The sequence below is a fragment of the Plantibacter sp. CFBP 8804 genome, from assembly GCF_014841225.1.
GTDB lineage: Bacteria > Actinomycetota > Actinomycetes > Actinomycetales > Microbacteriaceae > Plantibacter > Plantibacter auratus.
This window is the reverse complement of the sequence record NZ_JACYTU010000001.1, coordinates 1,113,182-1,156,200: the sequence shown is the minus strand read 5'-3', so window position 1 is coordinate 1,156,200 and position 43,019 is coordinate 1,113,182. Positions and strand designations below refer to the sequence as shown.

37 protein-coding genes and 1 pseudogene are annotated in these 43,019 nt (G+C 68.8%); 27 read left to right on the top strand and 11 right to left on the bottom strand.

Going from position 1 to position 43,019, the window contains the following annotated elements; translation table 11 throughout:
* Positions 1-239 precede the first annotated feature (239 nt).
* Genes IFU11_RS05420 through IFU11_RS05405 form a run of 4 tightly spaced genes read right to left on the bottom strand, consistent with a single transcriptional unit; the run spans position 240 to position 4,182 of the window.
* The gene (locus IFU11_RS05420; protein WP_064296669.1) at positions 240-1,016 is read right to left on the bottom strand and encodes an ABC transporter ATP-binding protein; all 777 of its coding nucleotides are present in this window, start codon (positions 1,014-1,016) and stop codon (positions 240-242) included.
* Positions 1,013-1,984, bottom strand: a complete 972-nt coding sequence (locus IFU11_RS05415) for an ABC transporter ATP-binding protein (RefSeq protein ID WP_064296668.1) — start codon at positions 1,982-1,984, stop codon at positions 1,013-1,015. The genes IFU11_RS05420 and IFU11_RS05415 overlap by 4 nt, the downstream gene beginning before the upstream one ends.
* Entirely contained in the window at positions 1,974-2,954 is a 981-nt protein-coding gene (locus tag IFU11_RS05410) for a branched-chain amino acid ABC transporter permease (RefSeq protein ID WP_086474449.1), read from the bottom strand. The genes IFU11_RS05415 and IFU11_RS05410 overlap by 11 nt, the downstream gene beginning before the upstream one ends.
* 10 nt (positions 2,955-2,964) lie before the next feature.
* Positions 2,965-4,182 (bottom strand): branched-chain amino acid ABC transporter permease, encoded by a 1,218-nt coding sequence (locus tag IFU11_RS05405; protein WP_192018385.1) that lies wholly within the window; start codon positions 4,180-4,182, stop codon positions 2,965-2,967.
* A gap of 315 nt (positions 4,183-4,497) precedes the next feature.
* On the opposite strand from IFU11_RS05405, the pseudogene guaB reads away from it, so the two are divergent.
* Positions 4,498-5,972: pseudogene (guaB, locus tag IFU11_RS05400) on the top strand (IMP dehydrogenase); the annotation flags it as partial.
* 28 nt (positions 5,973-6,000) lie between these two features.
* On the opposite strand, the gene IFU11_RS20070 reads toward guaB, so the two are convergent.
* Positions 6,001-6,162: a hypothetical protein gene (locus IFU11_RS20070; protein WP_207185350.1), complete on the bottom strand. Its 162-nt coding sequence runs from the start codon at positions 6,160-6,162 to the stop codon at positions 6,001-6,003.
* Positions 6,163-6,377: 215 nt separating this feature from the next.
* Here IFU11_RS20070 and IFU11_RS05395 point away from each other — a divergent pair, with 215 nt between their 5' ends.
* From IFU11_RS05395 to guaA, 7 genes are all read left to right on the top strand, one after another.
* Positions 6,378-7,496 carry a GuaB3 family IMP dehydrogenase-related protein gene (locus tag IFU11_RS05395; protein WP_064296664.1) on the top strand — a complete coding sequence of 373 codons (1,119 nt, stop codon included), beginning with the start codon at positions 6,378-6,380 and terminating at the stop codon, positions 7,494-7,496.
* A 140-nt stretch (positions 7,497-7,636) separates the two neighbouring features.
* On the top strand, positions 7,637-9,370 hold the full coding sequence (locus tag IFU11_RS05390; RefSeq protein WP_191940639.1) for a glycerol-3-phosphate dehydrogenase/oxidase: 1,734 nt from the start codon (positions 7,637-7,639) through the stop codon (positions 9,368-9,370).
* A gap of 109 nt (positions 9,371-9,479) precedes the next feature.
* Positions 9,480-10,007, top strand: coding sequence for a cation:proton antiporter regulatory subunit (locus tag IFU11_RS05385; protein ID WP_056008027.1), 528 nt, complete (start codon positions 9,480-9,482; stop codon positions 10,005-10,007).
* 2 nt (positions 10,008-10,009) lie between these two features.
* Entirely contained in the window at positions 10,010-11,386 is a 1,377-nt protein-coding gene (locus IFU11_RS05380; RefSeq protein ID WP_192018329.1) for a cation:proton antiporter, read from the top strand.
* Between the two features lie 64 nt (positions 11,387-11,450).
* Positions 11,451-12,227 carry an SURF1 family protein gene (locus tag IFU11_RS05375; protein WP_192018328.1) on the top strand — a complete coding sequence of 259 codons (777 nt, stop codon included), beginning with the start codon at positions 11,451-11,453 and terminating at the stop codon, positions 12,225-12,227.
* A 37-nt stretch (positions 12,228-12,264) separates the two neighbouring features.
* Positions 12,265-12,708, top strand: coding sequence for a DUF3817 domain-containing protein (locus tag IFU11_RS05370; RefSeq protein WP_056778703.1), 444 nt, complete (start codon positions 12,265-12,267; stop codon positions 12,706-12,708).
* Entirely contained in the window at positions 12,705-14,309 is a 1,605-nt protein-coding gene (gene guaA, locus IFU11_RS05365; RefSeq protein WP_192018327.1) for a glutamine-hydrolyzing GMP synthase, read from the top strand. The genes IFU11_RS05370 and guaA overlap by 4 nt, the downstream gene beginning before the upstream one ends.
* A 181-nt stretch (positions 14,310-14,490) precedes the next feature.
* On the opposite strand, the gene IFU11_RS05360 is transcribed toward guaA, so the two are convergent.
* Positions 14,491-15,348, bottom strand: coding sequence for a Bax inhibitor-1/YccA family protein (locus IFU11_RS05360; protein ID WP_064296659.1), 858 nt, complete (start codon positions 15,346-15,348; stop codon positions 14,491-14,493).
* A gap of 193 nt (positions 15,349-15,541) precedes the next feature.
* Between IFU11_RS05360 and IFU11_RS05355 the strand changes: the two genes are divergently transcribed.
* The 3 genes from IFU11_RS05355 to IFU11_RS05345 all read left to right on the top strand — a co-directional run bounded on the left by IFU11_RS05355 (position 15,542) and on the right by IFU11_RS05345 (position 20,166).
* Positions 15,542-16,621, top strand: coding sequence for a glycerophosphodiester phosphodiesterase family protein (locus IFU11_RS05355; protein ID WP_191941268.1), 1,080 nt, complete (start codon positions 15,542-15,544; stop codon positions 16,619-16,621).
* A gap of 13 nt (positions 16,622-16,634) precedes the next feature.
* Positions 16,635-19,103, top strand: coding sequence for an ATP-dependent helicase (locus IFU11_RS05350; protein WP_191940641.1), 2,469 nt, complete (start codon positions 16,635-16,637; stop codon positions 19,101-19,103).
* 73 nt (positions 19,104-19,176) lie between these two features.
* The gene (locus tag IFU11_RS05345) at positions 19,177-20,166 is read left to right on the top strand and encodes an SseB family protein (protein WP_191940642.1); all 990 of its coding nucleotides are present in this window, start codon (positions 19,177-19,179) and stop codon (positions 20,164-20,166) included.
* On the opposite strand, the gene IFU11_RS05340 is transcribed toward IFU11_RS05345, so the two are convergent.
* Together IFU11_RS05340 and IFU11_RS05335 are read right to left on the bottom strand one after the other, a co-directional pair.
* Positions 20,093-21,667 carry a hypothetical protein gene (locus IFU11_RS05340; protein ID WP_191940643.1) on the bottom strand — a complete coding sequence of 525 codons (1,575 nt, stop codon included), beginning with the start codon at positions 21,665-21,667 and terminating at the stop codon, positions 20,093-20,095. The genes IFU11_RS05345 and IFU11_RS05340 overlap by 74 nt on opposite strands.
* Before the next feature lie 104 nt (positions 21,668-21,771).
* Positions 21,772-22,572 (bottom strand): oxygenase MpaB family protein, encoded by an 801-nt coding sequence (locus IFU11_RS05335; protein WP_137242139.1) that lies wholly within the window; start codon positions 22,570-22,572, stop codon positions 21,772-21,774.
* A gap of 160 nt (positions 22,573-22,732) precedes the next feature.
* Here IFU11_RS05335 and sucC point away from each other — a divergent pair, with 160 nt between their 5' ends.
* From sucC to IFU11_RS05280, 12 genes are all read left to right on the top strand, one after another.
* A complete protein-coding gene (gene sucC, locus IFU11_RS05330; RefSeq protein ID WP_124768842.1) occupies positions 22,733-23,896 on the top strand; it encodes an ADP-forming succinate--CoA ligase subunit beta in 1,164 nt (387 codons plus the stop codon).
* Between the two features lie 14 nt (positions 23,897-23,910).
* On the top strand, positions 23,911-24,801 hold the full coding sequence (gene sucD, locus IFU11_RS05325) for a succinate--CoA ligase subunit alpha (protein ID WP_064296653.1): 891 nt from the start codon (positions 23,911-23,913) through the stop codon (positions 24,799-24,801).
* 125 nt (positions 24,802-24,926) lie between these two features.
* A complete protein-coding gene (locus IFU11_RS05320) occupies positions 24,927-26,204 on the top strand; it encodes a cell division protein PerM (RefSeq protein WP_192018326.1) in 1,278 nt (425 codons plus the stop codon).
* A gap of 9 nt (positions 26,205-26,213) precedes the next feature.
* Entirely contained in the window at positions 26,214-26,840 is a 627-nt protein-coding gene (purN, locus tag IFU11_RS05315; RefSeq protein WP_191940644.1) for a phosphoribosylglycinamide formyltransferase, read from the top strand.
* Positions 26,837-28,444: a bifunctional phosphoribosylaminoimidazolecarboxamide formyltransferase/IMP cyclohydrolase gene (gene purH, locus IFU11_RS05310; RefSeq protein ID WP_192018325.1), complete on the top strand. Its 1,608-nt coding sequence runs from the start codon at positions 26,837-26,839 to the stop codon at positions 28,442-28,444. The genes purN and purH overlap by 4 nt, the downstream gene beginning before the upstream one ends.
* 47 nt (positions 28,445-28,491) lie before the next feature.
* Positions 28,492-29,703, top strand: coding sequence for a dimethylargininase (gene ddaH, locus IFU11_RS05305; protein ID WP_192018324.1), 1,212 nt, complete (start codon positions 28,492-28,494; stop codon positions 29,701-29,703).
* A 7-nt stretch (positions 29,704-29,710) separates the two neighbouring features.
* Positions 29,711-30,106: a hypothetical protein gene (locus tag IFU11_RS05300; protein WP_192018323.1), complete on the top strand. Its 396-nt coding sequence runs from the start codon at positions 29,711-29,713 to the stop codon at positions 30,104-30,106.
* 180 nt (positions 30,107-30,286) lie between these two features.
* On the top strand, positions 30,287-30,412 hold the full coding sequence (locus tag IFU11_RS20525) for a hypothetical protein (RefSeq protein ID WP_256430731.1): 126 nt from the start codon (positions 30,287-30,289) through the stop codon (positions 30,410-30,412).
* A gap of 159 nt (positions 30,413-30,571) precedes the next feature.
* A complete protein-coding gene (locus IFU11_RS05295) occupies positions 30,572-32,404 on the top strand; it encodes an ABC transporter ATP-binding protein (protein ID WP_137242134.1) in 1,833 nt (610 codons plus the stop codon).
* The gene (locus IFU11_RS05290; protein WP_192018322.1) at positions 32,401-34,221 is read left to right on the top strand and encodes an ABC transporter ATP-binding protein; all 1,821 of its coding nucleotides are present in this window, start codon (positions 32,401-32,403) and stop codon (positions 34,219-34,221) included. Before IFU11_RS05295 ends, IFU11_RS05290 begins: the two co-directional genes overlap by 4 nt.
* A 94-nt stretch (positions 34,222-34,315) precedes the next feature.
* Positions 34,316-34,993 carry a LuxR C-terminal-related transcriptional regulator gene (locus IFU11_RS05285; protein WP_123539688.1) on the top strand — a complete coding sequence of 226 codons (678 nt, stop codon included), beginning with the start codon at positions 34,316-34,318 and terminating at the stop codon, positions 34,991-34,993.
* A complete protein-coding gene (locus IFU11_RS05280) occupies positions 34,986-36,764 on the top strand; it encodes a sensor histidine kinase (RefSeq protein ID WP_191940648.1) in 1,779 nt (592 codons plus the stop codon). Before IFU11_RS05285 ends, IFU11_RS05280 begins: the two co-directional genes overlap by 8 nt.
* A gap of 16 nt (positions 36,765-36,780) precedes the next feature.
* Here the strand turns inward: IFU11_RS05280 and IFU11_RS05275 are convergent, their stop codons facing one another.
* Both IFU11_RS05275 and IFU11_RS05270 read right to left on the bottom strand, forming a co-directional pair.
* Positions 36,781-37,101 (bottom strand): MGMT family protein, encoded by a 321-nt coding sequence (locus IFU11_RS05275; RefSeq protein ID WP_194644151.1) that lies wholly within the window; start codon positions 37,099-37,101, stop codon positions 36,781-36,783.
* 4 nt (positions 37,102-37,105) lie between these two features.
* A complete protein-coding gene (locus IFU11_RS05270) occupies positions 37,106-37,558 on the bottom strand; it encodes a GNAT family N-acetyltransferase (RefSeq protein WP_191940650.1) in 453 nt (150 codons plus the stop codon).
* A gap of 281 nt (positions 37,559-37,839) precedes the next feature.
* Between IFU11_RS05270 and IFU11_RS05265 the strand changes: the two genes are divergently transcribed.
* From IFU11_RS05265 to IFU11_RS05250, 4 genes are all read left to right on the top strand, one after another.
* Positions 37,840-39,054 (top strand): NADP-dependent isocitrate dehydrogenase, encoded by a 1,215-nt coding sequence (locus IFU11_RS05265; RefSeq protein WP_064296642.1) that lies wholly within the window; start codon positions 37,840-37,842, stop codon positions 39,052-39,054.
* A gap of 149 nt (positions 39,055-39,203) precedes the next feature.
* On the top strand, positions 39,204-40,541 hold the full coding sequence (locus IFU11_RS05260; RefSeq protein WP_192004695.1) for an ABC transporter substrate-binding protein: 1,338 nt from the start codon (positions 39,204-39,206) through the stop codon (positions 40,539-40,541).
* Positions 40,538-41,491, top strand: coding sequence for a carbohydrate ABC transporter permease (locus IFU11_RS05255; RefSeq protein ID WP_371742722.1), 954 nt, complete (start codon positions 40,538-40,540; stop codon positions 41,489-41,491). The genes IFU11_RS05260 and IFU11_RS05255 overlap by 4 nt, the downstream gene beginning before the upstream one ends.
* 89 nt (positions 41,492-41,580) lie before the next feature.
* Positions 41,581-42,405: a carbohydrate ABC transporter permease gene (locus tag IFU11_RS05250; RefSeq protein ID WP_244631678.1), complete on the top strand. Its 825-nt coding sequence runs from the start codon at positions 41,581-41,583 to the stop codon at positions 42,403-42,405.
* A 68-nt stretch (positions 42,406-42,473) separates the two neighbouring features.
* Here the strand turns inward: IFU11_RS05250 and IFU11_RS05245 are convergent, their stop codons facing one another.
* Positions 42,474-42,887, bottom strand: a complete 414-nt coding sequence (locus IFU11_RS05245; protein WP_191940654.1) for a hypothetical protein — start codon at positions 42,885-42,887, stop codon at positions 42,474-42,476.
* Between the last annotated feature and the right edge of the window lie 132 nt (positions 42,888-43,019).

Here is a 43,019-nt window from a genome sequence, read left to right as displayed (position 1 = left end):
GCTCGCGTCAGCGCACCGCGCTGGCGAAAGGGGGGGGGGGGGGGGGAATGCACAACTCCTCCGTCCCCGTCTCAGGAGGCCGTCTTGGTACGACGGTGCCCCTCGGGGGAGGGAGGAGTTGTGGTTCGTTCACCGGTCGGGATCCGGTGGCTTCTGGCTCGTCGCTCGGCACGCGGCCGGGACGAGCATGTTCGAGGGTACCGAAGTACCCGCCGACCCGCGAGTGGGGATCGCCCTGATCAGTCCTCGTCCTGGCCGAGCGTGCCCAGGTAGAGGCCGATCACCTTGTCATCCGAGAGGAGCTCGCGGCCCGTCCCGGTGTAGGCGTCACGACCCTGGTCGAGCACGTAGCCGCGGTCGCAGATCTGCAGACAGCGACGTGCGTTCTGCTCCACCATGATCGTGGTGACGCCGGCCTTGTTGATGTCCGAGACCCGGATGAACGCGTCGTCCTGGCGCACCGGCGACAATCCCGCGGACGGCTCGTCGAGGAGCAGCACGTGCGGATCCATCATGAGGGCCCGCGACATCGCGACCATCTGGCGCTCACCACCCGACAGCGAACCGGCGCGCTGCTTGAGCCGCTTGCCGAGTTCGCTGAAGATCCCGGTGACGAACTCGAGGCGCTCGTTGTACTGCTTCGGCTTCTGGAACAGCCCCATCTTGAGGTTGTCCTCGATGGTGAGGCTCGGGAACACGTTGTTCGTCTGCGGGACGAACCCGACGCCGCGGGCCACGAGCTTGTTCGCCCGGAGCCCCGTGATGTCCTCGCCGTTCAGCAGCACCTGTCCGCTGCGCACCTTGACCTGTCCGAAGATCGCCTTCAACAGCGTCGACTTGCCCGCACCGTTCGGTCCGATGATGCCGATGAGCTCGCCCTTCCGGGCGGTCAGGTTGGCACTGTTCAGGATGTTCACGCCGGGGAGGTACCCGGCGGTCAGATCGGTGACCTCCACGACCATCTCGGCGGTCTTGACCGCGGTGCCGCCGACCGGCGCACCCTTCACGTCGCTCATTTCCGCTCCTCCTCGGGCTCGGCACCAGCCGCGAGCCGTTCGTCCTCGATCTCGGCGAGCAGCTCCTCGGCCGCAGCGCTGTCCTCTCCGGCGATCCTGCCGGTCACGACCCCGAGGTCGACGTCCTGATGGCTCCCGAGGTAGGCGTCGATGACGGCGGGATCCTCCATGACGGTGTCGGGCGGGCCCTCGGCGACGACGCGACCCTCGGCCATGACGACCACCCAGTCGGCGATGTGCCGGACCATCTGCATGTCGTGCTCGACGAACAGCACGGTCATGCCCTCGTCCTTCAACGCCAGGATGTGGTCGAGTAGTGACTGCGTGAGCGCCGGGTTGACGCCGGCCATCGGCTCGTCGAGCATGACGAGCTTCGGATCGCTCATGAGCGCCCGCGCCATCTCGAGGAGCTTCCGCTGCCCACCGGACAGGCTGGCGGCGTAGTCGTCACGCTTCGTGTCGAGCTTGAAGCGACGCAGGAGGTCCATCGCCTTGACCTCGAGGTCCTCCTCCTGCTTCCGCCAGAGCGGCTTCACCAGGCTGGAGAAGATGCCCTCCCCGGTTTGGCCGGTCGCGCCGAGCTTCATGTTCTCGAGCACCGTGAGCAAGCCGAGCGCCTTCGTCAGCTGGAAGGTCCGGACCTGACCCATGCGGGCGACCTTGAACGCCGGGACGCCTCCGAGGCTCTTGCCGTCGAAGTTCCACGTCCCGGTGTTCGGCTTGTCGAAGCCGGTCAGCAGGTTGAACAGCGTGGTCTTACCCGCACCGTTCGGGCCGATGAGGGCGGTGATCGCGTTGCGGGGCACCTCCAGGTGCTCCACGTTCACCGCCTGCAGGCCGCCGAAGGTCCGGGTGACCTGGTCCGCGATGAGGATCGGGTCGACCTTCTTGACGCCCGGGACGATCTCGCCGACGTGGAGGCCGGTGGTCTTGACCGGTCGCGAGGTGGGTGAGCTGTTACTTGACAAAGGTCAGCTCCTTCTTGTTTCCGAGGATGCCTTGCGGCCTGAAGATGACGATCAGCATGAGCGCGACACCGACCAGCACGTAGCGGAGCGTCGAGGCCTGCGTCGAGCTCATGAACGGCAGGACGTCCGCCTTCACGAGCGCCGGGAGGACGTTCGAGAGGAACGCCATGATCACCCAGAAGATCACCGAGCCGAGCAGTGGCCCGAAGACCGTGGCGGCTCCTCCGAGGAGGAGGATCGTCCAGATGAAGAAGGTGAGACTCGTGACGTACACGCTCGGCACGACCGCGGAGGGGAGTGCCAGCACCACCCCGCCGAGTGCGCCGAAGACACCACCGACGACGAGCGCCTGCATCTTGTAGGCGAACACGTTCTTGCCGAGGGCGCGCACGGCGTCCTCATCTTCACGGATGCCCTTCAGCACACGACCCCACGGGCTGCGCATGAGGAGGAACACGAGGAGTGCGGCGACGGCGAGTAGCAGGATGCCGAAGATGCGGACCCACCACTGGTTCGCGTTGAGCTCCCACGGGCCGAAGCCGTAGATGCCCTCCGGGATCGGGTTCGCCGCACGGAAGCCCTCGTGGTAGTTGCCGAGTCCGTCGGCCGAGTTGGTGAACTCGTCGAAGACCTGCGTCGTGAAGAGGAGTCGGACGATCTCGGCCGCCGCGATGGTGACGATGGCCAGATAGTCCGCCCGCAGTCGCAGGGTCGGGATGCCGAGGATGAAGGCGAAGACCACCGAGGCCAGGCAGCCGACGATGATGCCCGCCCACCACGGGAGGTTGAAGCTCAGGATCGAGATGGCGTAGCCGTAGGCGCCGAGCGCCATGAACCCAGCCATACCGAAGTTCAACAGACCGCCGTAGCCGAAGTGCACGGCCAAGCCGAGTGCTGCGAGCGCGTACGCGATCGTCTCCGGGCTGATGACCCAAGCGAGCGTGTTCGAGAGAATGCTTCCCCAGTCCATGCGCGTGCCCCTAACCGATTCTCTCGCGACGTCCGAGGATGCCCTGCGGTCTCACGAGGAGCACCGCGATGAGCACCACGAGGGCGCCGACGTACTTGATGTCAGACGGGATCCAGAGCGTCGAGACCTCGACGAGGATGCCGATGATGAGGGCGCCGACCATGGCGCCGAAGGCGGTTCCGAGCCCGCCGAGGGTGATGGCCGCGAAGATGAGGAGGAGCAGCTGCGCTCCCATGTCCCACTTGATGCCCGGTCGGAAGTACGCCCACAGGATGCCGGAGAGGCCGGCGAGCGTCGCTGCGAGGATCCAGACGATGCGGACCACGCGGTCGACGTCGATACCGCTGGCCGCTGCCAGGCTCGGGTTGTCCGAGATGGCTCGCGTCGCCTTGCCGGTCTTCGTCTTAATGAGCCACCAGGCCACGCCGAGGAGCACCACGACGCTGACCGCCATGCTGATCATGTCGGTGACGCTGAGCGAGACCGTACCGAACAGCTTGATGTTCTCCTCTCCCGAACCGGGCAGCTGGAACGTCCCGCCGCCGATGAAGTAGAGGAAGACGTAGCGGAGCGCCAGCGACAGGCCGATCGAGACGATCATCACCTGCACGATGCCGACGCCCTTGCGTCTCAAGGGTCTCCAGATGCCGGCGTCGAGCGCGAAGCCGAACGCGGCACTCAGAGCGAGGGCGATGATGATGGCCAACCAGATCGGCCATTGCAGGAACACCCCGAACACGAGCGCCATGATCGCGCCGAAGGTCACCATCTCCGCGTGGGCGAAGTTGCTGAGTCCGGTGGTGCCGAACACCAGGGAGGCTCCGATGGCCGCCAGGGCCAGCATGAGCCCGAAGTTCAAGCCGTTGACGAGTCGTTCTGCGAGTTGATCCCAGAAGCTGACGGTGACGCGGACGCCCTCGCCGAGGAAGAAGTTCACGGACTTCGATTGGGTGAGGCCGAACTTCGCCTCGATGGTCGAGCCGCCCTCGGCGACGATGACGCCCTTCGGGAGGGTCTCCTCGTCGAGCGTTACCTTGTACGTACCTTTCTCGGGGACGCCGATCTTCCACTTGCCGTCGGCGTCGGTGTCGACATCGGCCTTGTAGCCGTTGCCGTCGACCGTGATGTTCACGCCTTCGAGTGGTTTGTCGTCGTACTTGACGTTCCCAGCGAAGTAGAAGTCGTACTCCTCGCCCACCTCGTCAGCATGAGCCGGGACGGCGCTCATGACGGACGTGAGGGTGATGGCCCCGAACAACAGGGCGATGAGGAGCACGAATCTCCGTGCCAGTCTCGGGTTTCGGGTCGTTCCAGCGAACTTCACTGCACCTCCAGTGCCGGGCCACTTCCGTGAACCGTTCTCCTGCGTCGGACAACGCTGTTCGACGATAGAACCTGATTATTGCCTACATGTTTCGCCCGTGCGTATTTCTCCGCATCGATTTGTCGGGATCGTGGAATAGGGGTAGGCCCTGCTCGGTTACGATGGTGATACCGGCAGGTCTGCGTTTCTCCGGTGTGTTCGTGGCTATGAGAGGGATAAATGGACCAGCCTGATCCGTTCGGATTCGTAGGACTCACGTATGACGATGTGCTGCTGCTGCCCGGGCACACCGACGTCATCCCGAGCGAGGCGGAGACCTCGTCCCGCCTGACGAAGCGGATCACCGTGAACACGCCGCTGCTGTCGAGCGCGATGGACACCGTGACCGAGGCCCGCATGGCGATCGCGATGGCTCGCGAGGGCGGCATCGGCATCCTGCACCGCAACCTGTCGATCTCCGACCAGGCCGAACAGGTCGACCGCGTGAAGCGGAGCGAGTCGGGCATGATCACGAACCCGATCACCACCACGGCCGACGCCACCGTCGCCGAGGTCGACGAGCTGTGCGGCCAGTTCCGCATCTCGGGCCTCCCGGTCGTCGACGACAAGGGTGTGCTCGTCGGCATCATCACGAACCGCGACATGCGCTTCGTGTCGCCGTTCGAGAAGGCCACGACCCGCGTCAGCGAGGTCATGACGAGCACCGGTCTCGTGACCGCTCCCGTCGGCACCGACCGCAACGCGGTGATGGCGCTCCTCGCACAGCACCGCATCGAAAAGCTGCCCCTCGTCGACGAGGCGGGCAAGCTCAAGGGCCTCATCACCGTCAAGGACTTCGACAAGAGCGAGAAGTACCCGCTGGCCACGAAGGACGACACCGGTCGTCTGCGGGTCGGTGCGGCCATCGGCTTCTTCGGCGACGCCTGGTCCCGTGCGGGCCAGCTGCTCGACGCCGGCGTCGACGTCATCGTGGTCGACACGGCCAACGGTGAGAGCGCCGGTGTGCTCGACATCATCCGCAAGCTCAAGGCCGACCCGGCGTTCGCCGGTGTCGACGTCATCGGCGGCAACGTCGCGACCCGCTCCGGCGCGCAGGCCCTCATCGAGGCCGGCGCGGACGCGATCAAGGTCGGCGTCGGTCCGGGTTCCATCTGCACCACGCGCGTCGTCGCCGGTGTCGGTGTCCCGCAGGTCACCGCCGTCTACGAGGCGTCGCTCGCGGCCCGCGAGGCGAACGTCCCGGTCATCGCCGACGGCGGTCTGCAGTACTCGGGCGACATCGCCAAGGCTCTCGTCGCGGGTGCCGACACCGTCATGCTCGGCTCGCTCCTGGCCGGCACCGACGAGAGCCCCGGCGACCTCGTGTTCGTGGGTGGCAAGCAGTTCAAGAACTACCGCGGCATGGGATCGCTCGGAGCCATGCAGACGCGTGGCGAGAAGACCTCGTACTCGAAGGACCGCTACTTCCAGGCCGACGTGCCGAGCGACGACAAGCTGATCCCCGAGGGCATCGAGGGCCAGGTGCCCTACCGCGGCCCGGTGTCGGCCGTCGCGTACCAGCTCATCGGCGGGCTGCGTCAGTCCATGTTCTACGTCGGCGCGCGCAACATCGGCGAGCTGAGGGCCAAGGGCAAGTTCGTCCGCATCACCTCCGCGGGCCTCAAGGAGTCGCACCCGCACGACGTGCAGATCGTNCGCCTGCCGGGCCGTCGGCGTATCGGGTCAGCGCCCCAGTCGGTGATCGATACGTCTCAGCACGCCCCACGCCGCGATGGCGACCAACGCCAAGACGATCGCGCCCAGGACAGAGGCCGCGACATCGAAACGGTTGATCACGGCGATGATCGCGAACGTCGCAGCGCCGAAGAAGATGCTCGTCCGCATGATTCGAGGAATGCGAGAGCGTCTCTTCCGACGTCCCTCCCGCCGAGGAAGGGGCCGCCGAACGCTTCCAGACCGACCATCCATGTGATCCTCACTTCACCGTTCCCATCCGCCCCAGACAGCGGAGTAATCCTCATATATATCACTCGGGCCACTGGGTGTGAGCCCTGGACACGGTCCACGTGCGACCTGACCGGTAGGCTGGTGCGGTGAGCATGGATATTGAGATCGGCCGGTCAAAGCGCGCACGGCGCGCCTACGCGTTCGACGACATCGCCGTCGTCCCGTCGCGGCGGACCCGCGACCCACAGGACGTCTCGGTGTCCTGGTCGATCGACGCCTACCAGTTCGAGATCCCGGTGCTCGCAGCACCGATGGACTCCGTCGTCTCGCCGACGACCGCGATCATGATGGGCCAGCTCGGCGGCGTCGGTGTCCTCGACCTCGAGGGCCTCTGGACGCGGTACGAAGACCCCGAGCCGCTGCTCGCCGAGATCCGGTCGTTGCCGGTCGGCCGAGCGACCGCGCGCATGCAGGAGATCTACTCGGAGCCCATCAAGCCCGAACTCGTCACCGCCCGGCTCGCCGAGATCCGCGCGGCCGGAGTCACCGTCGCCGCAGCCCTCTCGCCGCAGCGCACGCAGGAGCTCTACGAGACCGTCGTCGCCGCAGGGGTCGACCTCTTCGTCATCCGCGGCACGACCGTGTCCGCCGAGCACGTCTCCAAGAACCAGGAGCCGCTCAACCTCAAGAAGTTCATCTACGAGCTCGACGTCCCCGTGATCGTCGGCGGCGCGGCCACCTACACCGCGGCCCTGCACCTCATGCGGACCGGGGCGGCCGGTGTGCTCGTCGGCTTCGGCGGCGGTGCCGCCTCCACCACGCGGGCCTCGCTCGGCATCCACGCCCCGATGGCGACCGCCGTGGCCGACGTCGCCGGTGCGCGTCGCGACTACCTCGACGAGTCCGGCGGCCGCTACGTGCACGTCATCGCCGACGGCGGTCTCGGAACCTCGGGCGACATCGTCAAGGCCGTCGCGATGGGTGCCGACGCCGTCATGCTCGGGACCGCATTGGCCCGCGCCACCGACGCACCCGGTGGTGGCTGGCACTGGGGTGCCGAGGCGCACCACCTGCACCTGCCGCGCGGACGCCGCGTCGAGGTCGGCACCGTCGCCACTCTCGAGGAGATCCTCTACGGCCCGTCGCCGAAGTCGGACGGCACGGCCAACCTCATCGGCGCGCTCCGTCGCTCGATGGCCACCACCGGTTACTCCGACCTCAAGGAGTTCCAGCGGGTCGAGGTCGTCGTCGCGCCGTACCAGGGCGCTTAGCGCTGCCGGAAGCGAGTCGCTTCCGCAAGCGGTTGTCGGGTCGCATCGCGCCGACTAGCCTCTGAGACAGAGCCTCGTGGACGAGCACCTGCCTCCGGCAGGATCATCGCGAGGGCGGTTCCAGCGAGCGGAGTTCGACGATGGCCACCACCCACAACAACGTGTCACGTTCCACCAAGCTGGGGATGGAGGAGCGCGACGCCGCGATCGAAGCGTTGAAGTCGAAAGAGCTCGACATCCTCGTCGTCGGTGGTGGCATCGTGGGCACCGGTGCTGCGCTCGACGCCGTCACGCGCGGTCTGAGCACCGGTCTGCTCGAGGCGCGTGACTGGGCGAGCGGCACCTCGAGCCGGTCCTCGAAGCTCGTGCACGGCGGTATCCGCTACCTCGAACAACTCGACTTCCGACTCGTCCGGGAAGCGCTCATCGAGCGCGGGTTGCTGCTGCAGCGCATCGCGCCGCACCTCGTGAAGCCGGTCCGGTTCCTGTACCCGCTCAACAAGCCGGTCTTCGAGCGCCTCTACATCGGCGCCGGCATGCTGCTCTACGACCTCTTCAGCTGGAGCGGTGGCCGTCCGCCCGGCGTCCCGCACCACCGGCACCTGTCCAAGCGCCAGGTCCTGACCTCGATTCCGAGCCTCAAGTCCGACGCGTTCGTGGGCGGACTCACCTACTACGACGCCCAGGTCGACGACGCCCGCTACGTCTCGTCCCTCGCGCGGACAGCGTCGGCCTATGGCGCGCACGTCGCGAGCCGCGTGCGGGTCGAGGGGTTCGTCAAGGTCGGACAGCGCGTCGTGGGCGTCAAGGCGCACGACCTGCAGACCGACGAGCGCTTCGAGATCCGTGCCAAGCAGGTCGTCAACGCGACCGGGGTGTGGACCGACGACACGCAGTCGATGGTGGGGGAGCGGGGCCAGTTCAAGGTCCGCGCGTCGAAGGGCATCCACCTCGTCGTCCCGCGCGACCGCTTCCAGTCGAACATGGGTCTCCTGCTGCGCACGGAGAAGAGCGTCCTCTTCGTCATCCCGTGGGGCCGGCACTGGCTCATCGGCACGACCGACACGGACTGGCACCTCGACAAGGCGCACCCGGCGGCGACCGCGGCCGACATCGACTACCTGCTCGACCACGTCAACACGATCCTCGCCGTGCCGCTGACCCGAGAGGACGTCGAGGGCGTCTACGCCGGCCTCCGTCCGCTGCTGGCCGGCGAATCGGAGCAGACGTCGAAGCTCTCTCGCGAGCACCTCGTCGCGCACTCCGTGCCCGGTCTCGTGGTCATCGCCGGCGGCAAGTGGACCACCTACCGGGTCATGGCGAAGGACGCGATCGACGCCGCGGTGGATGCACTCGACGGCAAGATCCCGGCCAGCGCGACGGAGAACATCGCCCTCCTCGGAGCCGAGGGGTACCAGGCGGCCTGGAACAAGCGTGGCAAGATCGCGCGGGCCTTCGGGGTACACACGGCTCGCATCGAGCACCTGCTGAACCGCTACGGCGTGCTGACGGACGAACTGCTCGACCTCATCAAGGAGGACCCGACGCTCGCCGAAGCGCTGCCGGGGGCGGACGACTACATCGGGGCGGAGGTCGTCTACGCGGCCTCCCACGAGGGTGCCCTCCATCTCGACGACGTCCTCGCCCGTCGGACGCGCATCTCCATCGAGGCCTGGGACCGCGGCGTCTCGGCGGCCCCGGTCGCGGCGAAGCTCATGGGTGGGGTCCTGGGGTGGGACGAGGAGCGCATCGAGAAGGAGGTCTCCTACTACCTCACGCGCGTCGCGGCGGAGCGGGCCTCGCAGGAACAGCCGAACGACGAGGCCGCCGACCGCGTGCGCCTGGAGGCACCGGACATCGTCCCCGGGGCCTGAACCGGCGGTGATCGCCCGCAGCGCAACGGCTGCGGGCGCCTCGGGCGAGCGGGCCAGGTGTGGCGGATAGACTAGGAGGACTGCCACAACAAGCCTGAGGAGTACAGCCATGGTGGATGTTCGGCGGGTCAAACTTCCCGGGGTCGGTGTGCTCCACACCTTCGTCACGGACGACGGCGGCAAGGTCGGCGTCATCGCCCACCGGTCCGGCCACAGCGACCTCATCACCTTCGCCGACCACGAGGACGGCGCCGATGCCGGCAAGGTGTCGCTCCGGCTCAACGAGGACGAGGCGCACACGCTGGCCGAACTCCTCGGTGGCACGCAGATCACCGAGTCGCTCAGCGCGCTCGACCAGATCCCCGGGCTCAGCATCGACTGGTTCACCGTCGACTACGAAGACCACATCGCCGGGCAGCCGCTCGGCAACCCCGCCGAGAAGGGCATGGTCGGGCTGACCGTCGTCGCCGTCGTGCGCGGCGACTCCGCCAACCCGGCCCCTGCTGCGGACTTCCGGGTCTTCCCGGGAGACACCCTCGTCGTCGCGGGCAGTCCCGAGAAGGTCGCCAAGGCCTTCGCCTACTTCCGTTCGGGCGCCGTCAAGAAGGTCGCCGTCGACGCTCCGCCCGGAGGGTAGGCATGCTGCACGCCGCGACCGACAACCCCCACCTCGGCCAGGATCTGCTCATCCTCGGCGTCCTGTTCGTCATCGCCTACATCCTCGGCCGCCTCGGCAAGCTGATCGGCCTCCCGTCGATCCCCGTCTACATGCTCGTCGGCCTGCTCGCGAGTCCGTACACGGGCTGGTTCCCGCTCGACTTCGCCAGCGCGCAGATCGAACTCATCGCCGTCTTCGGCCTCGTGCTCCTGCTGTTCAACCTCGGCCTGGAGTTCGATCAAGACGAGTTCTTCGGCAACGCCGGAAAGCTCATCGTCTCCGGCGGCTCCTACATCCTCGTCAACATGGCCGCCGGGCTGGTGTTCGGGTTCCTGGTCGGGTGGGGCACGCGGGAGGCGCTCATCATCGCCGGCATCACGGCGACGAGCTCGAGCGCGATCGTCACGAAGCTCCTCATCGAGCTCAAACGGCTGACGAACGACGAGACGCCCATGATCCTGGGCGTCACCGTGGTGGAGGACATCTTCATCGCGATCTACCTCGCCATCGTCGGTGTCGTCCTGAGCGGTGAGACCGAGGTGTGGCCGGTCATCGGCAAGCTCGCGATCGCCTTCACGTTCATCCTCGTGATGTTCGCGATCGCGCGGTTCGGCGGTCGGTTCGTGTCGCGGCTGTTCCGCACCAAGGACGACGAGCTCTTCACGATCCTGTTCTTCGGCCTCGCGGTCGCGTTCGGCGGTATCGGCGAGCTCCTGGGAGTCACCGACGCGATCGGCGCCTTCCTCATCGGCCTGGTCCTCGGTGCCACCCGGTTCCGCAACAAGATCGAGCAGATCGCGATCCCGCTCCGCGACGTGTTCGGTGCGTTCTTCTTCCTGAACTTCGGGCTCGCGCTCGACGCGACGAAGTTCGGCAGCGTCCTCGTCCCGGTGCTCCTCGCCGTCCTCATGACGGTGGTCCTCAACGTCCTGGCCGGTCAGTTCGTCGCCTGGCTCAACGGACTCGGGCCGCAAGCGGGGATCAACGCCGCGGTCATCCTGCAGAATCGCGGCGAGTTCGCCCTCATCCTCGCGACGCTCTCGCTGAGCGCGGGGCTCAATCCGCTCATCCAGCCGTTCGCCGGGCTCTACGTGCTCATCATGGCCGTGATGGGCCCGATCGTCGCCGGTCGCTCCGAGCAGATCGGCGCCGTCATCCTGCGTCCGCGCCGCCGGAAGGCGCGCCGAGTGGAGCAGGTCGACACGACGGCGGAGGAGGCCATCGCGCTCGTCGAGGGTGCGGGCGGCGACCAGGAAACGACGTCCGTCGACACCGATCAGGCGGCCATCGACCGACTCGTCGAACAGGCGATGAACGACCAGGAACCACCAGCCCGAAAGCGAGAGCCCGATTACTAGCACCGCCCCGTCGGCACCAGGCCCCGACAACCACGGACAGGTCCGTCCGACGCTCCGCTCCGTCATGCTGCGTCCCCGGTGGATCGGCGTCCTCGTCCTCTGTCTCGCCGTCGCGGGCGCGTTCGCCGCGCTCGGGCAGTGGCAGCTCGCACGCGCCATTGAATCCGGGCAGGTGGTGCCGACCGAGACCGAGTCGGTCAGGCCGCTCGCGGACGTCCTCGAACCGGGTGTCGGGATCCGAGAGGCCGACGCCGGTCAGCGGGTGAGCGTGTCGGGAACCTGGGTGCCGGAGGACTACCTCGTGGTGGGCAACCGGGTGAACGACGGCACGCTCGGGTACTGGGTGACGGGCCACCTCGCGACGGACCGCCCTGACCAGGCCGGTCTCGCGGTCGCGCTCGGCTGGACGAAGGACCGCGAGACCGCCGACCGCGTCGCAGAGGCGTTGAACGCGGACGCCCCCACCGCCGCCGTCGAGCTCGAAGGGCGACTGAACCCGCCGGAGGGCCCGGAGGAACCGGCAGCGGACGCCGCACCGACCGACCTCGACAACATGTCGGTCGCCGCACTGCTGAACCGCTGGAACGACGCCGACGGTCTGCGGGTGTTCAGCGCGTTCGTCGTGGACGACGTCGCCGTCGACGGACTCGAGCCCATCTCGTCGCCCGCGCCCAGCCAGGAGATCCAGCTCAACTGGTTGAACATCTTCTACGCGGCCGAGTGGGTCGTCTTCGCGTGCTTCGCCGTGTTCCTCTGGTTCCGGCTCGCCAAGGACGCCTGGGAGCGCGAGATCGAGGAGCTCGAGGACGCCGAGGAGGAGGCCGCAGCGCTCCGTCAGTGATGTCCGGTCGCCTGGCGGCCGCGGGTAAGATGGGCACATGCCCCTCCAGCCGAAACCGTCGACGTTTCCCGCGATCCGAGGCGCGCTGAAGTTCTACCAGGTGGCCGCCCCCATCACCGGTGTGCTGCTCCTGTCGCTCTGCGCCGAGATGCTCATGAAGTACGCGTTCGGCCTCGAGCTCGAGCTCGGCGGCGCCTACGGCTTCCTCGCCTTCGTGCCCTCCGGCACCGCCACCGCGGTCAACCTCAGCACGGGCATCCTCATCATCCACGGCTGGTTCTACGTCGTGTACCTGTTCGCCGCGTTCCGGCTCTGGAGCCTCATGCGGTGGAACGTCCTGCGTCTGCTCTGGCTCGCGCTCGGCGGCATCATCCCGTTCCTGTCCTTCTTCTTCGAGAGCCGCATCCCGCGGGAAGTGAAGGGCTACCTCTCCGGCCGCGAAGCAGCAGCGGCCGCCGAACCCGTGGAGTCCATGCAGTGAGTGAAACCACCCCCGCCGCCGCAGCGGAGCAGACCGCCGCCCGACCGGTCCTCGTCGTCGACTTCGGTGCGCAGTACGCGCAGCTGATCGCGCGTCGCGTTCGCGAAGCCGGCGTGTACTCCGAGATCGTGCCGCACACCGTGTCCGCCGCCGAGGTCGCCGCCAAGAACCCCGTCGGGATCGTCTTGTCCGGTGGCCCGTCCAGCGTGTACGAGCCGGGCGCTCCGTCGCTCGACGAGGGCATCCTCGAGCTCGGCGTCCCGACCTTCGGCATCTGCTACGGCTTCCAGGTCATGGCCAAGCAGCTCGGTGGCGAGGTCGCGCACACCGGTCTCCGGGAGTACGGCTCGACCGACGCGACCAGCGTCGTCGACGTCCCGGGAACCCTCCTGCACGGCGTCCCGACCGAGCAGAACGTCTGGATGAGCCACGGCGACTCCGTCTCCAAGGCCCCCGAGGGCTTCGATGTCCTCGCCTCGACCGCCTCGACCCCGGTCGCCGCCTTCGCGAACGCGGAACGCGGCCTCTACGGCGTCCAGTGGCACCCCGAGGTCAAGCACACCGCCTACGGCCAGCAGGTGCTCGAGAACTTCCTCCACCGGGCGGCCGGCATCCCGGCCGACTGGAACAGCGGCAACGTCATCGCCGAACAGGTCGACCGCATCCGCGCCCAGGTGGGCGACGCGAAGGTCATCTGCGGACTCTCCGGCGGTGTCGACTCGGCCGTCGCCGCGGCGCTCGTGCACAAGGCCGTCGGCGACCAGCTCGTCTGCATCTTCGTCGACCACGGCCTGCTCCGGAAGGACGAGCGACGCCAGGTCGAGGAGGACTTCGTCGCCTCGACCGGTGTCCGGCTGGTCACGGTCGACGCCCGCGAGCAGTTCCTGTCGGCGCTCGCCGGCGTCAGCGACCCGGAGCAGAAGCGCAAGATCATCGGCCGCGAGTTCATCCGGTCCTTCGAACAGGCCGAGATCGACCTCGTGAAGGAGGCCCAGAGCGAGGGGGAGCCCATCCGCTTCCTCGTCCAGGGCACGCTGTACCCGGACGTCGTCGAGTCCGGCGGCGGATCCGGTACGGCCAACATCAAGAGCCACCACAACGTCGGCGGCCTGCCGGAAGACCTCCAGTTCGAACTCGTCGAGCCCCTGCGCACCCTGTTCAAGGACGAGGTCCGGGCGATCGGTCGCGAGCTGGGCCTCCCGGAGGAGATCGTCGGCCGTCAGCCGTTCCCCGGTCCCGGACTCGGTATCCGCATCGTCGGTGAGGTCACGGCCGAGCGTCTCGACCTCCTCCGCGACGCCGACGCGATCGTCCGCGAGGAACTGACCGCGGCCGGGCTCGACCAGGAGATCTGGCAGTGCCCCGTGGTCCTGCTGGCGGACGTCCGTTCCGTGGGCGTGCAGGGCGACGGCCGCACCTACGGCCACCCGATCGTGCTGCGACCGGTCTCGTCTGAAGACGCCATGACCGCCGACTGGACCCGCCTGCCGTACGACGTCCTCGCGCGCATCAGCAACCGCATCACCAATGAGGTGAAGGACGTCAACCGCGTCGTGCTCGACGTCACGTCGAAGCCACCGGGGACCATCGAGTGGGAGTGATCGCTCCCTGAGTCATCGGAAGGCCGTCCCGTTCGCGGGGCGGCCTTCCGTCGTCCGCGCCCTTCGACAGGCTCAGGGACCGCGGTGGGTGGCTCAGGGACCGGGGAAAGCTCGGCGACCGGCCCGGGGAACGACGAAGGCCCGCCCCGCGAACGGGACGGGCCTCGCAATGCGTGCGCTCCTAGTTGCGGGAGATGGCCAGCAGACGCAGGATCTCGACGTAGATCCAGATGACCGTGACCATGATGCCGAAGGCGCCGGTCCAGCCGTACTTGGCGGGTGCGCGGTTCTGCACGCCGCGCTGGATGAAGTCGAAGTCGAGCACCAGCGAGTACGCGCCCATCAGCACCGCGAAGATGCCGATGACGATCCCGAGCGGGATGCCGAAGATCGTCGCGCCGTAGAGGCCGAACGGGTTGTTCAGCACGCCCGTGAACATGAGCACGAGGTTGAGGAGCTGGAAGACGCCGTAGCCGATGATGGCGACGAGGAAGACCTTCGTCAGCTTCTTCGAGGCGCGGACCTTACCGCTCGCGAAGAGGGCGAGGGTCACGCCGACGACGGCGAGGGTCGCGAGGACCGCCTGGACGACGACGCCGGACCAGGCCGGGTTCGCCTCGAAGACGCGCGAGATGCCGCCGACGAAGAGTCCCTGGAAGACGGCGTACCCGAGGATGAGCGCCGGGACCGGCTCCTTCTTGAAGGAGTTGACGAGACCGAGGCCGAGGCCGCCGATCATGCCGATGATCATGGGGAGGGCGTAGCCGCTACCTGCCTGCAGGAGGGAGGTCGTCCACATCCAGGAGATGACGGCGAACACGACGAGGACGGCGAACGAGCCGAGCGTCTTGACGAGCGTGTTCTCGATCGTCATGCGGTCGGCGGTGCCGACGCCCGCCGGTGCGGTGGGCTGCTCGTACATCTTGCGGAGCTGTTCGGCGGTCAGCGAGGGGTTCGCTGCTTGAGCTGCCTGCAGCGTCCCGCCTCCCTGCTTCGCGAATGCCGGGTTCTTCGAGAACGCGGGATTGTCGAGGGCCATGGCTGATTCCTACTCTCAGTCGTGGAGGCTGTGTCGCGCCAAGCGGCGCTGCTGACACCCAGAGTATCCGAGTTCCCTTTGAATCAGCCGGTCGCGCGTGGAAAAGCCGGAACGGACGCCGATGTTCGCGGCGGGCTGACAGCCGGCACCCTGCGCGCACGCCGGAGCGTCGTCCTAGGCTGATGGCGTGCGCATCGACTCCCTGCCCAACCCGCTCGTCATCGGACACCGCGGGGCTCCCGGTTACCGCCCGGAGCACACCGAGTCCTCCTACCGCTTGGCCGTGGCGCTCGGCGCGGACGCCGTCGAGCCCGATCTCGTCGCGTCGAAGGACGGCGTCCTCGTGGTCCGACACGAGAACGAGATCTCCGGGACGACCGACGTCGCCGCCCGAGCGGAGTTCGCCGACCGGCGGACGACGAAGCGCGTCGACGGCCACGAGCTGACCGGGTGGTTCACCGAGGACTTCACCTGGGCCGAGCTGTCGACCCTGACCGCGCGTGAGCGGATCCCCGAGGTGCGGACGGTGAGCGCGGGATTCGACGGCACCGAGGGCATCCTGCGGTTCGCCGACCTCGTCGCGGTCGTGCGCAGTGCCGCCGGATCGCACCGACGACCCGTCGGCATCGTGGCCGAGGTGAAGCACGCCGACTATTTCGCGTCCATCGGCCTCCCGCTCGATCGACTCCTGGCCGAAGAGCTCGCCGCCCTGGGCTTCGGCGCCGATCCCGGTGCCGAGCCGCTCATCATCGAGTCGTTCGAGCAGTCGGTCCTCATGGCGTTGCAGGCCCGTCGGGTGCAGGCGGAGTTCGTGTACCTCATCGAGCGGTCCGGCAGGCCGACCGACCTCGTCGCCCGGCTGGGTGATGCGGCCCCGACCTACGCCGACGCGATGACCGACGCCGGACTCGCGGCGCTCGCCCTCGAGGTCGACGCCATCAGCGTGGACAAGGCGATGCTCATCGACCTGGGCGACGACGACGGCGCCCGCCCGACGGACCTCGTGGAGCGCGCCCACGCGGCTGGCCTGCGCGTCTACACCTGGACCCTCCGCCCCGAGAACCGGTTCCTCGCGCCGCCCTTCCGGGACGGGGTCGATCCGGCGGCGGTCGGCCGCTGGCTCGAGGAGTTCGTCCTGGTGCTCTCCACGGGGGTCGACGGCTGCTTCGTCGACCAGGCCGACCTCGGCGTCGCCGCGCGGTCGGCGGCCGGCGACCGTGCGGATCACCGCGACGGCGGTGCTCGGCCGAGCGATGTCGGGGGCAGCGCCTAGACTTGCAGGCGATATGGCGAGCTCTCCTTCTTCGAACGCCGACGCCGTGCAACCGGTGATCGTCGGCTGGCCCACGGCAACCGTCTCCGAGTCGTCCTCCGACGAGCGTGCCGGCGGGAGTCGGCTGCTGGAGGGGCTCAACCCGCAGCAACGGATCGCGGTGGAGTACCGGGGCCAGGCCCTGCTCATCGTCGCCGGTGCCGGGTCCGGCAAGACGAGTGTGCTCACCCGCCGCGTTGCGCTGCTGCTCGAGCAGCGGGAGGCCTGGCCGAGCCAGATCCTGGCGATCACGTTCACCAACAAGGCCGCCGCCGAGATGCGCGAGCGGGTGCAGGCGCTCGTCGGCCAGGCCGCTCAGGGCATGTGGATCTCCACCTTCCACTCCGCCTGCGTCCGCATCCTCCGCCGCGAGGCCGAGCACTTCGGCTTCACCAAGAACTTCACGATCTACGACAGCGGCGACCAACGTGCCCTGTTGAAGCGCATCATCAAGGAGCTCGAGGCCGACGCATACGGCTTCACGCCGTCGAACACCTCGGCGAAGATCTCGAAGCTCAAGAACGAGCTGTCGGACGTCGAGTCGTACTCCCGCACGATCAACACGAACGACCCGCAGGAACTCGTGTTCCTGCAGGTCTTCCGGAAGTACACGCGTGCGCTGGCCGACGCGAACGCCTTCGACTTCGACGACCTCATCAGCCAGACGGTGTTCCTCTTCCGGGCGTTCCCGCACGTCGCCGCGCAGTACCAGCAGCGGTTCCGCCACATCCTCGTCGACGAGTACCAGGACACCAATCACGCCCAGTACTCGCTCATCCGGGAGCTCACCCGCGCGCCCGAGGCCGGCACGGATCAGCTCGCCACCACACGCACCGAGGGTGCCTCGCTCACCGTCGTCGGCGACTCGGACCAGTCGATCTACGCGTTCCGCGGGGCCGACATCCGGAACATCACCGAGTTCGAGCGCGACTTCCCGGGCGCCAAGGTGGTGCTGCTCGAGCAGAACTACCGCTCCACGCAGAACATCCTCTCGGCGGCGAACGCGGTCATCTCCAACAACTTCGACCGCAAGGACAAGAAGCTCTGGACGGCCGTCGGCGACGGGGAGAAGATCGTCGGCTTCACGGGGTACTCCGGCCACGACGAGGCGCAGTTCATCGCCGACGAGATCGAGAAGCTCCGGAACGCCGGTACGGCCTACAGCGACATCGCGGTGTTCTACCGCACGAACGCCCAGACCCGTGCGCTCGAGGAGATCTTCATCCGTGCGGCCCTCCCGTACCGGATCATGGGCGGCACCAAGTTCTACGAACGCGCCGAGATCAAGGACGCCCTCGCCTACCTCGTGTCGGTCGCGAACCCGGCCGACATCATGGCGCTGCGGCGCATCCTGAACACGCCCAAGCGTGGCATCGGGCCGGCGACGGAGACGGCACTCGCGAGCTTCGCCGAGAACAACGGCGTCACTTTCCGCGAGGCCATGCGGCGCGCCGACGCGCTCGGGCTCGGGCCGAAGGTCACGAGCGCGATCCTGCAGCTGTCGGCGCTCCTCGACGAAGCGCAGGCCGCGCTCGACGACGCCGCTGCGGCCGACCGCCCGACGGCGTCCGCGACCGCGGTCGGCGACGTCCTGTCGCTCCTCATGACGAAGAGCGGATACCTCGACTCGCTGCGCAACAGTCGCGACCCGCAGGATGAGGCGCGAGCCGAGAACGTCGACGAGCTCATCGCCGTCACCAAGGAGTTCGCCAAGAACAACCCCGACGGCGGCATCGTCGACTTCCTGACCGAGGTCTCGCTCGTCGCCGCGGCCGACGACCTCGACGACGCGACGGGCAGCGTGTCGCTCATGACCCTGCACACGGCGAAGGGCCTCGAGTACGACGCGGTCTTCCTGACGGGCATCGAGGAGGACCTCCTCCCGCATCGTATGTCGGCGAACGAGCCTGGCGGCCCAGCTGAGGAGCGACGCCTGTTCTACGTCGGCATCACCCGCGCCCGCAAGCGCCTGTACCTCTCGTTGGCGATGACGCGTGCCCAGTACGGCGAGACGGCCGTCGCCATGCCCAGCCGCTACCTGCAGGAGATCCCGGCCGAACTGATCGAGTGGCGTCAGTCGCCCGGCAACGTCAACGGTCGTGGTGGCACGCAGTCGCGTGCCCTGAACGCCCGCCGTGCCCCCTCGAGCGACCGCTGGTCGGTCCGCTCGCTCCCCGAGGGCGCCTCCGCGGGCGACACCCGGTTCTCCGGCGGTTCGACCAAGCCGGAGACGGCCTGGGCCAACCGCATCACGGCGAAGGTCCGCGACAACGGCGATCTCGAGCTCGCACCCGGCGACCGCATCTCCCACGCGGACTTCGGTGTGGGGCGGGTGAACGCCGTCACCGGCGAGGGCGCGAAACGCATCGCCCACGTGCAGTTCGAGTCGGCGGGAGCCAAGAAGCTGCTGATCAAGATCGCCCCGATCGAGAAGGTGGAGTGAACCCCGGTCCCGTCGGCCGTCCCCGGCGGGATCAGGTTCCCCAGTCCGGGCGAAGCCTCTAGGCTGAGGCATCATGGCTCTGTTCTCCAAGCGCAACGCGTCCGATGCCCGATCCGCAGCGGCGGAGGCAGCGACCTCCGCCCGGGAAACCGAGGAGGACACGACCCCCGCGGTCGCCGAATCGGTTCCGCACGTGCCCATCTCGGTCACGACGGTCAGTTCCGCGGCACGGACACCTGAGGCCCCCGTGTCGGTGCCGGCGGCCGCTCCGGCGCCCGCGGCCGGGGAGCCCGACACCAACGTCGACCTCGCCCAGGCGCTCACCGCCCTGGCTGAAGGAGGCGACGAGCGCGCGATGATGCACGTCCTGCGCCAGAGCATCCAGGGCAAGCTCCTGCTGTCCACGAGCCTCGACGGCGTCTCGGAGGAGGACAAAGCCGCGGGACGCGTCCCGCTCGGTGTCCACCGCGACCCGGAGGGCGCCGTCTACCTCCTCGCCTTCACCTCGCCGCGAGAGCTCGAGAAGACGCGGACTGCCGAGGGGCCCGTCTCCGGGGTCGCGGTGGACGCGGTGTGGGCACTGCGTCAGGCGGCCGGTGAAGGATACGCCGGTATCGTGCTGAACCCCGCCGACGGGAAGGCGAGTGCCGTCGTCCCGAAGACGCTCATCGCCCGGCTCTTCGGCGACGGCCGGAACAACGATCTCGCCAAGCAGGCGCTCGCCCAGCCACGCGACGCCGACGCCCTCCAGCAGCTGGTGGCGGCACTCGCCGCACACGGTGGGTTCGTAGCCGGTCGCGCCGAGGTCGACGAGGACGGCAACCGCAAGACCGTCGGCATCGCGGAGACCCGACTCGGCGACCGCCGCCTACTCGAGGTCTTCACCTCGCCCATCGAGATCGCGGCGCTCGGCCGCGGCGACGACGCATATCCCGTGACCGCCGCGGAACTCGCGGCCGCGCTCCGCAGCGACGAAGGCATCACCGGGATCATCGTGAACCCTGCGGCGCCGTGGCTGGACGTCGACCGCGCCCAGCTCGCACCCCTCCTCGACGTGCGCTGAGCGCCGCTCCCGCTCCACTCGGCGTGATCCGCCGACGGAGAGCGAGCAGGATGCCGCCGAGCGCGAGCGCTCCGATCGCCGCAGAGCCGGCCAGGAGCAGGGAGCGGTCGTCGGCGCCGGTCTCGGCGAGGCGCGCTTCGGGCACGGTCGGCGTGGAGGCGAGCGTGATCTCCGAGGCGACCCCGAAGGCGGATCGCCAGGGTCGGATCATCGTGCCGCCGTTCTCCGGCAGGGTGTCGCTCGGCTCGATGCGCTCGACCCAGACGTAGTAGCCGTCCTCGGGGAGGACGCAGGACGGCGTCGTGTACTCGCCGGGGCCCGCATCCACGAGCGTCTCGACCTCGCAGACCACCGGAGCTCCGAGCGGGACGTCCGGCGATTCGACCGGGCGCTCCGCGAAGGGACCGAGCAGCTGGCTTCGGACGGTCACCGGGATCGGCGTGTACGGTCCGCCCTCCGGGCCGAAGAGGCCCCACTCCGAGGCCAGGCCGGCGCCGGTCGCGATCCCGACCGACAGCCGGTCGGTGATCTCCGCTCCCGGAGTCGACGTCGCGTGCGAGGTCGTGGTGGCGACGATCGGCTGGAACGGGAGTGGCGTCGGCCGTTCCCGGTCGGCACTCGCCCCGGCCGAGACCGTGATGGGGCGCGCGATGAGGACACTCTGCACGTTGGCGGCGCTTCGAGCGATCGTGAGGCCGGCCCCGTAGGGCAGCTCACCGAAGGTGGCGTTCGCTGAGAACGCCACGACGGCGGCATCGGTGCTCGGCAGGATCCGCAGGCTCTCACCGTTCCCGACGGCTCGTTCGGACGTGCCGTCCTCGAAGGTCGCGCCGTCGAGGGTGACCGTGCCGGTGTGGGTGCCCGGTGGCAGGGTGGTGACGCCGGATGAGATGAAGTCGACGGCGAGTTCCGTTCGGACGAGGTCGAATCCGTCCTCGCCGCGTTCGATGGACATGGTGGCGCTCGCTCCCCGACTCGCGCCGCCGGGCCCGTCGGCCTCGGCGAGCATCTGATGGGCCAGGGAGAGCACGCGGTCGGCACTCGCTCCTGCCCGAGCGGCGATCTGCGCCGGCGTCCACCCGTTCAGGCCGGTGATCATCCAAGTGGCGAGCTGACCGGCGGCCGCTTCGTCGGCGTCCTGGCTGGCACCCCAATGACGCGAGAGGTAGGCCAGGCGTGCGGCATCCTCCGGGGTGAACCACCCGAGCGAGTCTCCGTCGACGTGTTCGTAGGCGTGACCCGGCGGGATCGGGAGGTCGAGGTTGATGCAGAACCCGACCGTCCCGTCGTCGAATGCCCAGGAGCCGAGCCAGCGGCCGTTCGAGGCGTCGCGGTGGCCGTAGGCCGCACCGGTGGCGGTCAGTGCGGAGGACGCGGTGGCGCCGCCGAGGACGATGCCGAGGATGAGCGTCAGCAGGATCGGGACGGCGGCGAGGAGACGGAGGACCCGTGGTCTGCCGCCGAGGAGGCGGCCGGTCTGGGGGAGGTGGTGTGTTGTCATGCCCCCATCGTGCGAACCGCGGTGCCTCGGTCAGCGGGGCGAGGATCCGAATGTGGACGGGACGGCTCCGTCAGTGGGCTGTGGAGGGCGGTGCTGGAACGTCGTCAGCCGAGGTGGCGGGCCGCCTCCGTGCGATCCCGCTCTCGCATCGCCCGGAGGTACCAGGCGGAGGGTGCCGCACGGAGTCGCTGCGGAAGACGCGGCCAGACGGCCCGCGCGACGGCGACCCGCCGCGCGAAGCGACGCTGCTGCCGCGGCGTCCAACGGAACCCGTAGGCGCTCCGTAGGTCGTCGGGCAGCAGTCCCGCCGTCACGAGCCGGACGAGCGGGAGCAGGCACCGGACGGGGAGCGGCGCCGCGCGAGCGGTCAGGAGCTCGATCGAGACGGCACGCGCCTCCTCGGTGACGTGGAGTCCCGCGACCCGGCCTGCGAAGTACTCGTCGAACGCGGCCCGGGTCGGAGGCCAACGATCGGGCGGGAGCTGCAGGCTCGTCCCCACGATCGCGTACTCACGGTGCAAGCGCTCCCGGGACTCCTCGTCGAGCGCGCCGAACACGAGCTCGTAGACCTGGACGGCGGTGTCGTACAGTGTGGCCGCGACCCAGAGCTGCGCGTCGTGGTCGAAGGCCGAGTACCCCGGAGCGGCTTCGCCCGGCCGGGCACGGACCGGCGCGTGGGCGTGGTTCACCCGTCGGGCCGCACTGCGTTGCTCGTCCGGCGCGCCGAGGGCGAGCGCGTAGACGAAGGTGAGGGTGGCGTGCAGCCGGTCGAGCGGACGGGATCCGAAGTCGCTGTGCCGCGCCACGCCGGCGGCGACCGAAGGGTCCGCGATCTGCAGCAGGATGGCCCGTCCGGCGCCGGCGACGAGGATGCCCTCGCGAGCGAGGTCCGCCATGCCGGTCATGGACCCGACCTTAGTCGTTCACTGTGAACGTCCGGTTGCGGCGCAGCGCTGGGGGTAGAGTCGTCACTGGCCCTTTTTCTCTCGCCGCCGAGATAACGCGCGGCCGAAAATCGCCACGACAATCACAGCAGAACGCGCGAAGCGCGGATGGGAATGACACGTGGATCTTTACGAGTATCAGGCACGAGACCTGTTCGAGCAGTACGAGGTGCCGGTCCTCGCCGGCATCATCGCCGACACCCCGGACGAGGTGCGTGCCGCGGCCGAGCGTCTCGGCGGCGTGGTCGTCGTCAAGGCCCAGGTGAAGGTCGGAGGCCGCGGCAAGGCCGGCGGCGTCAAGGTCGCCAAGACCCCCGACGAGGCCTACGAGGCGGCGAAGGCCATCCTCGGACTCGACATCAAGGGTCACGTCGTCAAGCGCGTGATGGTCGCGGCCGGCGCACGCATCGCCCAGGAGTTCTACTTCTCGGTGCTGCTCGACCGCGCCAACCGGTCCTACCTGTCGCTCACGAGCGTCGAGGGCGGCATGGAGATCGAGCAGCTCGCGGTCGAGAAGCCCGAGGCGCTCGCGCGCATCGAGGTGAACCCGCTCACCGGTGTCGACAAGGCGGCCGCGGTCGAGATCGCGAAGGCTGCGAACTTCCCCGAGGAGCTCGTCGACCAGGTCTCCGACGTCTTCGTGAAGCTCTACGACGTCTACAAGGGCGAGGACGCGACGCTCGTCGAGGTCAACCCGCTCGTCCTCACGGAGGAAGGGCGCATCGTCGCCCTCGACGGCAAGGTCTCGCTCGACGAGAACGCCGCCTTCCGTCACCCGAACCACGCCGAACTCGAAGACACCGCAGCCGAGGACCCCCTGGAGCTCAAGGCCAAGGAGAACGACCTCAACTACGTCAAGCTCGACGGCGAGGTCGGGATCATCGGCAACGGCGCTGGGCTCGTCATGTCCACGCTCGACGTCGTCGCCTACGCGGGCGAGCAGCACGGCGGCGTGAAGCCGGCCAACTTCCTCGACATCGGCGGCGGCGCCTCGGCCGAGGTCATGGCCGCAGGCCTCGACGTCATCCTCGGCGACGCCCAGGTGAAGAGCGTGTTCGTCAACGTCTTCGGTGGCATCACTGCCTGCGACGCCGTCGCGAACGGCATCGTGAAGGCGCTCGAGATCCTCGGTGACGCAGCGACGAAGCCGCTCGTGGTCCGCCTCGACGGCAACAAGGTCGCGGAGGGCCGCGAGATCCTCGCCGCCGCCGCGCACCCGCTCATCACGCTCGCCGCAACCATGGACGAAGGCGCCGACAAGGCCGCCGAGCTGGCTTCGAAATAAGGGATCGCACAAGCATGTCAATCTTCCTCAACAAGGACTCCAAGGTCATCGTCCAGGGCATCACCGGCGGCGAGGGCACCAAGCACACGGCGCTCATGCTGAAGGCCGGCACCCAGGTCGTCGGTGGCGTCAACGCCCGCAAGGCCGGCACGACCGTGACCCACGACGGCGGCGTCGAGCTGCCCGTGTTCGGCACGGTCGCCGAGGCCATCAAGGAGACCGGCGCAGACGTGTCGATCGCCTTCGTGCCCCCGGCGTTCACCAAGGACGCGGTCATCGAGGCCATCGACGCCGAGATCCCGCTGCTCGTCATCATCACCGAGGGTGTGCCGGTCGGCGACTCCGCCGAGTTCTGGGCCTACGCCCAGTCGAAGGGCTCGAAGACCCGCATCATCGGCCCGAACTGCCCCGGCATCATCACGCCTGGCGAGTCCCTCGTCGGCATCACGCCGGCGAACATCGCCGGCAAGGGCCCCATCGGCCTCGTGTCGAAGTCGGGCACCCTCACGTACCAGATGATGTACGAGCTGCGCGAGATCGGTTTCTCGACGGCGATCGGCATCGGCGGCGACCCGATCATCGGCACGACGCACATCGACGCGCTCGCCGCGTTCGAGGCCGACCCCGAGACCAAGGCCATCGTCATGATCGGTGAGATCGGTGGCGACGCCGAGGAGCGCGCGGCCGACTTCATCAAGGCGAACGTCACGAAGCCGGTCGTCGGCTACGTCGCGGGCTTCACCGCGCCCGAGGGCAAGACGATGGGCCACGCCGGCGCGATCGTCTCGGGCTCCGCAGGCACCGCGCAGGCCAAGAAGGAGGCCCTCGAGGCCGCCGGCGTCAAGGTCGGCAAGACGCCGAGCGAGACCGCCGACCTCATGCGCGAGATCATCGCCTCGCTGTAACACCCGCAGCTCGACTGCGACCACGACGCGGCGCCCGGTTCGGGCGTCGCGTCGTCGCGTTTCGGCCCACGCACGCCGTGCGCCTGACCGTCCGCACGCGCGGCTCCAGGTAGGGTCGAAGACGCATGAACCGTCTGACCGTCGCCCTCCTCGCCGCCCTCGATGCCACCCTCGCCGTGGCCATCGGCATCGGTGTCGCACTCGTCCCACTCCTCGCCCTGTGGGCTCTGCACTTCCAGTTGGACGTCGACCCGGCCGCGCTCTGGAGGGGGGCCGTCGACATCTGGGCGCTCGGTAACGGCTCGAGCATGCGCATCACCCTCGACACGGCCCTCGTCACCCAGCTCGGACTGCCGGCCGGGATGGAGCCGTTCCTCGTCTCCCTGGCGCCCCTCGCCTTCACGATCGGCACGGTCCTGTTCGGCCTGCGTACCGGAGCCCGCGCGGCGCGCAGCCCCTGGTGGCAGGGTGCCGTCGTGCTGTCGGTACTCGTGTTCGCCCTGCTGTCGTTCCTCGTGACCCTCACCGCCCTCCACCCGGCGGTGCGTCCCTCGATCGTCCAGGGGACCCTCGCGCCGACCGTGCGCTTCGCAGGCGGGGTCGTGGTCGCCGCGCTGTGGGTCCGGTTCCGTGAGCAGGACGCGGCCGATCCGATCCTCGACGGACTCCGCGCGATGCGAGACCGGATGCCGGACGGGACCTGGTCGATGGTCGTCGCGGCGCTGCGCGGTGGAGCACTCGCCGCCACCGGACTCGTGGCGGTCTCCGCGGTCCTGACCGCCATCCTCATCGCCGTCGGCTACGGTGCCATCATCTCCCTGCACGAGAGCGCGCAGTTCGGCGTCCTGGGCGGTGCCATCGTCACCGGCGCCGAACTCCTGTACCTCCCGAACCTCGTGATCTGGGCCATGAGCTGGATCACCGGCGCGGGCTTCGCCATCGGGAGTGGCACGGCGATCTCGCCGATCGGCACGCTCGTCGGGCCGATGCCGGCCGTGCCGGTCCTCGGCGCCATCCCGACGGGGGAGAGCCCGCTCGGGTTCGCGGTCCTCGTGGTTCCGGTCGTCATCGGATTCGCCGCTGCCGTGGTGCTGCGCCGCCGTCTGCTCGTCGACCTCGACGGGCGTGGCGGGCTCGGACGACTGGCAGTCGTCGGTCTCGGCGTCGGGGTCACCGCGGGCATCATCGTCGGTGTCCTCGCCGCCCTCTCGGCGGGCGCGGCAGGCCCAGGTCGCCTCATCGAGGTCGGCCCGAACGGTTGGGCGACGGGCCTGTGGACCACCCTGACGGTCGGGATCGCAGCCGTGGTCGGCATGGCGGCCGGTCCGACGCATCTCGCCGAGGAGGACCGCCTCCCGGAGCTGCACGCCCAGCCGAGCGGCCGGGGTGCCCGCGACCGATAGGATGCTCTGGTGCTGTCACTCGTCGTGCTGATCTCCGGTGGCGGATCCAATCTCCGCGCCCTCCTCGAAGCCTCACGCGACGCGGATTTCCCCGCTCGCGTCATCGCCGTCGGTGCCGATCGGGAGGCTGACGGTCTCGCTCACGCCGAGGAGTTCGGCATCCCGTCGTTCACCGTCCCCTACTCGTCCTTCGACTCACGGGCGGAGTGGGGCGCAGCCCTCCTCGAGCAGATCCGGGTCTGGAGCCCGGACGTCCTCGTCCTCAGCGGCCTCATGCGCCTCCTGCCACCCGTGGTCGTCGACGCCCTCTCGCCGCGCATCATCAACACGCACCCCGCGTACCTCCCCGAGTTCCCGGGTGCGCACGGCGTCCGGGACGCCCTGGCGGCAGGAGCCTCGCAGACCGGGGCATCGATCATCGTCGTCGACAACGGCGTCGACGCGGGCCCGATCATCTCGCAGGAGCGCGTCCCCGTGCTGCCCGACGACACGGAGCACAGCCTCCATGAGCGGATCAAGCCCGTGGAGCGTCGGCTCCTCGTCCAGGCCGTCCGCGACCTCGCCACCGGAACCATCGACCTCGAGGCGCTCTCCACGGCGTCCCGCCCGCCAGCAGAAGGAGCACCCCAGTCATGAGCGGTCCCAGCCACGACCACAGCCTCTACCGCGAACGCGACCTCGTCCCCGTCCGCCGCGCGCTGATCTCGGTCAGCGACAAGACCGGGCTGCTCGAGCTCGCGGGTTCGCTCGCCGCAGCGGGCGTCGAGATCGTCTCCACCGGGTCCACCGCCGCGACCATCCGCGGTGCGGGCCACACGGTGACCGACGTGTCCGAGGTCACCGGATTCCCCGAGTCGCTCGACGGTCGGGTCAAGACCCTGCACCCCTCGGTGCACGCGGGGCTCCTCGCCGACCTGCGGCTCGAGTCCCACGAAGCCCAGCTCGCCGAGCTCGGTATCGAGCCGTTCCAGCTCGTCGTCGTGAACCTGTACCCCTTCGTCGAGACGGTCGCGAGCGGCGCCGCCGGTGACGACGTCGTCGAGCAGATCGACATCGGTGGACCGGCGATGGTGCGCGCCTCGGCGAAGAACCACGCCAACGTCGCGATCGTCGTCTCTCCGGAACGCTACGGGCTGATCACCGAGGCCGTCGCCGCCGGCGGCACCACGCTCGCTCAGCGCCGCTCGCTCGCCGCGCAGGCCTTCGACCACACCGCTTCGTACGACGCCGCGGTGTCCGCGTGGTTCGCGAGCACGGAGGCGACCGAGGCGGAGGCCTTCCCCAGCACGCTGACCGTCACCGGTCGTCGCGAGGCGGTGCTGCGCTACGGCGAGAACTCGCACCAGGCCGCGGCGCTGTACGTCCGTCCCGGCGGTACCGGGATCGCCCAGGCGACGCAGTTGCACGGCAAGGAGATGTCGTACAACAACTACGTCGACGCCGACGCGGCAGTCCGCGCGGCCTACGACTTCGCCAACCCCGCCGTCGCGATCATCAAGCACGCGAACCCGTGCGGCATCGCCTTCGCGAACCCGAAGGCACCCGACCCGATCGCCTCGGCCCACCGTCGCGCGCACGAGTGCGACCCGGTCTCCGCCTTCGGCGGGGTGATCGCCGCCAACCGCGTCGTGACCCTCGGCATGGCCGAGACGGTCAAGGAGATCTTCACCGAGGTGCTCGTCGCCCCGGGCTTCGAGGACGCCGCGCTCGAGGTGCTCAAGACGAAGAAGAACCTGCGGCTCCTGCAGCTGCCGGAGGACTTCGTGCGCGAGGACCGCGAGGTCCGGCAGATCTCCGGCGGCCTGCTCTACCAGGACGCGGACCGCTTCGCCGACGACCCGCAGGACACCGCCAAGGGCTGGACGCTCGTCACGGGCGAACCGGCCGACGACGACACCCTGCTCGACCTCATCTTCGCGTGGAAGGCGTGCCGCTCGGTGAAGTCCAACGGCATCCTGCTCGCCAAGGGCAGCGCGAGCGTGGGCGTCGGCATGGGCCAGGTCAACCGCGTCGACTCCTGCCACCTCGCCGTGAGCCGAGCCGGTGACCGCGCCGCAGGTTCCGTGGCGGCCTCGGACGCCTTCTTCCCGTTCGCCGACGGCCTGCAGGTCCTGCTCGACGCCGGTGTGCGCGCGGTCGTGCAGCCCGGTGGTTCCGTCCGCGACGAAGAGGTCATCGCTGCGGCTGAAGCCGCCGGCGTGACCATGTACTTCACGGGGGAGCGTCACTTCTTCCACTAGGCCGCGTCGCCCGCCCTGCGGGGGTTCTGGNGGGCTACGGTTGTCGGATGACTGCCACCTGGAGCCGCAAGCTCATCGCATCCGCCGCCGCCGCCGTCGCGACCATCGTCGTGGGCTTCCTGGGGGTCATGTTCGTCACGTTCGTCGGCTACCAGTTCGCCGGGACGATCTTCGCCCAGGCGAGCCCGTACTTCTTCGAGAGCACGATCATCACCTTCGTGCTGCTGCTGATCGTGGGCGTCGTCGGCCTCTACCGGTACCGACTCCTCGCCCTGCTGGGCGGCGCCGCCCTCGCCGTCATCGGAGCGCTCCTCGGACTCATCGTCCAGGTGGCGACGACGGGGCAGCCCATCGACAGCACCGTGCTCGGCAGCATCGTCGCGACGCTCATCAGCCTCAACCTCGTCTTCGTGGTCGTCGTCGCGCTCTCCGCGGCCTTCATCGGATACCCCGTGTACTGGATGGTCGTCCGCACGCAGGACGCCGTGCTCGACGCCGGACGCCGCATCGCACTCGTGCGGATGCCCGCCTCCAACCTCGCTGAAGGCCTCGTGACGCACCTGGAGCGTACGCCGATCGACACCGAGCTCGCCGACAAGCAGTGGGACGCGTACGTCGCAGCGTTCGACGCCGCCGGCTGGGACACCACCGAGGTCTCCTGGGCCGACCAGCTCGCCGACTCCGTCTTCATCGAGGACGCCGTCGTCGTGATCGGCGACGTCGCCGTGGTGACCCGACCGGGCGCCGAGAGCCGTCGTCCAGAGGTCGTCGCAGCCGAGACCACCGCCCGTGAGCTCGGTCTCCGGATCCACCGGATCGAGGGTGACGGCACCCTCGAGGGCGGCGACGTCCTCCGGGTCGGCTCGACCGTCTACGTCGGTCGCAGCGGCCGCACCAACGCCGAAGGCGTCCGGCAGCTCCGAGCCATCCTCGCACCGCTCGGGTTCGACGTCGTCGCGGTCCCCGTCACGACCGCCCTCCACCTGAAGTCGACGGTCACCGCGCTCCCCGACGGGACCGTACTCGTCCACCCCGACCTCGTCGAGGACCCGTCCTTCTTCGGTCGCCACCTCGTCGTGCCCGAGCGCGAGGGCGTCGCTGTGGTCGAACTCGCGGAGGACACCGTGCTCATCTCCGCAGCCGCTCCCAAGACGGCTGCGCTGCTCGAGGACCGCGGCTACACCGTGGTCCAGGTGGACATCAGCGAGTTCGAGAAGCTCGAGGGCTGCGTGACCTGCCTGTCCGTGCGGGTCAGCTGAGTCGATCATGGAGCAGCAGGCTGGAGCGCGCGGCGGTCGGGATCTGAGCCGGAGGACCGTCGCGCAGCGACTGGACATCCCGCTCGAGATGGCCAGACACCACGGGATCCCGCCGTTCTGGTCGGCGGACCAGTTGGCGGCGTTCCTGGCCGAGCCGCCCGCCTGGTACGTGCAGTCCCGCGCGAACCGGACCGGGAAGCGGCCGGTCTGGGTCGAGCTGCGCTGCACCATCTGTGGCACGAGCGAGACGCTCCGCCCGAAGAAGTGGTGGCCGGAATTCTCGATGGTGAGCTGCTCCTGGCACGGCGCCGACGAGCTGCCTCCAGTGCCCGAGGGAGCGCGTCGGCGCGAGGTCGACGGCATCGGAGCCTTCGTCGGCATCGTCGACGAACCGACCTCCTGAGGACGAGCCCACCCGGTGCGGTGCGTGCAACCGCATGGATCCCTTGCAGCTTGACGGCCGACTCCCATAGTCTGGTCTGCTGCGCCGAACCTCGTTCACCGTGATCGGTCGCCGTCCGCGTTCGAGTGCGACCTGTGCACCCGGCCCGCGGCTCTCGCCCCACAGGATGAGGAGGATGCCATGACGCTCTCGAACCACACCGCGCTCGCGCCGACGGTCGATCGTGCCCGCTCCGCCTCGAGCCGCCGCACTGCGGCCGTCCCGGCGCCGGCCGGACGCGCCGCCGCAGCGGACGCCGACGCTTAGCACGAGCGCCAGGCAGTCCACCTCACCATCCGTCCGGCCTCGTCCGGGCCCGTCACCGGATGCTGCGACCTCGCACAGCGACCTCGCCGTCCGGCCGTTCCACGACCATCATCCCGTCGGTGATCGACGTCACCGACGCTCTCGCAAGGAATCCCCGCAATGACTCCGCTCGGCGATGAACGCCGTCCTGTCCAACCGCGTCAGAGCACCTTCCGTGCCCTGATGCGGATCTACCCGTTCGCGAAGACGGCCATGCCGCGCATCGTGCTCGGCATGGTCGCCGCGCTCGTCGCCGGCCTCGTGGCCCTCGCGATCCCGCTCGTGCTGCAAGCCCTCGTCGACGGTCCGCTCTCGACCGGCGACTCCTCGCAGATCTGGCCGGCGGTGCTCGTGGTCCTCGCCCTCGGTGTCCTCGAGGCGGTCATGATCGCGCTGCGCCGCTGGTTCGTCCTGACCCCCGGGACGCACGTCGAGGCGCGGATGCGCAATGCGCTGTTCGCCAAGCTGCAGGACCTGCCCGTGACCTTCCACGACCGCTGGCAGAGCGGGCAGCTGCTCTCCCGCGCCGTCAGCGACCTCGGACTCATCCGCCGGTGGATCTCGTTCGGCTTCGTGCTCCTGATCGTCAACGGCGTCACGATCGTCATCGGTGCGGTCATCCTGTTCACCTGGAACTGGCTGCTCGGACTCATCTTCATCGCGCTCGCCATCCCCGTGTGGGTGTTCGGGTTCACCTTCGAGGGGCGGTATTCGGTGATCGCCCGGCGCAGCCAGGACCAGGCCGGTGACCTGGCGACGGCCGTCGAGGAGTCCGTCCACGGCATCCGGGTGCTCAAGGCGTTCGGTCGAGGCAAGCACGCCCTGCGGAGCTTCGCGTCCCGCGCCGAGGACCTGCGGGGCACCGAGATCGAGAAGGCGAAGGCCATCGCGGGGATCTGGTTCTGGCTGGTCCTGTTGCCCGACGTCGCCTTCGCGCTCTGCCTGTTGGCGGGGGTCTGGCTCGCGTCGATCGGCGAACTCACCGTCGGTCAGCTGTTCGCCTTCTTCGCGACGGCCACGATCCTGCGGTTCCCGATCGAGTCGATCGGCTTCCTGCTCGCGATGACCTTCGACACCCGTACGGCGACCGACCGGTATTTCGAGGTCATCGACTCGGTGAACACGATCACCGACCCCGAGCACCCTGAGCGCATCCGCGAGCCGCGCGGGGAGCTCGTGTTCGAGGACGTGCACTTCCGCTACCAGGACGCACCCGACCGCTACGCGGACGTGGTGAACGGCGTCGACCTCCGGCTCGAGCCGGGGGAGACCATGGCACTCGTCGGTCTGACGGGCTCCGGGAAGTCGACTATCACGGCACTGACCACCCGCCTGTACGACGTCACGGGCGGGCGGATCCTGCTCGACGGGGTCGACATCCGCGCGCTCACCCGGGAGGACCTGCGCCGCCACATCGCGATGGCGTTCGAGGATGCGACCCTCTTCTCGGCGAGCGTCAAGGAGAACGTCCTCCTCGGGCGGGACGACATCGACCTCGACTCCGCGGAGGCCGATCGGATCCTGCGCGAGGCGCTCGACATCGCCCAGGCCGGGTTCGTCGACGAACTGCCGAACGGCGTGGAGACGATGGTCGGTGAAGAGGGGCTCAGCCTGTCCGGCGGGCAGCGTCAGCGGCTCGCACTCGCGCGCGCGGTGGCCGCGCGGCCGGAGGTGCTGGTACTGGACGACCCGTTGTCGGCGCTCGACGTCGACACCGAGGCGCTCGTCGAGGCTGCGCTCCGCAGAGTGCTCGCCTCGACCACGGCCCTGATCGTCGCGCACCGACCGAGCACCGTCACCCTCGCCGACCGCGTCGCCCTCCTCGAGGACGGTCGCATCACCGCAGTGGGACGCCATACCGAGCTGCTGCAGCACAACGCCCATTACCGCTACGTGATCTCGAGTCTGGAAGACGACGAACGAGAGTCCAACCGCCAGGAGGTGAACCTGTGACCCCGCCGACGATCGTCCACGGAGTGGAGGGTGAGGAGCGCGACGACCTCACCCGTGACGAGTCCGCGCACATCCGGCGCCGTTCGCTGCGACTGCTCGGATCGCTGCTCGCGCCCCTGCGGCTGCGCGTCATCGCCGCCATGACCATCGTCGTGGTGTCGACCGCCGCCCAGGTCGCCGGGCCCGCGCTGATCGCCCTCGGCATCGACCGCGCCCTCCCGGCCGTCCTGGAACGCGCCGACTGGATGCCGGCCTTCCTCGTGGTCGGCGCGTACCTGCTGACCGGCGCCGCCGGAGCGACGCTCATCTCCTGGTACACCGTGCTCGCCGCACGGATCAGCCAGGCGATCCTGATCGACCTCCGGAAGCGCGTGTTCCTGCAGACGCAGCGGCTCAGCCTCGACTTCCACGAGAGCTACACCTCGGGTCGCATCATCTCCCGGCAGACGAGCGACCTCGACTCCATCCGCGAGCTGCTCGACTCCGGCATCAACCAGCTCGTGTCCGGCGTGCTGTACATGGGGTTCACCGCGGCGGCCCTCGTCCTCGTCGACTGGGTCAGCGGTCTGGTGCTCCTCGGATCACTCATCCCGCTGTTCGTGCTCACCCGCTGGTTCCAGCTCCGCTCGCAGCGGATGTTCCGCGAGTCGCGGGTCCGGTCGGCGAAGCTCATCGTGTTCTTCGTGGAGGCGATGACCGGCATCCGTGCCGTGAAGGCGTTCCGGAAGGAGCGGCGGAACGAGCGCGCGTTCGGCGAGCTCGTGGAGCAGTACCGCGACACCAACGCCCGGGTCATCCAGCTGTTCGGGGTGTTCGATCCCGGACTGGTGTTCATCGGCAACGTCTCCGTCGCCGTGGTGCTGCTCGTCGGCGGGTTCCGGGTCGCGGACGGACAGCTCGCGATCGGAGCGCTGCTCGCGGCGCTCCTCTACACGCGTCGGTTCTTCGACCCGATGGAGGAGATGGCGATGTTCTACAACTCCTACCAGTCGGCCGCTGCGGCGCTCGAGAAGATCTCCGGCGTGCTCGAGGAGCGTCCCGGCGTGCCCGACCCGGTCGCGCCGGTCGACCTGTGGACGTCGCAGGGACGGATCACCTTCGACGACGTGACGTTCGCGTACGCCGCCGACCGTGTGGTGCTCCCGAAGTTCGACCTCGAGATCCCGGCAGGGCAGACCATCGCACTCGTCGGCACGACCGGTGCGGGCAAGTCGACGCTCGCGAAGCTCATCAGTCGGTTCTACGACCCGACCGACGGTGCGGTGCGCCTCGACGGCATCGACCTGCGCGACCTGCACCCGAAGGACCTCCGTCGGGCGATCGTCATGGTGACGCAGGAGGCCTACCTGTTCTCCGGCTCGGTCGCCGAGAACATCGCGTTGGGCAAGCCCGACGCGACGATCGAGGAGATCACCGCCGCCGCGAAGGCCGTCGGCGCACACGCCTTCATCGAGGCGTTGCCGAACGGCTACGACACCGACGTGAACAAGCGCGGTGGTCGGGTCTCGGCCGGCCAGCGGCAACTCCTGTCGTTCGCGCGGGCGTTCCTCGCGGATCCGGCCGTGCTGATCCTCGACGAGGCGACCGCCTCGCTCGACATCCCGAGCGAGCGACTCGTCCAGGAGGCGTTGCAGACCCTGCTCGCGGACCGCACCGCGATCATCATCGCGCACCGGTTGTCGACCGTCGCGATCGCCGACCGGGTGCTCGTGATGGAGCACGGCCGGGTGATCGAGGACGGTGCGCCCGCGGAGCTCATCGGCGGGACGGGGCGGTTCGCCGCGATGCACGCGGCCTGGCGGTCCTCGGTCGGCTGATCCGGACCGCGCAGGCGTGTCCACGGGGTCCTCCGGTGACGGAGTGACCCCGTGGGCACTACACCTCGTCTCGTCGACCTGCCACAATGAGCGGATGACCAGTCTGGAACCGCGTTCGCTGCGTGTCGCCGTCGCGGACGACGCGGTGCTCCTCCGTGAGGGTGTCGCGCAGATCCTCAAGGCGGGCGGTCACGACGTGGTCGGCTCGTTCGGCTCGGCGGTCGACCTGGTCGATCGCATCGACGCGGGGCTGCAGCTCGACGCCGTCGTGCTCGACATCCGGATGCCGCCCACCCACACCGACGAGGGCATCGTCGCCCTCGAGCAGTTGCGGGCGTCGGGCTTCGCCGCCGGGGTGCTCCTGCTGAGCACCTACGCCGTGCCGTCCTACGCGGTCCGCGCGCTCGGCTCCGGTGGTGGCACCGGGTACCTGCTGAAGGATCGCGTCGCCGACTCCGGGACGCTCGTCGACGCCGTGGAGCGCGTGGCGGCAGGTGAGTCCGTCGTGGATCCGGAGGTCGTCTCCCTCCTCGTCGCGGAGCGGACCCGATCCGACGGACTCGACCACCTCACGGAGCGGGAACGTGAAGTCCTCACCCTCATGGCCGAGGGGCGGTCGAACTCCGGCATCGCGAAGGCGCTGGTCGTCAGTCTGAAGACCGTCGAAGCGCACATCAGCCGCATCCTGGCCAAGCTCGGACTCGAGGACTCTCCGGCGGACCACCGCCGCGTCCTCGCGGTCGTGCGATGGCTGGAACACACGGATGGCTGACGGTCGCCCACACGGACGGGCGACATCGCTGCCGATCCCGGCACCGGCCGGCCGCGGTCGACTGCCGTGGCCGCTGCGACTCGGCATCCTGCTCGCCGCCGCGCTCGTGTGCGTCCTGTCGGTCGTGTTCGGCGTCGTCCAGCCGGGCGTCGCCGACGGCAACGGTCTGCCCTGGTTGGTGGGCCACCTCGCGGCGCTGGTGGCGGCGGGGCTGATCTGGTGGCTGGCTCCGACGGCCACTCCGGGCTGGGTGATCGTCGGGTACGCGCTGGCCGAGACGGCCTACATGTGGGCGTACGGCGTCGACGCAGGCTGGCTCTGGCCGCTCCTCATGTCGATCTCCGTGCTCCCGGGGGTCGCGCTGGTGTGGCTCGCGTTGGCCTTCCCCGCCGGGCGGCTGCGGCGCGGCTTCGATCGGCGGCTCGTCATCACCGCCTCGGTCTACCTCGTCACCTATGCGATCGTGACACTCCTGGTGACGCCGAACCACGTGCTCGACGCGAGCCACGAGCGGAGTCGGTACGCCGTCCTCGCCACCGGAGACGTGGCCGACGTGCTCGGTCGGGTCCATGCGGGTGTCATGGGGGCCTTCGCGGTCGTGGTCGCGGGTGTCGTGCTCCTGCGATGGGCGCGGAGCAGCGGAGCGGCCAGACAGGTGGCCTTCATCATGCCGGTCGCGTTCGTGTTGTGGCTCGTCATCGGGGTGGCGTGGTCCCTCGTCCGCCTCGGGGGATGGCCGGAGCACCTCCGGCTCGTCGTCGAGGACCTCAACGCGTTCTCGGTGGTGCTCGTTCCCGCGGCGTACGCGACGGGTCTCATCCGGATGCGGACGATCCGCGCCAGGGCCGTCGACCTGGTGCAGACCGGACAACTGAGCGAGACCGGCCACGACCGCTGGGACGGTGCGGTGAAGACCGTCCTCGGGGACCGCACTGCCCGGCTCGTCTGGCCGGGATCGCAGCGGACCACCGACCGGGACCCACGCGGGCGGGCGATGTCGAGCGTCGGCGATGCGGACGCGCCGCTCGTGTACATCGAGCACGACGCGGCTCTGCTCGACAATCCGCAGTTGCTCCGGTCGGTGTCGGCGTCGTTGCGCATCATGATCGACAACGAACGACTCACCGCTGAACTCCGTCACTCGTTGCGCGAGGTGAGTCGGTCGCGGTTGCGCATCGTGCAGGCGGCCGACGAAGCGCGACGGCGGGCGGAGCGAGACCTGCACGACGGCTCGCAGCAGCAGCTGTTCTCCGTCGCGCTGCGGCTCCGGATGGCGAGCGACGCGGCACGCGCCGACGGTCAACTCGCCCTGGCCGACGGCCTCGAGACCACCATCGATCAACTCGCGAGCGCCATCAAGGAGCTCCGCGAACTCGCCCGAGGGCTGCATCCGGCGCTCCTGGCAGAGGGCGGACTGGTGCCGGCGATCGCCGAACTCGGGCGCCGGTGCACCGTCGTCACCAAGGTCACCGTCGAGCTGCGCGAGCGGCCCGGGCAGCTCATCGAGGCGACCGTCTACTACGTCGTGTCGGAGTGCCTGGCCAACGTCACGAAGTACTCCGGGGCGTCCAGCTGCGAGGTGGTCGTCTCCGACGACCCCGACGGCGGGCTCCGGGTCGTCGTTGCGGACGACGGGGTCGGCGGCGCCGATCCTGCGCGGGGGAGCGGGTTGCGCGGTCTCGCGGACCGGGTGGACGCCGTCGGCGGGACGATGCGCGTCGAGAGCCCGGTCGGTGCCGGGACGGTCGTCTCGATCCACCTTCCCTGCTGATCCGGCGCGAAGCCGGTCAGTGCAGCAGTGCCTCGCGGCCCAGGCGGTACCGCCCGCCGCTCATCCGGACGATCGGTGTGCCCTCGGCCTCGTAGTGCTCGAGCGCGCGATCCTCGTGCCCCGTCGGAGGGAGACCGCCCGACCGGACGACCCGCCACCAGGGCACGGCGTGCCCGTACTGCGCCATCACGCGACCGACGCCACGCGCGGACTTCGACCCGATGATCGAGGCGACCTGGCCGTAGCTCAGGGCGCAACCCTCGGGGATGTCGGCGACCACGGCCAGCACGGCCTCGGCGAACGCCTCAGCCGAGTCCGTCGGTGACGACCCGCTCACGGCCTCAGAGGCTGATGCTGCCGATGGTCTCGCCATACTGGGTCTCGCCGACCGGGGAGAACCCGACGCGGAGGAAGAACGCCTCGGGACCGAGGTCGCCGGGCTCGTAGATGACGTTGACGTGGTCGAAGCCGCGCTGCTTGGCCTCTTCGATGAGCGAGGCGACCGCGAACCGGCCGACGCCGCGACCCTGGTCGTCTGCGTCGACGTTGATGCGCCACAGGGCGGAGCGGAACTCCTCCTGCGTCGACTCGTGGTCGAAGTTGGCGGAGACGAAGCCGACGACCTCGTCGCCGTCGAGGACGACGCGCTGCCAGGAGGTGGCGGGGTTCACGACCGCAGCCGCCACCGCGTAGGACACCGGGGCGATGAACTGCTCCTGCCCGGGTTTCATGGTGAGCGCGTTGACCGCCACGATCGTCGATGCGGACAGTTCTTCCAGACGCAGCTCAGCCATGTCCTTAGGCTAACCGGTCGAGCCGACCGCGGATAGTCCGGCCCCTGGGCGACACGCGGTGACCGCCGACTTCCACGGCCGACCCACAGCTGGAGTCGGGGACGGAACCTGGCCATCCGCAACTGTCTCGATGTCAAGAGACCTGGCAGGTCTTGTAAGCTAGGGCGTGGCCGTGCCGTCCACCTTTCGGATGCGGTCTCCTCCATGCCATGCGGAGCACTCCACCGCGTGCGCACCTCCGTAGGCCGCTCGGCTCAGGGCGGCATCAGAAAGGACAACCAGTGTCGAAGATCAAGGTCGAAGGCACCGTCGTCGAACTCGACGGCGATGAGATGACTCGCATCATCTGGCAGTTCATCAAGGACTCGCTCATCCACCCCTACCTCGATGTGAACCTCGAGTACTACGACCTCGGCATCGAGAAGCGTGACGAGACGGACGACCAGATCACGATCGACGCCGCGCACGCCATCCAGAAGCACGGCGTCGGCGTCAAGTGCGCGACCATCACCCCCGACGAGGCACGTGTCGAGGAGTTCGGTCTCAAGAAGATGTGGCGGAGCCCGAACGGCACCATCCGCAACATCCTCGGCGGCGTCATCTTCCGCGAGCCCATCATCATCTCGAACATCCCGCGTCTCGTGCCCGGATGGAACAAGCCGATCATCATCGGCCGCCACGCCTTCGGCGACCAGTACCGCGCGACCGACTTCCTGTTCAAGGGCGAGGGCAAGCTCACGGTCGAGTTCACGCCCGACGACGGCTCGGAGCCGCAGAAGTTCGAGGTCTTCCAGTCGCCCGGCGACGGCATCGCACAGGTGCAGTACAACCTCGACGCCTCGATCCGCGACTTCGCGCGTGCCAGCCTCAACTACGGCCTGAACCGCAACTACCCGGTGTACCTCTCCACGAAGAACACCATCCTCAAGGCCTACGACGGCCGGTTCAAGGACATCTTCCAGGAGATCTTCGACGCGGAGTTCAAGGAGCGGTTCGAGGCTGCCGGCATCACCTACGAGCACCGCCTCATCGACGACATGGTCGCCTCGGCCATGAAGTGGGAGGGCGGCTACGTCTGGGCCTGCAAGAACTACGACGGCGACGTGCAGTCCGACACCGTGGCGCAGGGCTTCGGCTCGCTCGGCCTCATGACGAGCGTGCTGGCCACGCCCGACGGCAAGATCGTCGAGGCTGAGGCCGCACACGGCACCGTCACGCGCCACTACCGCCAGCACCAGCAGGGCAAGCCCACGTCGACGAACCCGATCGCCTCGATCTTCGCGTGGACCCGTGGCCTGCAGCACCGAGGTGTGCTCGACGGCAACCAGGAGCTCATCGAGTTCGCGGCGACCCTCGAGGACGTCGTCATCAAGACGGTCGAGTCCGGTGCCATGACGAAGGACCTCGCGCTCCTCGTCGGCCCCGACCAGGCCTACCAGACGACCGAAGAGTTCCTCGAGACCATCTCGGCGAACCTCAAGGCGCGCCTGGCCTGATGACGTCGGCCTGACCGACACCAGCACCACACGGACGGGGTCCGGGAGCACACGCTCCCGGGCCCCGTCCGTCGTTCGGGTCTCGACGCCGGTGCGAACGGTCGTGTTAGCGTCGATGGACCACCTCGACGACGAAGTGAGGACCATCGATGTCACCGATGACGAGAAGACAGTTGCTCGCCTGGGCTGCAGCGGGTGGTGCGACCGCACTCCTGGCGGGCTGTTCCACCCCGGGGACGGTGTCGCCGAACACCGGTCCGACGATCGCCCCGGCCGCCGCCGGCGAACGGATCACGCTCACGTACTGGGCCTGGTTGAAAGACCTCCAGAAGGTCGCCGACGTCTGGAACGCCGACCACCCGAACGTGCAGGTCGAGGCCGTGTGGATCCCCGGAGGCAACGACGGCGGGTATCAGAAGCTCTACTCGGCGCTCGCCGCGGGCGGTGGTCCGGACCTCGCGCAGGTCGAGATGCGGACGCTTCCCGAGTTCCTGCTCGTGAACGGGTTGGTCGATCTCCGGCGCTACGGCGCGGACGAGGTCGCGTCGCGGTACAACGAGACCCTCTGGAACCAGGTCTCCTACGTCGACGGGGTCTACGGCATCCCGCAGGACTCCGGTCCGATGGCGCTCTACTACCGACCGGACCTGCTCGACCGGGTGGGCGCGAAGCCCCCGGCCACCTGGGACGAGTGGTTCCAGGTTGCGGGTGCGGTGCGCGAGGCCGACATGTACCTGGATTGCTTCGCCCTCGACGACGCGTCGTGGTTCGCGGCCATGGCGACCCAGGCCGGCGCGTCCTGGTTCCGTGTCGACGGCGACCGGTGGATCGTGGACATGACGGACGATGCGACCTTGGAGACGGCCAGATTCTTCGACCGGGCCATCGACGAGGGCGTCATGACCACCTCCTACAGCCAGTTCTCACCGGCCTGGTTCGCCGCTGCGGCGAAGGACTCGATCGCGTCGCTCGCCGGAGCCAGCTGGGGAGACGCCCTCCTGCAGGGCGTCTCGGGGGCCGAGGGCAAGTGGCGGGTCGCGCCGTTGCCCCGGTGGGGGAGCGAGGGGTACGGCTCGACCTTCCAGGGTGGGTCTACGGCTGCCGTCCTGGCGAACAGCGCCCACCCGAGGGAGGCGCTCGAGTTCGCCGTGTGGATGACCACGAGCGACGCCGGCATCGACGCCATGATCGAGCACTCCGGCATCGGGTGGTCGCCGAACGACGCCTACATCGGTGCCCGCCGACAACAGCCGAGCGAGTTCTTCGGTGGCCAGAACTACAACGAGGAGGTCTTCGTGCCGGCGGCCAAGGAACAGAACAACGAGTGGCAGTGGTGGCCACTGACCCAGCAGACCTTCAACATCCTCGCCGACGGGTTCCGTGCCAAGGCCTCGGGCGGCACCCTCGTGGACGCCGTGGTCCAGGGTCAGCGCGACGTCATCACCGCGTTCCGCAACAAGGGCCTCCGGATCGAGGCGGCGTCGTGAGCGCCGTCACGGAACGCCCGGCGCGCGGTGTGGCGGACGACCCGTCGCGGTCGGGGGCGCAGCGCCGACGCCGGACCTCGGTCGCGGCTCCGTGGGTGCTCCTCGGACCGTTCCTGGCGCTCTTCGTCCTCACCTTCATCCTGCCGATCATCGTCGCGATCGGCAGCAGCTTCCTCCGGGTCTCACGGAAGGGCGTCTTCGGCGAGGAGGGTGTCACGACCGAGTTCGCGTGGTTCTCCAACTACGCCCAGGCCCTGGAGAACGGCAACTTCATCGCCTCGATCGGCCGGATGCTCCTCTTCGGGGTCGTGCAGGTCACGGTCATGATCGCCCTGTGCACCCTGCTGGCGCTCCTCCTCGAGTCCGCCTCCGCGAAATGGCCGGGGTTCTTCCGGGCCGTGTACTTCTTGCCCTACGGCATCCCCGGCGTGATCGCGACGATCCTCTGGTCGTTCCTCTACGTCCCGGGACTCAGCCCGATCATCGACCTCGCCGGGGCGATGGGGATCGAACTCGACTTCCTCGGCGCAGGCACCGTGCTCTGGTCCATCGCCAACATCGTGACGTGGACCTACACCGGCTACAACATGATGATCATCGTCGCCCAGTTGAAGGCCATCCCCGGCGAGGTGTACGAAGCCGCGAAGGTCGACGGCGCCGGGCCGTTCCGCGTCGCGATGAGCATCCAGCTCCCGCTCATCCGGCCGGCGCTCATCCTCACGACCGTGTTCTCCATCATCGGCACGCTCCAGCTCTTCGCCGAGCCCCAGGTGCTGCAGACCGTGTCGCCCGCGATCGACAACGAGTACACGCCGAACCTCAGCGCCTACACGACCGCGTTCGCCTACAACGACTACAACGTCGCCGCAGCGCAGGCGGTGCTCATCGCCGTGGTCGCGTTCGCGCTGTCGTTCATCTTCCTGCGTCTGACGTCGAGGAGGGCATCATGAGCGAGACCCGGAGCATCACGACCGCGACCTCGTCGAAGCGAGCCCGGCGGCTGAGCGATCAGCCGGGACGACCCGGTGGGTCCAGGGCGATGCGGGTGCTCGTGACGGGCGTCCTCGTCGTCGTCGCGGTCTACTTCCTGGTGCCGGTGTACTGGGTGGTGATCGCTGCGACCAAGAGCACCGAGGACCTGTTCGGCAGCAACGGCTTCCTCCTCGGCTCCGAGTTCTCGTTGTGGTCGAACCTCCACGAGGTGCTCACCTACGACGGCGGCATCTTCGTCCGCTGGTTCGGCAACTCGGTGCTCTATGCGGGCGTGGGAGCACTCATCGCGACGTACCTCGCCGCCGCAGGTGGGTACGCGCTCGCGAAGTACCGGTTCCGCGGGCGCAACCTCGTCTTCGGCACCATCCTCGGCGGGGTCCTCGTGCCGGGGACGGCCACCGCGCTCCCGCTGTTCCTGCTCTTCAGCCAGATGGGGCTCGCGAACACGTACTGGTCGGTGCTCCTGCCGTCGCTCGTCTCGCCGTTCGGGTTGTTCCTCTGCCGGATCTACGCCGACGCGACGATCGACGACTCGCTCATCGAGGCGGCCCGGATCGACGGCGCGAGCGAGCTGCGGATCTTCCACACCGTGGGGCTGAAGATCCTCACGCCCGCGCTCGTGACCGTCTTCCTCTTCCAGCTGGTCGGCATCTGGAACAACTACTTCCTGCCGCTCGTCATGCTGTCCGACAGCACGCTGTACCCGATCACCCTGGGCCTCAACAACTGGCGGAGCCAGGTCGACCGCCTGCCGGAGTTCTACGAGCTGACGACCGGCGGCGCGCTGTTGTCGATCATCCCGTTGGCGATCGCGATGATCGTGCTGCAACGCTTCTGGCGTGGCGGGCTCACCGAGGGATCCGTGAAGTAGCCGTCGGCCCGGAGACGGCGACGGGCCCCGGATCAGTCGATCCGGGGCCCGTCGTCAGTCGTGTCGAGCTAGAGGCTGCAGGTGTTGCCGAGCGTGGTGAACTCGTCCTGGAGCTTCGTGAGCGAATCGGTGAGCCCGGTCTGGTCGACGTTCTGCGGGTCGTCGACAGCCGTCTTCGCGACGTCGATGAAGTCGTTGAGCGCCTTCACCGAGTCGTTCGCCGCGGTCTTGACCTCCTCGTTCGTGACCTTGTCGGCCGCCGCCTTGAACGTTCCGGAGAAGTCGTCGAGCTGGGTGACGGCCGCCTCGGGGTCGGAGGACAGCGAGCTCAGGCCCGACTGCAGCTGCGAAGCCGACTCCGTCACCTCGGACTGGATGAGCTTGCACGCATCCTCTTTGCTCTGGGCGCCGCCGGCACAGCCGGTGAGGAGCAGGCCCGAGACGGCGATCGCGCCGAGGAATGCTGCTGCGTTCTTCTTCATGGTGGTGTGATTCCCCCGTGTTCGGTGCCCGTGGCGGGCCCGCCCGCGCGCTGCGGGTCGGCCTCCAGGCTACCCGGTGGAGCCCGCCACCCGCAGGCGTGCGCGGCCCGATCGTCGTGTGCGGTCGTCGTC

Coding starts and splice junctions, on each gene's coding strand:
- IFU11_RS05385 (WP_056008027.1), top strand. CDS start 9,480: ATGGTGGATGTTCGGCGGGTCAAACTTCCCGGGGTCGGTGTGCTCCAC.
- IFU11_RS05260 (WP_192004695.1), top strand. CDS start 39,204: ATGTCACCGATGACGAGAAGACAGTTGCTCGCCTGGGCTGCAGCGGGT.
- IFU11_RS05245 (WP_191940654.1), bottom strand. CDS start 42,887: ATGAAGAAGAACGCAGCAGCATTCCTCGGCGCGATCGCCGTCTCGGGC.
- IFU11_RS05370 (WP_056778703.1), top strand. CDS start 12,265: ATGCCCCTCCAGCCGAAACCGTCGACGTTTCCCGCGATCCGAGGCGCG.
- IFU11_RS05350 (WP_191940641.1), top strand. CDS start 16,635: ATGGCGAGCTCTCCTTCTTCGAACGCCGACGCCGTGCAACCGGTGATC.
- IFU11_RS05285 (WP_123539688.1), top strand. CDS start 34,316: ATGACCAGTCTGGAACCGCGTTCGCTGCGTGTCGCCGTCGCGGACGAC.
- IFU11_RS05345 (WP_191940642.1), top strand. CDS start 19,177: ATGGCTCTGTTCTCCAAGCGCAACGCGTCCGATGCCCGATCCGCAGCG.
- IFU11_RS05420 (WP_064296669.1), bottom strand. CDS start 1,016: ATGAGCGACGTGAAGGGTGCGCCGGTCGGCGGCACCGCGGTCAAGACC.
- IFU11_RS05295 (WP_137242134.1), top strand. CDS start 30,572: ATGACTCCGCTCGGCGATGAACGCCGTCCTGTCCAACCGCGTCAGAGC.
- IFU11_RS05340 (WP_191940643.1), bottom strand. CDS start 21,667: ATGACAACACACCACCTCCCCCAGACCGGCCGCCTCCTCGGCGGCAGA.
- sucD (WP_064296653.1), top strand. CDS start 23,911: ATGTCAATCTTCCTCAACAAGGACTCCAAGGTCATCGTCCAGGGCATC.
- IFU11_RS05250 (WP_244631678.1), top strand. CDS start 41,581: ATGCGGGTGCTCGTGACGGGCGTCCTCGTCGTCGTCGCGGTCTACTTC.
- IFU11_RS05375 (WP_192018328.1), top strand. CDS start 11,451: ATGCTGCGTCCCCGGTGGATCGGCGTCCTCGTCCTCTGTCTCGCCGTC.
- IFU11_RS20525 (WP_256430731.1), top strand. CDS start 30,287: ATGACGCTCTCGAACCACACCGCGCTCGCGCCGACGGTCGATCGTGCC.
- IFU11_RS05390 (WP_191940639.1), top strand. CDS start 7,637: ATGGCCACCACCCACAACAACGTGTCACGTTCCACCAAGCTGGGGATG.
- IFU11_RS20070 (WP_207185350.1), bottom strand. CDS start 6,162: ATGCGGACGAGCATCTTCTTCGGCGCTGCGACGTTCGCGATCATCGCC.
- ddaH (WP_192018324.1), top strand. CDS start 28,492: ATGACTGCCACCTGGAGCCGCAAGCTCATCGCATCCGCCGCCGCCGCC.
- IFU11_RS05270 (WP_191940650.1), bottom strand. CDS start 37,558: ATGGCTGAGCTGCGTCTGGAAGAACTGTCCGCATCGACGATCGTGGCG.
- IFU11_RS05320 (WP_192018326.1), top strand. CDS start 24,927: ATGAACCGTCTGACCGTCGCCCTCCTCGCCGCCCTCGATGCCACCCTC.
- IFU11_RS05380 (WP_192018329.1), top strand. CDS start 10,010: ATGCTGCACGCCGCGACCGACAACCCCCACCTCGGCCAGGATCTGCTC.
- IFU11_RS05280 (WP_191940648.1), top strand. CDS start 34,986: ATGGCTGACGGTCGCCCACACGGACGGGCGACATCGCTGCCGATCCCG.
- IFU11_RS05300 (WP_192018323.1), top strand. CDS start 29,711: ATGGAGCAGCAGGCTGGAGCGCGCGGCGGTCGGGATCTGAGCCGGAGG.
- purH (WP_192018325.1), top strand. CDS start 26,837: ATGAGCGGTCCCAGCCACGACCACAGCCTCTACCGCGAACGCGACCTC.
- IFU11_RS05335 (WP_137242139.1), bottom strand. CDS start 22,572: ATGACCGGCATGGCGGACCTCGCTCGCGAGGGCATCCTCGTCGCCGGC.
- IFU11_RS05360 (WP_064296659.1), bottom strand. CDS start 15,348: ATGGCCCTCGACAATCCCGCGTTCTCGAAGAACCCGGCATTCGCGAAG.
- IFU11_RS05395 (WP_064296664.1), top strand. CDS start 6,378: ATGGATATTGAGATCGGCCGGTCAAAGCGCGCACGGCGCGCCTACGCG.
- IFU11_RS05405 (WP_192018385.1), bottom strand. CDS start 4,182: ATGAGCGCCGTCCCGGCTCATGCTGACGAGGTGGGCGAGGAGTACGAC.
- IFU11_RS05410 (WP_086474449.1), bottom strand. CDS start 2,954: ATGGACTGGGGAAGCATTCTCTCGAACACGCTCGCTTGGGTCATCAGC.